This window comes from Streptomyces sp. B93, from assembly GCF_018070565.1.
Lineage (GTDB): Bacteria > Actinomycetota > Actinomycetes > Streptomycetales > Streptomycetaceae > Streptomyces.
In genome coordinates, this window is sequence record NZ_JAGPXL010000035.1 from 1 (window position 1) to 56,817 (window position 56,817).

The following is a 56,817-nucleotide window of genomic DNA, read 5'->3' on the forward strand; positions in this document are numbered from 1 at the left end:
ACCGCAGTTCTCAATCAGCAGTCGGAGCGTCCCGGAGGACCGGGCGGCCATTCCTTCCGAGCCACAAGCGGCAGACCACCATCAGCCACACCCGGTCCTCCCGGACCGCCTCACATTCTTAGGGAACCACCATGTCCGGTCACCCCCTGCTCACCGAGACCGCACCCCCGGCCGCGCACATCTCGGTCGCCGCCGACGGCGGCGGTGGCTCCGGACGCGCCGGGGCCACCGCCTTCGCCCTGCCCGGACTGGCCACCCTGGTCATCGGCGCCTTCACCCTGGCCCGGACCGCGGGCCGGCTGCGCGGCGGCAACGCCCGCACGGGCGCCTCGTGGCGCTGGCCGCCGGGCCGGTCAGCCTGGTCCTCAGCGCGCTGCACCTCGCCCGGACCACGGGCGGCTTCGGCAACGGGCAGGGCCGCGCGGGAGCCGTCATGGGGCTGCTCTTCGCCGGGACCGGGATCGCCCTCGGCGCGCTCGCGCTGGCCCGCACCCGCCGCACCGGGGCCGTCACCACGCCATAGGACACGTACGCCGTGGGCGCCCCCGCCCCCTCGGGCGCGGCCGATCCAGCCGGGCACGGTCAGGCCGGACTCGGAGGCCAGGATCACCAGTTGGGCGCGGTCCCGGACGCCGGTCCAGTCGCGCCGCGATCTCGCCGTCGTAGCCGTCCGCGAGGGGCGAAGGCGACCACGGAGGCGGCGCCGAACCCGATGGCGACGGCGAGGTGTCCCTCGTCGACGACGGTGTACAGGGCCACGACGAACACCAGCGTGATCGGGCCGGGTTGCTGGAGCAGCGCCCCGTACCCGGCCGTCGCGGCGAGCGCCACCGCGCCCAGCGCCACCGGGTGACGGCGGCGCAGGCAGAGCGCCCCGGCGGAGGCGAGCACGATCGGGAGGGCGGTCCGTTCGGCGGCGGTGTCGAGGCCGCGCGACTGCACGAGCAGGCCGAGCAGGGCGACCAGGCAGACGCCGAGAACCAGTGCCGTGTCCGCCACCGGCCGTGCCACCGCCGCCTCACCATGCGCCGAGCCCAACCCCGGTGAGCTGGCGGGAGAAGGCCCGCACCGCACACCTACGCGGAGGCGCGGCGGACGAGCGTGGTCGGCAGGACCACGCTGGTCGGGGGTGGTTCCACGGCGTCGCCGGTGGCGTGGCGGTCGAGGCGGTGCAGCAGGAGGCGGGCCATCAGACGGCCCATCTCCTCTATGTCCTGACGGATCGTGGTGAGCGGCGGATCCGTCTGTTCGGCGATGGGGGACATGTCGTCGAAGCCGATCACCGCGACGTCCTCGGGGACCCGGCGCCCGTGCTCGCGCAGCACCCGCAGGGCGCCGGAGGCGGTGAGGTCGTTGGCGGCGAAGACGGCGTCCAAGTCGGGGGCGTGGTCGAGAAGTTCCCGCATCGCCCGCTCCCCGCCCAGGGGGGTGAAGTCGCCCTCGGCGATCAGCCGTGGACCGGCGTCGACCATGATGTCCCGGTAGCCGTCGAGCCGGTCCACGGCGGAGGTCTGGTCGAGCGCCCCGGTGATGTGGGCGATCCGGGTGCGGCCGAGGTCGACGAGATGGCGTACGGCGTCCCGGGCGCCACCCCTGTTGTCGCTGTCGACGAAGACGGCCGCGGGGGGCCGCGCCCGCGCGCCCTCGCCCCAGCCGGGCCGTCCGCCGAACACGGTCGGCACCCCGGCGCCCTGGATCAGGCCGGGCAGCGGGTCGTCGAGGTGCAGGGAGAAGACCAGCGCCCCGTCGACATGCCCACCGGCGAGGTAGCGGCCGACCCGGGCGTGGTCGTCGCGGCCCTCGGTGAGGAGCAGGACGAGCTGGTTGTCGTGGGCGGTGAGTTCCTTGCTGATGCCGCGCAGTTGCCGGGCGAAGAAGGGGTCGGTGAAGACGCGGGTCTCGGGTTCGGCGATGACCACGGCGATCGCGTCGTTGCGTCGGGTCACCAGGGTGCGGGCCGCCTGGTTGGGGACGTAGCCGAGTTCCTCCACGGCCCTGCGGACCCGTTCGGCGAGGGCGTTGCGCACGCCGTTGCCGCCGTTGACGACCCGGGAGACGGTGGCCCGCGAGACGCCCGCACGCGCGGCCACGGCCTCCAGCGTGGGTCGCGACATTGCCTCGGTCACTTCCAGCACCCCTCCTGCGCGGCTGCGGATCAGGATAGCCGCGGGCAGGAGGGGGGACGGGAGACTTCCCAGGCGGGAGACCTCCCAGGCGGGGGACGGGAGACGCCCAGGCGGGGTGCGGGGCGGGCGGTTCAGTGGTGGGAGGCGTGGTCGTCGTCCGGGGCCGTCTCCGCCCGGGGTCCGTCCGCCGCCGTGTGGCCCTCGTGCGGGTCGTGGCCGGGGATGGTGCCGTCCGCCTTCTTCACCAGGAACAGACCCACCATCCCCATGTCGGAGTGGCTCTGCACATGGCAGTGGTACATCCAGGCCCCGGCGCCGACGCCCTCTCCGGCGATGACCTGGAAGCCGAAGGAGTCCGCGGGCCCCACGATCTTGTTGTCGATGACCGCGCTGGGGTCCTCGGGGCCGGTCAGCAGGCCGGTGCGGTTGTCGGCCCAGCGGTGACCGTGCAGGTGGAAGGTGTGGTAGAACTCGCCGTGCGTGATCATGACAAACTCGACGCGGTCGCCGACGGTCGCCTCGAAGTCGGGACCGGTGTGCGGCGCCCGGTTGTTGATCGACATGTCGTTGAAGACGATCGTGTGCGTCCGGTCCGGCAGGATGTCGCCCTTGCGGCGCACGATCACCGGCCCGTACAGCCCGTTGCGGATGCCGCCGGTGCCGTGGTCACCGCCGACCGCATGGTCGTGGTAGTGCCAGTACCCCGCGCTGCCGGGCCGCCAGGTGCCGTCCTTGCGGCGGCCGGGGGCGTGGGTGCGCCAGGTGTAGGTGCGGGTGCCGCCGGGTTCCACGGCGCTCTTGTTCTGCCGGGTGCCGTCGCTGGAGATCTCGTAGTCCAGGCCGTGCACATGGAGGCTGGCGGTCACGTCCATGGTGTTCTCCACCTCGACGTGCAGGGTGTCGCCCTCGTTGAGTTCGATCAGCGGGCCGGGGACGGTCGCCCCGCCCTTCTCCAGGCCGTATCCCATACGGCCGTCGGAGAGCCGTTCGATGTAGAGCCTGAGGTGCCTCACCTCGCCGCCCGCCGGTGCCGTGCGCACCGTCTGGGCGGCGGCGCTGCCCGCCTCCGAACCCAGGGACAACGATGTCGCGACGGTCGCGCCGCCCAGCAGCACCCCACGGTTGAACATGCGCCGGTCCAACCCACGTCTGGCCATGACGGACTCCCCACTCCCGAGCGAACGACCGAACAGCCGAACGCTCGAACTCCGCATTCCGGTACGGGCCTTGAGACCGTAACCGGGTCCGGGCCGTTTCTCCACACTCAGGACAAAGTTTGTTGTGTTCCGGTCGTTTCTCTTGGCGTACCGCGCAAAGGGGTCTAGCTTCCATGGCGCTGTTGCCGTGACCGAGGAGGGGTGGGTGACCACATGCGGTCCACTACGCACCAACGGCCCGGGAGAACAAGGCGGTTAACCGGCGGGCGACGAGCCCTGGCGGCCGTCCTGACCGCCGGATTCGTCACCGCGGGGCTGCTCAGCGGCACCGCGAACGCGGGCCCGGCCCCCGAGCCGACTCTGACAACGATGTCCGTCAAGTCGCCCCCGGGCGGCGCGAACGTACGGGTGCTGATCTTCCACGGCTCCGCCGCACCGGGCGGCGAGTCACCGGTCGTCAACGCCGGGATCGAGGCGATCGAACGGATCGGCCTGACCGGACCGGCGAACGAGCGCTTCAGGGTCGAGGCCACCGACGACGCCTCGGTCTTCACCAACGGGACCAGGCTCGGCCGCTTCAACGCCATCGTGTTCCTGACCGGTGGCGGGGACGTCCTCGACCCGGAGCAGGAGGCGGGCCTGGAGGCCTACATGGAGGCGGGCGGCGGCTTCGTCGGCCTCCATGACGCGGCCCGCGCCGAGCCGTACTCGGACTGGTTCACCGGACTGATCGGTGCCCGTCCGGCGGCGGCCTCCCCCACCGCCGTACAGCGCGCCACCGTCGAGGTCGGCGACCGTCGGCATCCGGCCACCAAGGACCTGCCGCTGGAGTGGAAGCGGCCGGACAAGTGGCTGAACTGGACCCGCAACCCGTCGGGCGAGGTGCACACGGTCGCCCGGGTGCGGGAGACGACGTACCAGCCGGGGTCGGCGGCCAACGGCTGGGACCATCCGGTCAGCTGGTGCCGGGACTACGACGGCGGACGCTCCTTCTACACCGGCATGGGCGGCACGGTGTCGTCGTACGACGAGACGGACTTCCGCACGCACCTGCGCGGCGCGCTGCTGTGGGCCACTCGCATCGCCCAGGCCGACTGCAAGGCCACGATCACCGGCAACTACAAGGCCGAGCGCCTGACGCAGCCCAACCAGCCGGGCCTGAGCGACCAGATCGGCGAACCGCACGGCCTGGTCACCGCCCCCGACGGCCGCGTGTTCTACATCGGACGGGGTGGCGGCGACTCCTCCCAGCCCGTGGTCACCGACTGGAACGACCCGGACATCGGCAAGGGCAAGGGCCAGATCCACGTCTACGACCCTCGGACCAGGCAGGTCACCCTCGCGGGCGAGCTGACGGTGTTCGGCAACAAGGGCGGCGGCGACGAGCTGGTCAAGGTCGAGGAGGGCCTGCTCGGCATCGAGCTTGACCCGGACTTCGAACGCAACGGCTGGGTGTACCTGCACTACACCCCGCACTCCGGGATCGACCGCGAGACGCGCATGGCGCAGCGGCGGGTCTCCCGCTTCACCCTCGACCCGGCCACCGACCGGCTCGACCTGGGCAGCGAGAAGGTGCTGCTGGAGTGGCCCGTGCAGATCCACAGCTGCTGCCACGCGGGCGGCGGGATGACCTGGGACTCCCAGGGCAACCTCTACATCGCGACCGGCGACAACAACTCCAGCGGCTTCAGCGGCGGTTACTCCGGCAACAACCCGCAGCCCAACTACCGGGGCGTCTCCTTCGCGGACGCGCGCCGCACCGCCGGCAACACCAACAACCTCAACGGCAAGATCCTGCGCATCCACCCGGAGCCGGACGGCACCTACACCCTCCCCGAGGGCAACCTCTTCACCGGCAGGGAGACCGCCGAGGGCGGCGGCAAGACGCGCGGCGAGATCTATGTGATGGGCGTGCGCAACCCGGCGCGCATCTTCGTCGACCAGCGCACGGACGTGCTGTACGCGGGCTGGGTCGGCCCGGACGCCTCGGCGCCGTCGACGACCTGGGGCCCGGCCAAGTACGACACCTTCGCCGTCATCACGGAGGCGGGCAACCGGGGCTGGCCGTACTGCATGGGCAACAAGCAGCCGTACCGGGACCGCAACCTGCCGGACCCGACGCAGCCGCTGGGCTGGTACGACTGCGACCACCCGAAGAACGAGTCGCCGAACAACGACGGGCTCGTCAACCTCCCGCCGGTCACCGGCAACAACATCTGGTACTCGCCCCAGGGCGGCGCCCCCGACTTCCCGCGGGACGCGTCCGGCGTGCCGTCGTACCAGCAGGACCAGGCGACGTACCGGCTGCCGTGGCTCAAGGGCGGTGGGCAGGCCGCGATGAACGGGCCGGTCTACCGGTACGACGACGTGGCGGCGGACAGCGCGGTCAAGTGGCCCGCGTACTGGGACGGCAAGTGGTTCGTCGGTGACTTCTACGACGCCGACCAGCCGCGCAACGCCGTGCTGATGGACCCGCGGAACCAGGGCGACGGCGGGCTGCCGGTGCACTCGGAGTCGCTGAAGAAGATCGTGCCGGTCGGCAACGACGGCATCAGGAACCTCATGGACTGGAAGTTCGGCCCGGACGGCGCGCTCTACGTCCTCGACTACGGGCGTGGCTTCTTCACCTCGGACGCCAAGTCGGCGCTGTGGCGGGTCACCTACACCGGCGGCGGGCCGACCCCGGCCGCCGACCAGCTGGCGAGAGGGGCGGTACGGTGACGCGCCGACGAAGAGTGTGGACGGCCCTCCTGGCGGCCGTACTGATGGTGCTCGGGCTCCAGGCCGCGCCCGCGGCCGGGCAGAGCGAGGCGCCGGGCGTGGCCGGGGCCGCGGCGGCCCAGGTGCTGACCTGGACGGCCGACGACGACATCACCAAGTACGCCTCGGCCCCGGCCACGGCGGTGGCGGGGGCGGCGACGATCGTCTTCGAGAACAGCGCGGCGACCGGCAACACCACGGGCATGCCGCACACGCTGACCTTCGTGACCAGCGACCCCGAGTTCAACAGCGATGTGCAGCTGAACATCCTGGCCAGTCCCAACGACAGCATGGGCGGGCGGCACACCGCCGAGGTCACGCTGACGCCGGGCCGGTACTTCTACCACTGCACGATCCCCGGCCACGGCCAGATGCAGGGGATCCTGGTGGTCACCGAGGGCGGCGGCGAGGACACCACCGCGCCCGAGGCCTCGGCGCGGGTGAGCGGCACCCAGAACACCGACGGCGCCTACGTCGGCGCGGCGACCGTCACGCTGGAGGCGACGGACGACGAGGGCGGCTCGGGGGTCGACCGCATCGAGTACGCGGTCGACGACGCGACGGCCTGGCAGCCGTACACCGCCCCGGTCGTCGTCGACCAGGTCGGCGAGCACACGGTCCGCTACCGCGCCCTCGACAGGGCGGGCAACGTCTCCGCGGAACAGAGCGTCGGCTTCACGGTCGTCGCCCCGCAGTCGGAGGACACGACCCCGCCGGAGACCTCGGCGACGGTCGCCGGTGAGCGCAACCCGGACGGCACGTACATCGACATGGCGACCGTCACCGTCACCGCCTCCGACACCGGCTCCGGCGTCAACGGCATCGAGTACGCGATCGGCGCGTCCGGCGCCTGGCAGCCGTACACCGCCCCGGTCATGGTCCACCAGGTCGGCACGCACACCGTGCGGTACCGGGCCACGGACCGGGCCGGCAACGTGGCGGCCGAGAAGAGCGTGCAGTTCACGGTGGTCGCCGCGGCGCCCGCGGACACCACACCGCCGGTGACCGGGGTGACCGTCGCCGGTGACCGCAACTCGGACGGCGCGTACATCGGCCGCGCCGAGGTGACCGTGACGGCGACCGACGAGGGCGGGTCGGGGGTGGACCGCATCGAGTACTCGCTCGACGGCGGACCCTACCTCGTCTACGGCGCGCCGGTCGTCATCGACCGCGCCGGGGCGCACACCCTCGCCTACCGCGCCACCGACAAGGCGGGCAACACCGCCGCGGCCCGCACGCTCAGCCTCACGGTCGTGTCGAGCCCCGTCCCGCCGCCCAACTGCCCGGAGTACGACGAGCGTCTGACGGTCGTCGTCGGCACGGTCGACTCGGGCGTGCCCAACCGGCTGACCGGCAACCGGTGCCGGATCGGCGAGCTGATCGAGGACGAGAAGGAGTGGACGTCCCACGCCCTGTTCCTCAAGCACGTGAAGTCCGTCCTGGACAGGCTGCTGAGGGACGGCGTGATCGACCAGCGCGAGTACAACGCGATCACCAAGGCGGCCCGTCAGTCCGGCATCGGCAAGCCCGGTCAGACCGAGGGCTACCGCAAGCTCTTCGACGGCAGCGCGGAGAGCTTCGCCCAGTGGCAGCACGTGGGCGGCGGTTCCTTCGCGCTGAACGACGACGGGTCGATGACCAGCGGCACCACCAGGTCGGGCCTCGGCATGCTGTGGTTCCCACAGCGCAAGTACGGCGACTTCTCGCTGCGCCTCCAGTGGCGCGACGACGCGCCGGGCACCGGGAACGCCAACTCCGGCGTCTTCGTCCGCTTCCCCTGGGTGCACGACCACCCCGAGGAGCCGCGCCCGGAGTGGGCCGCCATCAAGTTCGGCCATGAGGTGCAGGTCTTCGACCGGCCCGACGGCGACATGTACAAGACCGGCTCGGTCTACGGCTTCGACCGGGTGGGCCTCGCCGGGGCCCGGGTCACCCAGAAGGGAACGTGGAACGACTACGAGATCCGGGTGGTCGACCAGCACTACTCGGTCTACCGCAACGGCGTGCTGATCAACGAGTTCGACAACACCGGCGGCCAGCTCTTCGAGCCGCCCCGCGCGGACGACCCCGGCACCGACGGGCGGCGGTTCGCCTCCGGCTACATCGGGCTCCAGGTGCACGGCACGACGGACGTGGTCTCCTACCGGGACATCCGGATCAGGGAACTGTAGGGACCGCGGGCCCGCTCAGGGCTTGCGGGCCCGGCTCGGCTGTACCCGCTTGGGCTCCCCCGGCATCTTGGGGTACTCCGGCGGGTACGGCAGGTCGGCGAGCCCGTGCTCCCGCTCGTCCCTCGCCGCCAGCTCCAGCAGGGCGTCGAGGGAGAAGCGGTGGTCGTCCATGTCCGCGTGCACATCGCCGGCCTCGGCGTAGCGCGCGGGCATGGTCGTGATGTCGAAGTCCTCCGGCCGCGCGTCGCCGACCTCCTCCCAGCGCAGCGGGGCGGAGACGGGGGCGTGCGGCCGGGGCCGTACCGAGTAGGCGGATGCGATGGTGCGGTCGCGGGCGGTCTGGTTGTAGTCGACGAAGATCTTCCGCCCCCGCTCCTCCTTCCACCACTTGATGGTGACGTGCTCGGGCATCCGGCGTTCCAGTTCCCGCCCCACGGCGATGGCGGCCCGCCGCACCTGGGTGAAGGTCCAGCGCGGCTCGATCGGCACGAAGACGTGCAGCCCGCGTCCGCCGGAGGTCTTGGGCCAGCCGCGCAGCCCGCCGAACTCGTCCAGCACGGCCCGCAGTTCGTGGGCGGCCCGCACGGCGTCCCGGAAGTCGGTGCCGGGCTGTGGGTCGAGGTCGATGCGCAGCTCGTCGGGCCGGTCCACGTCCGCCCGCCGCACCGGCCAGGGGTGGAAGGTGAGCGTGCCGTACTGGGCGGCCCACACCACCGCGCCGACCTCGGTCGGGCACATCTCGTCGGCGCTGCGCCCGCTGGGGAAGGTGATGTGCGCGGTCGGAATCCAGTCGGGCATGCCCTTGGGCGCCCGCTTCTGGTAGAACCACTCCCCGCCCACGCCGTCCGGGTAGCGCTCCAGGGTGGTGGGCCGGTCGCGCAGGGCGCGCAGGATGCCGGGGCCGACGGCGAGGTAGTAGCGGGCCAGGTCCAGCTTGGTGTAGCCGCGCTCCGGGAAGAAGACCTTCCCCGGGTTGGACAGCCGTACCGTCCGCCCGCCCGCCTCCAGCTCCACCGCTTCAGCCATGGCAGCCACGGTAGGCGGACGGGGCGAACCTCGCACATGGAGCGTTTCGGCGCTCGGTGACCCAGGCAGGAGACGAGCCGCGGGCCCCGGGGCGGGGCCCGCGGCTCGTCTCCTGCCTGACACCTCACAGCAAGGCCGACCTCATGGCGAACGACCACACGTACCGCGACACCGCGGCCGACCTCCTGCCCCTCGTCGGAGGGGCCGGGAACGTGACGTCGGTGGCGCACTGCATGACCCGGCTCAGACTGGGCCTGCGCGACCGGTCCCTGGTCCAGCAAGAGCGGCTCGGGGCCCATCCCGCCGTGCTGGGCGTGGTCGAGGACGACACGTACCAGATCGTGCTCGGCCCCGGCACCGTCGCCCGCGTCACCCCGGAGTTCGAGGCGCTGGTGGAGCGGGAGCGCGGCCCGGCGGGCACGCCCGTGACCGCCGGGGAGCCGGCGGCCCGGGGCGCCGCGCTGCGGGCGGAGCACAAGGCGCGGAACGCCACCCCGTTCAAGCTGCTGCTGCGCCGGATCGCCGCCGTCTTCGTCCCGCTGATCCCCGCCCTCATCGGCTGCGGCATCATCGCGGGCCTCAACGGTGTGCTCGTCAACCTGGGGTGGCTGCCCGGGGTCACTCCGGCGCTGGCCGCCATCGCCTCCGGGTTCATGGCGCTGATCGCCGTCTTCGTCGGCCACAACACGGCGAAGGAGTTCGGGGGCACACCGGTCCTGGGCGGGGCGGTCGCCGCCATCATCGTCTTCGCGGGCGTGTCCCACGTGGAGGCGTTCGGCCAGCGGCTCTCCCCGGGGCAGGGCGGTGTCCTCGGCGCGCTGGGCGCGGCGTGGCTCGCCGTCCGGATCGAGAAGTGGTGCCGCCGCCGGGTCCCGGTCTCCCTCGACGTGCTGGTGACGCCGACGATCACCGTGCTCGGCGCCGGACTGGTCACCGTCTTCGGTCTGATGTACGTGGCCGGTGAGGTCTCGGCGCGGATCGGCGACGCCGCGGACTGGCTGCTGGACAACGGCGGCGCGGGCGCCGGACTCGTCCTCGGCGGCCTCTTCCTGCCGCTGGTCATGCTCGGTCTGCACCAGGCTCTCATCCCGATCCACACCACCCTGATCGAGCAGCAGGGCTACACCGTGCTGCTGCCGGTCCTCGCGATGGCCGGCGCGGGCCAGGTCGGTGCGGCGATCGCGGTCTACTTCCGGCTGCGGCACAACACCTCGGTCCGTACGACCATCAGATCCGCCCTGTGGCCGGGGTTCCTCGGCGTCGGCGAACCGCTGATCTACGGGGTGACGCTGCCGCTGGGCCGTCCGTTCGTCACGGCCGCCGCGGGCGGCGCCCTCGGCGGAGCGTTCGTCGGGCTCGTCAGCCAGCTGGGCACTCAGGTCGGTTCCACCGCGATCGGCCCGTCCGGCTGGGCGCTGTTCCCGCTGCTCGACGGTGACCGCGGCCTCGGCGAGGTGGTGGCGGTCTACGCCACCGGTCTGCTCGTCGGCTATGTGGGCGGCTTCCTCGCGACGTACTGCTTCGGCTTCACGAGGACCATGCTGGCGGAGCTGAACGCGGCGCCCGCACCGGCGGCACCGGCCGCGGGCGCGGCGCCCGCGGACCATGCGGCACCGGAGGGTGTCCCGTCCCGCCTCCGGTGATTTGCGCGGCCCCCGCGCGCCCCACAGAGTCGAACCATGGACCTGCCCGTCATGCCCCCCGTCAAGCCCATGCTCGCCAAGTCGGTGGCGAGGATCCCGCCGGGCATGCAGTACGAGGCCAAGTGGGACGGCTTCCGGGCGATCGTGTTCCGCGACGGGGACGAGGTAGAGCTGGGCAGCCGCACCGGCAAGACGCTCACCAGGTACTTCCCGGAGCTGGTGGCGGCATTGAAGGAGCGCGTGCCGCCGCGGTGTGTGCTGGACGGGGAGATCGTGATCGCCCGGGAGGGTCGGCTGGACTTCGACGCGCTGACCGAGCGGATCCACCCCGCCGACTCCCGGGTGCGGACGCTGGCCGAGCGGACGCCGGCGTCGTTCGTGGTGTTCGACCTGCTGGCGCTGGCCGACGAGTCCCTGATGGACACACCGCTGAGCGAGCGGCGGGCGCTGCTGGTCACGGCGCTGGACGGGGTGGCGCCGCCGGTGCACGTGGCGCCGGCCACCACCGACATCGAGGTGGCGCGGGAGTGGTTCGAGCAGTACGAGGGCGCCGGTCTGGACGGGGTCGTCGCCAAGGCGCCGACGCTGCGCTACCGGCCGGACGAGCGCGCCATGTTCAAGATCAAGCACGAGCGCACGGCGGACGTGGTCGTCGCGGGGTACCGGCTGCACAAGTCCGGTCCCGTCGTCGGCTCGCTGCTGCTGGGCCTGTACGACGGCACCGGCGCCCTCCAGCACGTGGGGGTGTCGGCGGCGTTCTCGATGCAGCGGCGCCGTGAGCTGGTCGAGGAGCTGGAGCCGCTGCGGATGGACGACGTGGCCGGGCACCCGTGGGCGGCCTGGGCGGACGAGGCGGCGCACGAGTCGGCCCGGCTGCCGGGGGCGCCGAGCCGCTGGTCGGGGAAGAAGGACCTGTCCTGGGTGCCGCTGCGGCCGGACCGGGTGGCCGAGGTCGCCTACGACCACATGGAGAACGGGCGGCGGTTCCGGCACACGGCCCGCTTCCGCCGCTGGCGCCCGGACCGTGCGCCGGAGAGCTGCACCTACGCCCAGCTGGAGGAGCCGGTCCGCTACGACCTGGCGGAGATCTTCGGCCGGGCCGGGTGACTCACGGCCGCATCAGGACCTTCACCGCGCCCTCCTGCTTGCGCTGGAACATCTCGTAGGCGTGCGGGGCGTCGGCGAGCGGCACGTGGTGGGTGGCGAAGTCGTCGACGCCGAGCGGGTCCTCGTCCGTCAGGTACGGCATGATGTCGTCGCTCCAGCGCCGCACGTTGGCCTGGCCCATGCGCAGCTGCACCTGCTTGTCGAAGAGGGTGAGCATGGGCAGCGGGTCCGCCGTGCCGCCGTAGACCCCGGACAGCGAGATGGTGCCGCCGCGCCGCACCAGGTCGATGGCGAGGTACAGGGCGGCCAGCCGGTCGATGCTGATGCGCTCGGCGAGCCGGCCGCTCACCGCGCGCGGCATCACGGACGTGGCCTGCTGCGCCAGCCGGGCGGCGGCGCTGCCGTGCGCCTCGGTGCCGACGGCGTCGATCACCGCGTCGGGGCCCCGGCCGTCGGTCTCGTCCTGGATGGCGGCGACGAGTTCCTTCTCCTTGTCGAAGGACCTGAGGTCGTACGTCTGCACACCGCGCGCCCTGGCCCGCTCCAGCCGTTCGGGGACCAGGTCGACGCCGAACACCCGTCCGGCGCCGCGCAGCTGGGCGATCCGGCAGGCCATGTCCCCGATGGGTCCGAGGCCGAGCACGGCGATGCTGCCGCCCTGCGGGACGTCCGCGTAGGCGACGGCCTGCCAGGCGGTGGGCAGCACGTCGGAGAGGTAGACGAAGCGGTCGTCGGGCGGGCCCTCGGGCACCTTGATCGGCCCGAACTGCGCCTGCGGCACCCGCAGGTACTCGGCCTGGGCGCCGGGCACCGCGCCGTAGAGCCGGGTGTAGCCGAACAGGGCGGCGCCCATGCCCTCGCTGGTGACCTGGGTGGTCTCGCACTGGGTGGGCAGCCCGGTCAGGCACATCCAGCAGTTTCCGCAGGCGATCTGGAACGGCACCACGACCCGGTCGCCCACCTGGAGGTCGGGCACCGCGGCGCCGACCTCCTCGACGATGCCCATCGGCTCGTGGCCGAGGATGTCGCCCGGTGTCATGAACGGGGTGAGCACCTCGTACAGGTGCAGGTCGGAGCCGCACAGCCCGGAGGAGGTGATGCGGATGACGGCGTCGGTCGGTTCCTCGATGCGCGGATCGGGCACGTCCTCCACCCGCACATCGCGCTTGCCCTGCCACGTCACTGCCTTCATCGTCTTCCGCTCCCTCCTGCACGCGTGGGCCGCCCGGGTACCCTCGCGGCCCGCGCGTGAAGCATCGGCACGGCCGGTGCGCCGATCGGCGTAGCGCCCACTGCCCCACGGTGGATTCGCCCTGGAGCGCCAGAAGCAGTCAGAAGCGTTCGGGTATGGCAATCGATACACCTATAAGCGCACAATCAATGACACAGGCAGGGCGGGTGGCAGCGGTGGGCACAAGTCGGGGCACCAGAGGGAGAGGGCGCGCGGGGCGCGCCACGTGGACGGCGGCCGTCCTGGCCGTAGCACTCACGGCGTCCCTGACGGCGGGCTGCTCGTCCGGCGGCGAGCGGGACGACGGGCGCTCACCGAGCGGCACCGCCTCCGGCGAGCGCACCCCGCCCGCGGCGGGCGGGGTACTGGCCGTGAAGATCGACAACGCCCGCAAGGCACGCCCCCACACCGGGCTCGACGCCGCCGACATCGTCTACGTCGAACAGGTCGAGGGGGGTCTGAGCCGTCTGCTGGCCGTGTACGCCACCCGACTGCCCGAGACCGTCGGGCCGGTGCGCAGCGCCCGCGAGTCGGACCTGGAGCTGCTGCGCCAGTTCCACCGGCCGACGCTCGCCTTCTCCGGCGTACAGAGCAAGCTGCTGCCGCTGATCGACGAGGCGCCGCTGCGGGCCGAGCCGCCCGGCCGGACCCGTGAGGCGTACTTCCGCGAGAACGACCGCCCCGCCCCGCACAACCTCTATCTGCGCCCCGACCGGCTGCTGCCCGCCGCCCCCGGCGCCCGCGCGCTGACCACCACCGGCTTCCGGCACGGGCCCGCGCCCGCGGGCGGCAGCCCCGAGACCTCCCGCACGGTCCGCTTCCCGGCGGCCTCCTTCACCTTCACCTGGTCCGCCCACCGGGACGGCTGGCTGGTCGCGATGGACGGCACCGACGCCAGGACCACCGACGGCCAGCGGGTGGCCCCGGCGACGGTCGTGGTGCAGCACGTGCACATCCGCACCTCGGACTTCCATGACTCGAACGGCAACGTCACCCCGTACATCGAGACCGTCGGCTCGGGTCGGGCGGAGGTGCTGCGCGACGGGAAGTCCTACGACGCCCACTGGAAGCGTGACGTCGCCACCGACGGCACCCGGTTCACCACCGGTGACGGTACGCCGCTGAACTTCGCCGACGGACAGGTGTGGGTGGTCTTCGTGAAGGCCTGAGCCGGTGCCGGGGTGCCCGGTCAGGGCGGGGTGAGGAGGGGTTCCGCCGGGTTGCGGAGCCCCTCCGCCGCGTCCGCGACCCGCCGGATCAGATCGAGGAAGACGCTCTGCTCCTCGGCGGAGAGGGGGGCCAGGAAGACCTGGTTCATCCGGGCCGTGCGCACGACCAGCTTGCGGTGGGCGCGCGCGCCGTCCTCGGTCAGGCGCAGCAGGAAGCGGCGGCCGTCCTGCGGGTCGCGGACCTTGTCGAGCAGTCCCCGGCGGGTGAGCCTGCTGATCACCTCGGCGATGGTGGACCGGTCCAGGCCCACCCGCTCCCCCACGCCGCGCTGGTCGAGGCCGGGCTCAGCGGCGAGCGCGTTGAGGACCGCGAACTGCGGTGACGTGGTCTCCTCCGAGACCATCGTGGTCCACAGCAGGTGGTGCGCCTGCTGGAGCCGCCGGGCGAGGTGCCCCGGGTGCTGGGAGATGTCCACCGCGGTCATGGGTGCCCCCTGGTCGGATTTCGTCGGTGCACTGAACAATATCGGGCCTTGACGCCGTGCCCCGCTGATGGCAGCGTGAAGAAAACTTCACGGAAATAGTCAGTGCCCTGATCAATGGCTGGCCAATCGGGGTCCGGACGCTCGGGAGAGATGGGGCTTGTCGGATGGACAAGGTGGTCGCCACGGCCGCGGAGGCCGTGGCCGATGTGCCGGACGGCGCGTCGCTCGCGGTGGGCGGGTTCGGGCTCAGCGGGGTGCCGAACGTGCTGATCCAGGCCCTGTACGAGCGGGGCGTGAGCGGTCTTCGGGTGGTGTCCAACAACTGCGGGGCGCTGGGGTCCGGGCTCGCGGTGCTGCTGTCGGCGGGGCGCATCGCCCGGGTCACCGGCTCCTACATCGGGGGCAACAAGGAGTTCGCCCGGCAGTACCTGGCCGGGGAGATCGAGGTGGAGATGATCCCGCAGGGCACGCTGGCCGAACGGTTGCGGGCCGGGGGCGCGGGCATCCCCGCCTTCTACACCCCCGCCGGGGTGGGCACCCAGGTCGCCGAGGGCGGGCTGCCCTGGCGGTACGACGGGTCCGGCGGGGTCGCGGTGGCCTCACCGGCGAAGGAGGTACGGGACTTCGACGGCACCGAGTACGTGCTGGAGCGCGGTATCCGCACCGACTTCGCGCTGGTGCGGGCGGCGCGCGGGGACCGGCACGGGAACCTGGTGTTCAACAAGTCCAGCCGGAACTTCAACCCGCTCGCCGCGATGGCCGGGCGGGTGACGGTCGCCGAGGTGGAGGAGCTGGTGGAGCCCGGCGAGATCGACCCGGACGCCGTGCACCTGCCGGGGATCTTCGTACGGCGCGTGGTCGCCCTCTCCCCGGAGCAGGCGGCGGACAAGGGGATCGAGAACCGGACGGTGAGCGTCTGATGGCCTGGACCCGTGAGCAGATGGCCGCCCGCGCCGCGCGCGAACTGCGCGACGGCCAGTACGTCAACCTCGGCATCGGACTGCCGACACTGATCCCCAACCACCTCCCGCCCGGCGTCGAGGTGGTGCTGGAGTCCGAGAACGGCATCCTCGGCACCGGCCCGTACCCGGCCGCGGACGCCGTCGACCCGGACCTGATCAACGCGGGCAAGGAGACGGTGACCGTCCTGCCCGGCGCCTCCTTCTTCGACTCCGCGCTGTCCTTCGGCATGATCCGCGGCGGGCACATCGATGTCGCGGTGCTGGGCGCGATGCAGGTGTCGGAGCGGGGTGACCTCGCGAACTGGGCCGTCCCCGGCAAGATGATCACCGGCATCGGCGGGGCGATGGACCTGGTGCACGGGGCCCGTACGGTCATCGCCGTCATGACGCACACGGCCAAGGACGGCTCCCCCAAGATCCTCGCGGAGTGCACCCTGCCGCTCACGGGCCGGGGGTGCGTGAACCGGGTCATCACCGACCTGGCCGTGATCGACGTGACCCCCGACGGGCTCGTCCTCGTCGAGACCGCGCCCGGGGTGACCGCGGACGAGGTCACCGCCCGCACCGACGCCAAACTGACCCTCGCGGAGAACCTGCTGTGAACCCGGTCTACATCGTCGACGCCGTACGCACCCCGTTCGGCAAGTACAACGGCTCCCTCGCCGCCGTCCGCCCCGACGACCTCGCCGCCCACACCCTGCGTGCCCTCCTGGAGCGCACCCCCGCCCTCGACCCGGCCCGCGTCGACGACATCTACCTCGGCAACGCCAACGGCGCGGGCGAGGAGAACCGCAACGTCGCCCGCATGGCCGCCTTGCTCGCCGGGCTCCCCACCAGCGTCCCCGGCGTCACCGTCAACCGCCTGTGCGCCTCCGGCCTGGAGGCCGTGATCCAGGCGGCCCGCGCCATCGCGGCCGGGGACGCCTCCGTCGCCGTGGCCGGCGGCGTCGAGTCCATGACCCGCGCCCCCTACGTCCTCCCCAAGAGCGACCGGCCCTTCCCCGCCGGGCACACCGAGCTGTACTCGACCACCCTCGGCTGGCGCATGGTCAACCCGAGGATGGACCCGCAGTGGACCATCCCGCTCGGGGAGTCCGCCGAACTCATCGCCGATAAGCACGACATCACCCGGGAGCGGCAGGACGAGTACGCCCTGCACAGCCACCACAAGGCAGCCCAGGCCCAGCGGGCGGGCCTCTTGGACGCCGAACTCACCCCCGTCCCCGTCCCCCGGCGCAAGGGCGACCCCGTCCCCTTCACCGCCGACGAGTGCGTCCGCCCCGACGCCTCCCTGGACGCGATGGCCCGGCTCAGGCCGTCCTTCCGCCCCGAGGACGGCACCGTCACCGCGGGCAACGCCTCCCCCCTCAACGATGGCGCCGCCGCCCTGCTCCTCACCGACGAGGCGGGCCTGAGGGCCACCGGCCGCGAACCCCTCGCCCGGATCTCCGCCACGGGCGTCTCCGCCTGCGACCCGCACCACTTCGGCCTCGCCCCCGTGGAAGCCGTCAACCGCGCCCTGGCCAAGGCGGGCCGCACCTTCGACGACCTCTCCGTCCTCGAACTCAACGAGGCCTTCGCCGCCCAGGTCCTCGGCTGCCTCGCCGAGTGGCCCGGCCTCGACCCGGCGGTCCTCAACCCGCAGGGCGGCGCCATCGCCCTCGGCCACCCCCTCGGCGCCTCCGGCGCCCGCCTGGCCGGAACCCTCGCCCACCAGCTCGCCCGCAAGGGCAGCGGCACCGGCATCGCCGCCCTCTGCATCGGCGTCGGCCAGGGCCTCGCCCTCACCCTAGAACGCTAGCCGTCCTCCCCCAGTCACCCTCGGGAAGTCCCATGACCCTCACCCAGCACGACATCGACGCCGAGATCGCGGCCGAGCACGCGGCGTACGAGAAGCGGGTCGCCGACGGCGGTCCCGTCGAGCACCACCCGCGCCGTGACTACGCCCCCTACCGTTCCTCGCTGCTGCGCCACCCCCGGCGGCCGCCGGTCACCATCGACGTCTCCGAGGACCCGGAGCTGGTGGAGCTGTCGTCCCCCGCCTTCGGCGAGCGGGACATCACCGAGACCGACAACGACCTGACCCGGCACCGCACCGGTGAGCCGATCGGGGAGCGCATCACCGTCTCCGGACGGCTGCTGGACCGCGACGGCCGGCCGGTGCGCGGCCAGCTCGTCGAGATCTGGCAGGCCAACTCGGCGGGCCGCTACGCCCACCAGCGCGAACAGCACGACGCGCCCCTGGACCCGAACTTCACCGGGGTGGGCCGCACCCTCACCGACGACGACGGCCACTACCGCTTCACCACCATCCAGCCCGGCCCCTACCCCTGGCGCAACCACGTGGGCGCCTGGCGCCCGGCGCACATCCACTTCTCCCTCTTCGGCACGGCGTTCACCCAGCGACTGGTGACGCAGATGTACTTCCCGGGCGACCCGCTCTTCGCGTACGACCCGATCCTGCAGTCGGTGACGGACGACGCCGCCCGGCAGCGGCTGGTGGCGACGTACGACCACGCCCTGTCCGTGCCGGAGTTCTCGCTGGGCTACCACTGGGACATCGTGCTCGACGGCCCGCACGCCACCTGGATCGAAGAAGGACGCTGACCCGAGATGACGAAGATCGACACCAGCAGGCCGGAGAGCGTGCTGCCCACCCCCTCGCACACCGTCGGGCCCTTCTACGGCTACGCCCTGCCCTTCCCCGGCGGCGGTGACATCGCGCCGGTGGGCCACCCGGACACCATCACCGTGCAGGGGCACGTGTACGACGGCGAGGGCAGGCCGCTGCCGGACGCCTTCGTGGAGCTGTGGGGCGCGGACCCGGACGGCGAGGTGCCCCGGGTGGACGGTTCCATCCGGCGTGATCCGGCCAGCGGCGGCTATCTGGGCCGCAACGGCGTGGAGTTCACCGGCTGGGGCCGCGTCCAGACCGACGCGGGCGGCCACTGGTACGCGCGGACGCTGCGGCCGGGGGCGCGCGGCGGCAGTGCGCCGTACCTGAGTGTGTGCGTGTTCGCGCGCGGGCTGCTGGTGCACCTCTTCACCCGGATCTACCTGCCGGGCGACGAGGCCGCGCACGCCACCGACCCGCTGCTCGCCCGGCTGGACCCGGAGCGACGCGCCACGCTGGTCGCCACCGACGACGGCAAGGGCACCTACCGTTTCGACATCCGCCTTCAGGGCGAAGGCGAAACGGTCTTCCTGGAGTACCAGTGACAGCTGCCGACGACGACACCGGCCTGCTCGCCCCCGGGTGGGCGGGCTCCGCCACCGCCGCCGCGACGGGCGACACCGCGTTCCTGCGGGCGCTGCTCGACGCGGAGGCCGCGCTGACGCGTGCCCAGGCCGCGCTCGGGCTCGCCCCGGCCGAGGCGGCGACGGCGGTGACCGAGGCGGCCCGGGGCGCCCGGTTCGACGCCCGGGAGCTGGCGGGGCGGGCCCGCGCGGGCGGCAATCCCGTCATCCCGCTCGTCGCCGGGCTGACGGAGGCGGTCGGCAAGGAGCACGGACCGTATGTGCACCGGGGCGCGACCAGCCAGGACATCATGGACACGGCGATGATGCTGGTCGCCGTGCGCGGTCTGGCCCCGGCCCTCGCGGACCTGGAGCGCGCCGCACGGGCGCTGGCCGGGCTCGCCGCCGCCCACCGGGACACCGCGATGCCCGGCCGGACACTCACCCAGCACGCCGTACCGACGACGTTCGGGCTGAAGGCCGCCGGGTGGCGGTCGCTGGTGCTGGACGCCCGGGACCGGCTGACGGCCGTACGGGACGCGCTGCCCGCCCAACTGGGCGGCGCGGCCGGGACGCTGGCCGCCTTCGGGGCGTACGGCGCCGGGGACCCGCTGGAGCTGCCGGGGGCCTACGCGCGGGAACTCGGGCTGGCCGAGCCGGTGCTGCCCTGGCACACACTGCGGACCCCGGTCGCCGACCTCGCCGGGGCGCTGGCGTTCACCGCCGGGGCGCTGGGGAAACTCGCCGCCGATGTGCTGGTGCTGGGCCGCACGGAGATCGCGGAGGTCGCGGAGGGCAGCGGCGGCGGTTCGTCGGCGATGCCGCACAAGGCGAACCCCGTGCGCGCCACCCTGATCGCGGCGGCGGCCCGGCGGGCACCCCAGCTCGCGGCCGTGCTGTACGGCTCGCTGGCGGCGGAGGACGAGCGTCCGGCGGGGGCCTGGCACGCCGAGTGGGAGCCGCTGCGGGAGCTGCTGCGGCTGGTCGGCGGGGCGGCCCGGGACGCCGCGGAACTCGCCGGGGGGCTACGGGTGTTCCCGGACCGGATGCGGGAGCACCTCGGCCTCACCCACGGGCTGGTCGTCTCCGAGCGGCTGTCCGCCGAGCTGGCCCCGGTGCTCGGGCGGGCCCGCGCCGGGGAACTGCTCACCGCGCTGGCCCGCCGCACCTGGGACGAGGGCCGGACCCTGGCGGAACTCCTCGCCGCCGAACCCGAGTTGAAGGGCCTCGACCTCGGGGACCTCACCGACCCCGCCCGCTACACCGGCTCCGCGGGAGCCCTCACCGACCGTGCGCTGGAGCGACGTTGACCGTGGAACTCCTCAACCACCGGACCGAAGGACCCCACTCCGCTCCCGCGCTGCTGCTCGGGCCGTCCCTGGGGACGTCGTACGCCCTGTGGGACAAGGTGGCGCCCGAGCTGTCGGCCGGGCACCGGGTGGTGCGCTGGGACCTGCCGGGGCACGGCGGCTCGGCGGCGGAGCTGATCGGCCCCGGGGCGACCGTCGGTGACCTCGCCGCTCTGGTTCTGGCGCTCGCCGACGCGCTCGGCGTCGAACGGTTCGCCTACGCGGGGGTGTCGCTGGGCGGCGCGGTCGGGCTGCACCTCGCCCTGCACCACCCCGAGCGGCTCACCTCCCTCGCCGTCGTCTGCTCCTCCGCCCACTTCAACGGGGCCGCACCCTGGCGGGAGCGGGCGGCGCTGGTGCGGCGCGAGGGCCTGGCCGGGCTGGCGGACGGCGCGGACGCCCGCTGGTTCACACCCGGGTTCACCGTGCCGCGGCTGGTGCGCGACCACCGGGAGGCCGACCCGGGGGCGTACGCCGCCTGCTGTGACGCGCTCGCCGCCTTCGACGTACGGGCCGACCTCGGCCGGATCGCGGTGCCGACGCTGCTGGTGGCCGGGCGCGAGGACCCGGCGACACCGCCCGCGCACCTCAGGGAGATCGCGGACGCGGTGCCGGGGGCGGCGCTGGTGGAGATCCCCGGCGCCTCGCACCTGGCGCCCGCCGAGCGGCCGGAGGCGGTACTGGCGGCGCTGCGGGCGCACTTCGGCGAGGGGCCCGCCCGGCTGGGGACGGCGGTGCGGCGCGAGGTGCTGGGCGACGCCCACGTGGACCGGGCGCACGCGCGGCAGACACCGTTCACGGCCCGGTTCCAGGACTTCATCTCCCGCTACGCGTGGGGGGAGATCTGGACCGACCCGACGCTCAGCCGCCGGGAGCGCAGCATGGTCACGCTGACCGCGCTGGTCGCGCACGGGCACTACGAGGAGCTGGCGATGCATGTGCGGGCGGCGCGCCGCAACGGGCTCTCGCCCGAGGAGATCGGCGCGGTGCTGCTCCAGACGGCCGTCTACTGCGGCGTACCGGCGGCGAACTCGGCGTTCGCGGCGGCGCAGCGGGTGCTGGCCGAGGAGGAGACCGGCGACGGCACCTGATGTCACGTCAGGACCGGGGGCCGGTCTCCAGGGTGCGGCGGGCCTCCAGGGCCCGCTCGGCGAGGCCGTCGGCGCCACAGGAGCGGGCCAGGGCCAGACCGCGGTTCAGTTCGGCGGCGGAGCGGGCGGCGATGCCGTACTCGACGCGGGCGGCGGCGTGTTCGTACAGGCAGGGTGAGGCTTCCAGGTAGGTGACGGCCTGGTGGGCGAGGCCGACCTTGCGCTGGCCGGTCTCCAGGTCGGCGGCGCAGCGCAGGGCCTCGCCGATGGCGGTGTCGGTGCCGAACCGCTCGGCCTGGCGGCGGGCGTCGGTGGCGAGGCGGGCGGCGCGGCCGGGGTCCTCGGAGGCGAGGGCGCGGGCGAGGTCGACGGTCCAGGGCGCGAGGACGGGGTTGTGGCCGCCGCGGGCCGCGGTGGCCTTCTCGGCCGCCTCCAGTTCGTTGACGCCCTCCTTGACCCGGCCCACGGCGAGCAGCAGCCGGCCGCGCACCGAGCGGGTGTCGGGCAGCACGATGGTGGTCGGGTAGGGCGGGGCGAAGCCGTAGCGTTCGGCGACGGACCAGGCCTCGTCGACATGGCCGCGGGCGAGCAGGGTGTCGACCAGTCCGCACGTCGCCGACCAGTACAGCGGCAGTCCGCGGCCGACGCGTTCGGCGAGGCGCAGGGATTCGCGCAGGACCTCCTCGGCGTCCGTCAGCCGGCCCTGCCGGCGGTAGGCGAGGCCGAGGAAGGCGTTGGCCAGGGCGAGGTGGCCGCCGCTCCAGCCCGCGGTGGTGTAGGCGCGCAGGGCCTCCGCGAAGAGGCTCTCGGCGCGGTCCAGCCGGTCGGCGCAGGCGTAGCAGCTGCCGAGCATCATCAGCAGTTCGACGCCCCACTCGGTGTCGGTCCAGCCGAGGCCGGGCGCGAGGCGGCCGTTGACGAGGGCGCGGTCGGCGATCTCCACGACCTCCTCGGCGTTCTCGCCGTGGGTCATGGCGTCGAAGGCGCGCAGGATGAGCAGGGCGCGTTCGGAGTTGTCGCGGCCGGTGCAGGTGCGGGCCAGCCGGGCGAGCCGTTCGGAGCGGCCGGGGGTGGCGGACTCGCCCGCGTGGATGCCCTCCCACATGTACTGCACGGCCTTCAGGCGCAGCTTGTCGGGGCCGTCGGGGTGCCGGGCGGCCTCGGCCTCGACGGTGCGGACGGCCTGCTCCAGCTGGTCGTTGTGGAGCAGGGCCTGGGAGAGGCGGAAGACGGCGTCCACGCGGGCGGTGCCGTCGAGGCCGGGCATGGCCAGCGCGGTCCGCAGGTGGCCGATGGTGGTGGCGGGCGCGGTGAGCAGGGTCGCGCAGCCCAGTTCGTAGAGCACGCGCGCGTGCACCTCGGGCCGGGGCGGTTCCTCCAGGGCGCGTTCCAGGCAGCGGCGGGCGGCGTCGACCGCGCCGACGGCGAGGTGTTCGCGGGCGGCCTCGCGGAGCTGGTCGACGAGTTCGGCGTCGTCGTCGGGGTGGACCTGGAGCAGATGGCGGGAGGCGGCCGCCGCGCCGAGGCCGGAGTCGGTGACGACCTGGGCGGCGATGCCGTGCATGGCGGTGCGCAGGCCCTCGGGGATGGAGTTGTAGACGGCGCTCGCGATGAGCGGGTGGACGAACTCCAGGTCGGTCTCCAGGTCGGTCTCCAGGCCCGTTTCCGGGTCGGTTTCCGCGTCGGGTGCCGTGAGGATGCGGGCGGAGCGCAGCAGGGCGGCGCAGTGGGCGGCGTCCGCGCGGTCCATGGTGGTGAGGCGGGCGACGAGACCGACGGAGATGTCGGTGCCGAGGATGGCGGCGGCCCAGGCGAACCGGGTGGCGTCGACGCCGAGTCCCTCCAGCCGGGAGACGAGTCCGCGCCCGCGGGCCGAGCGGTTCAGGGCGCGCAGTTCACCGGCGGACGCCTCGGTGGGGATCAGCTCGCTGTCCTGGACCTTGGCGAGGAGTTCGACGGTCTCGTAGGGGTTGCCGCCGGTGACGGCCCACACCTCGCGGCAGAACGGCGCGTCGGCGTGGTCGCCGAGGGTGGCCCGGGTGATCCCGGCGCTGGCGTCCGGGGTGAGCGCGCTGAGGGTGTTGACGGGGCGGCCCGCGGCCTCGGCGACGGCGTCGAGGTGGCGGGCGCTGTCGCCGCTGACCTCGCCCGGCCTGCGGGCCACGACGACCAGGACGGACAGTTCGCGCAGCCGCTCGGCGAGCGCGGCCAGCCAGCTCAGGGTCTCCTGGTCGGCCCAGTGGGCGTCGTCGATGAGCAGCACCAGCGGCCAGTCCCGGTCGGCGAGCCGCCGTACCGCGGCCACCAGGCCGTCGCGGACGCCCCGCGGGTCGGCCTGCCGCTCTCCGGGGTCCGCTATGCCGAGGGCGGGGCCCGCGATGTCGTACCAGTCGCCGAGGTACTCGCGGGCCTCCTCGGGGAGCATCGTGACGAGCGCGGGCTGGAGCAACTGCCGTACCACGTTGAAGGGGACGGACCTGAGGGTCTCGCCGCCGCGGGCGGACCAGACGGTGCAGCCGCGCCGCTCGGCGATCCGGCGGGCCTCGGCCAGCAGCGCGGTCTTGCCGAGTCCGGCCTCGCCGCAGAACATCAGCAGACCGCCCGTGGACGTGCGGTCCACGCACAAGGCGTCGACCGCCTGTTCGAGGGCGGCGACCTCCCGGTCGCGCTCCCACAGGGAGGCCGAGGCCGCCGCCGACGACCGTCCCTCCGTCATCCCGCTACCTCCCGGAGTCGCCCGAACGACGTACGAAGGGAGCCTAGTCCTCATCAAGTCGGCGTGGCGCGTGGTCCGGTGAGTGTTCCCGGGAGGGATGACAGCGGTTGCCGCGCGGGTGTAGGGGGAAGGTCCCCGAAATGGCCGCCGACCCTCTCATCCCGCTTTCACCGACGCCTCATACGGTGGGGTCATGACGCAGGTGACTCCTCCCGGGTGGTATCCCGACCCCGGGCAGACGAATGAGGGGCCGCCCACCGAGCGCTGGTGGGACGGCAAGGCATGGACGGACCAGGTCCGTCCCGCGGGGTCGGGCGCCGCGTGGGGTCCCCCGGCGCAGTCCCCGGCGGACTCCGGCCCGCCCGCACCGGGCGCCTTCGGCCCGGCGCAGCCCGGCTTCGGGGCGCCGGACGCCCATCCCGGGCCGCCCGGCTATCCGGCCTTCCCCGGCCATCCGGGCTATCCGGGGCAGCCGCCCACCCGGGCGCGGCGCGGGCTGCGCACCGGGATCGCGGTGGGTGTGGCGGTCGTGGTGCTGGCGAGCATAGGCGTCGGCGTGTGGGCGCTGACCAAGGACGACGGCGGCGACGGCGGCCGGGCCGACTCGCAGCAGGGGCAGGACGGCGGCCCCTTCGGCGGTCCGGACGGCGACGGCGGTTCCGGCGGGGACGGCGGCCCGGGCGGGAACGGCGGCGGGGACTCGGGCGGCTCCGGCGGCGCGCCGGGTCCCGACGAGTCGCAGGCGCCGGAGGTCGAGGGCGGCGGCACGCTGTCCGACCCGGTCAACGGCATCAGCCTGAAGGTGCCGGACGGCTGGACCGGGCAGCAGATGACGGTGGGCGCGCAGATGGCGTCGGACACCACCTACAAGTGCCCCGGCGACACCTCCAAGAGCTGCACGAAGGGCGGCGCGTACTCGGCGCCCGCGCTGGCCCTGGGCACCGAGGGCGACACCGCCGAGGAGGTCGCCAAGGCGGACATCGCCGAGAACGCGGAGGAGTCCTACGGCGGCGACTCCTACGGGAAGATCACCTCCCACGAGGTGCTGTCCTCGGGTGCGGTGACGGTGGCCGGGCAGAAGGGCTACCAGGTCCGCTGGAAGGCGGTGACCAGCAAGGGCTCGGACGGCTATGTCGAGTCGCTGGTGTTCCCCTCGCCGGGGAACCCGGACCGGCTGGTGGTGGTGCGGATGGGTCTCGACACCGACCAGAAGGTGTCGCTGCTCGACGACATCGCCGAGAGCATCAAGGAGTCGTCCGGCGGCGGGGGCAACGGTCAGGACGTCTGACCGGCCGCCGCGGCCGTTCGGCCGGACGGGGCGCCCCTCCGCTCTCGGGGAGCCCCGTCCGGCCGGTGGTGCGCGCCGCCCCCGTCCCCACGGTGCGGCGCGGTCAGGTCACCGTCCAGTCATCCCGTGGACGGCGGCCTGGGTCCCTCATGTGAGGCCGAGTGCCGGGAGTACGGCGGCCTCCACGAAGCGGAGCAGATAGTCGGGGTCGGCCTCCTCGCCCTCCAGCAGCGGGCGCATCCGCTGGACGCCGAACATCTGCGCCGGCACATAGCCGAGCGCGGGATGGTCCGCGGGGATCTCGCCCCGTTCGACCCCGCGCCGGAGCATCTCCGCGAGCGCCTGCAACTCGGGCTCCATCACGGCCTCACGCAGCGCCCGCGCCAGTTCCTCGTCCTGGACGACTGCGTGCCCGAGCGCCTGCACCAGGGCGCTGTCCCGGTCCGAGCAGTCCCCGGCGACCCGCGCCACCTGGCGGAGGTCCTCGGCGAGCGAGCCGGTGTCGATCCCGGCGAAGCGGGCCCGTCGACGGGACCGCAGGGCCGCCGCCACGAACTGGGGCTTGGTCTTCCACTGCCGGTAGAGCGTGGACTTGCTGCACCGGGTGGTCTGGGCGATGCCCTCCATGCTGACGGCGTCGTAGCCGCACTCGCGGATCTGGCGCAGGACGGCGTCGAAGAACTCCTGCTCGCGCTCGGGCGTGAGCTTGGAGCGGCGCGAGGCGACGACCGGTTCCGGTCGCTCCGCGGCCTGCGACGACGTCATCGGCTCTGCTCCTCACTGCGGGGGACGGCGCGGGGGGTCGCGCGCTTCCAGTGTGTCGTACGTCTATCGATACGCCAGTGTACCGGTACAGGACCGTATCGGTACACTCTCGTATCGGTACGGAGACGTATCGATGCCGTACGCATGGACCCTGCGCCAGCCGGGCCCGGCGGCACCACCGTCAGGGAAGGGCCGGGGATGTGACTGCGAGGACTGCGCGACCACCGCTGCTGAGAGAGCTGCTGCTGGTCGCGGGGCTTTTCCTGGCCTACAAGGCGGGCCGGCTGCTGGGGCCGGACCACACGGACGGGGCGTTCCCCAACGCCCACCGCGTCTGGGACCTGGAGAGGGCACTGCGGCTGCCCGACGAGGGCGCTGTGCAGTCGCTGCTGCTGCACGGGGAGGCACTGGCCCAGCTGGCGAACACCTACTACGCCACCGTCCACTTCCCGGCCACCGCCGCGTTCCTGGTCTGGCTGTACCTGCGCCGCCCCGCGCACTACGTGTGGGCCCGGCGGGTGCTGGCCACCGTCACCGCGGCCGCCCTGGTCGTCCACCTGGTGTTCCCGCTCGCGCCGCCCCGGATGCTGACGGCGACGGGCCTGATGGACACCGCCCGGGTCTTCGGGCCGTCGGTGTACGGGCCGCCGGAGAGCGACCAGCTGTCCAACCAGTTCGCGGCGATGCCCTCGTTGCACTTCGGCTGGGCGCTGATGCTGGCGGTCGGCCTGATCGTCGCCACGGGGTCGCGGCTGCGCTGGCTGTGGCTGCTGCACCCGGCGCTCACCCTGCTGGTGATAGTCGGCACGGCCAACCACTACTGGCTGGACGCCCTGGTGGCGGCGGTGCTGCTCACCCTCGCCCTGGCCGTGATCCACGCACCGCGCCGGACGGCCGCCACCGTGGGCCGCGGCGGCCGGGAGCCGGTGCCGGCCGAGGGGCGCGGACTCGTCGGGGCGGGGCGATGAGCGCCGCGCTGATCGCCGTACTGCTGTCCCTGCTGTCGGCGGGCGCCTACGCGGTGGCGGCCGTGGCCCAGGAACGGCTCGCCTCCCGGACCGCGCGCCCCGGCGTGCTGCGGCTGTTCGGCCGTCGCGCCTGGTGGTGGTCGGTGCTGCTGAACGGCACCGGGGCGCTGCTGCACGTCGTGGCGCTGCGGTACGGCCCGCTCACCGTGGTGCAGCCGCTCGGCGCGCTCACCCTGGTGGCGGCGGTGCCGCTGGGCGCCCGGATCGCCCGCCGCCGGGTCAGTGCCGTCGAGTGGCGGGGCACCGGGCTCACCCTGCTGGGCCTGGGCGCCCTGCTGCTGACGGCGTCCGGGCCCGCCCCCGACGACGTGCTGAGCGTCCCGGAGGCGCTGGCCGTCAGCGCCACGACCGCGGCCCTGATCGGCGCCCTCGCCTGGCCGGGCGCCCGGCCCGGCCTGCGGCACGCCACCGCGTCCGGGATCGCCTCGGGTGTCGCCTCCGCGCTCACCCAGACGGTGACGGTGGCGGCGACCGACCGCACGGGGCCGCTGCTGAGCGCGCAGACCGTCGGGGTCGCCCTGCTGGTGGCGGCCTTCGCCACGGCCGGGCTGCTGCTGGCCCAGACCGCCTACCGGGGTGGCCTGGGCGCCCCGCTGGCGGTGGTGACACTGGCGAACCCGCTCGCCGCCGCGCTGATCGGCGTCGTCCTGCTCGGTGAACGCCTCCGCGGTGGCGTGGCGGGCGTCCTGCTCGCCCTCACCGGCGCCGCGCTGGCGTCCTGGGGCGTGGTCCTGCTCTCCCGGGCCGGACCGCGTCCGGCGCGGACGGAACCGGGGACGGCCTTCGTCCCCCGGCAGCAGACCGCCCCGGAACCGCTGCCGCGGCCCTGACCGCCGCACGCCGGGACCGTCACGGCGCCGCCGATCGGTCCTGCCTTATGCCGGGACTGTCACGGCGCCCGCCGATCGGTCACCCCGTACGCCGGGAAAGTCACGGCACCCACCGCTCCGTCACCCCGTACGCCCGGAAAGTCACGGCGCCCGCCGGTCGGTCACCCGCAGGTCCGCCTCGATACGGCTCGCGGCGGCCAGCAGGGGCGGGAGCAGGTCGCGGCGGAGTGCGGTGAGGGACGTGCGGCCCGCGTGGACGGCGATGTTGACCGCGGCCACCACCGTGCCGTCCCGGTCGCGGACCGGCGCGGCGATCGAGCGCAGGCCCTCCTCCAGCTCCTGGTCGACGAGGGCGTGGCCCTGGCGGCGGACCCGGTCGAGTTCGGCGCGCAGGGCGTCGCGGGAGGTGAGGGTGCGGCCGGTGAGGGGGCGCAGCTCGGCGCGGTCGAGACGGGCCTCGCGTTCGGCGTCGGGGAGGTGGGCGAGGATGACCCGGCCCACGGAGGTGGCGTGCGCCGGGAAGCGGGTGCCGACGGTGATGGCGGCGGACATGATGCGCCGGGTGGGGACCCGGGCGACGTAGACGATGTCGTCGCCGTCGAGGACGCACAGCGAGGACGACTCGCGCACCTGGGCCACCAACTGGTCGAGGTGCGGCTCGGCGAGCTGCGGCAGGGTCAGGCCCGCGAGGTAGGCGTAGCCGAGTTCGAGGACGCGCGGGGTGAGGCGGAACAGCCGCCCGTCGGTGTGGACGTAGCCGAGGTCGGCGAGGGTGAGCAGCAGGCGCCGGGCCGCGGCGCGGGTGAGGTCGCAGGCGCGGGCCACCTCGCTGAGGGTGCGGGCGGGGTGCTCGGCGTCGAAGGACCGGATGACCGCGAGGCCGCGCTCGAAGGACCTCACGAAGTGCGGTGCGCGGTCTGCGGGGTTCATCTCGCCTCCAGCGGTGCGGCTGTCCGGATGCCGGGATACGGCCGGGCCCCGGCGGATTGTCAACAACATTGTCCGGCCGAGGCATTGACCCGCCCCCCGGCCGGTTCTACGGTCCCGCTGAGCACCAAACGCGTACCACTGTGCGGTCTGCGCACAGCCTGTCGGAACACCGTTGCACGTTGTCTGTACAGGAGGAGCCATGCGTCGTCTGCTCGCCGGGGTCACGTCCGGCGTCCTACTGCTCGCCGCGGCGGCCTGCGGCTCGTCCGACGACTCCGGCTCCACGGACGGGGGCTCCGGGTCCGCGGGGGTGACGACCGTCGAGGTCGGCGTGATCCCGATCGTCGATGTGGCGCCCCTTTACCTGGGGCAGGAGAAGGGCTTCTTCAGCGCGCGCGGTCTGAAGCTGTCGCTGACCACCGCGCAGGGCGGCGCGGCGATCGTGCCCGGTGTGGTCAGCGGGCAGTTCCAGTTCGGCTTCTCCAACGTGACCTCGCTGATGATCGCCCAGGCGGCCGACGTGCCCGTGAAGGCGGTCGCCAACGGCATCGCCTCGACCGGGGAGCAGGGCGCGGACTTCGGCGCCATCACCGTCAAGGGCGACAGCCCCGTGAAGACGGCCAAGGACCTGGAGGGCCGGAAGGTCGCCGTCAACACGCTGAAGAACATCAACGAGACCGCGGTGCGCGCCGCCGTCGCCAAGGCGGGCGGCGACCCCGACGAGGTCGACTTCGTCGAACTCGCCTTCGACCAGATGCCCGCCGCCCTCGACAGCGGGCAGATCGACGCCGCCATGGTCGTCGAACCCGCGCTCGCCACCGTCAAGAGCCAGGGCGCACGCGAGGTCACCTCGGCACTCGTCGACGTCGCCGACGACCTCACCGTCGCCCTGTACTTCACCTCCACCCAGTACGCCGAGAAGAACCCGGACGTGGTGAAGAGGTTCCAGGAGGCCACCGCCGAGTCCCTCGCCTACGCCGACGCCCACCCGGAGGAGGCCCGCGAGGCCGTCACCTCGTACACCAAGATCCCCGCCGAGGTGCTGGCCGAGGTGACCCTGCCGAAGTGGCCCGCCGAACCGAACCGGGCCTCCATCGAGGAACTCGCCCGGCTCGGCTCGGCGGACGGTCTGTTCAAGGCCGCACCCGACCTGGACGCGCTGCTGCCGTGAGGGGCACGAACGCGGCGCTCGGCGCGGCCGGGCTCGCGGGCTTCCTCGCGCTGGGCGAGGCGGTGCCGCGGCTCGGCCTGGTCAAGGCGGAGTTCTTCCCGCCGACCAGCCGGATCGCGGGCGCGCTCGGCCGGGAACTGACCGACCGCGCCTTCTGGGCGGCGCTCGGCGACACCCTCACCGGCTGGGCGCTGGGCCTCGCCCTCGCGGTCGGCGCGGGCGTCGTCGCCGGGGTCGCCATCTCGGTGGTGCCGTACCTGCGCGAGGCCACCGCCTCCACCATCGAGTTCCTGCGCCCCATCCCGTCCGTCGCCCTGATCCCCCTCGCCGTGCTGCTCTTCGGCACCGAACTGCGCTCCGTGCTCCTGCTGGTGGTGTACGCCGCCTTCTGGCAGGTGCTGATCCAGACCGTGTACGGCGTCCAGGACGTCGACCCGGTCGCCGAGGAGACGGCGCGGTCCTACGGCCTCGGCACCTGGGCGCGCGTGCGGCACGTGCTGTGGCCGACCGCGCTGCCGTACGTCATGACCGGGGTGCGGCTGGCCGCGGCCGTCGCGCTGATCCTGGCCGTGACCGCCGAACTCGTCATCGGCGCGCCGGGTCTTGGCGCCCGGATCGCGGTCGCGCAGACCTCGCAGGCGGTGCCCGACATGTACGCCCTCATCGTGGTCACCGGAGTGCTGGGGCTGCTGATCAACGTGGGCGCGCGGACGGTGGAGCGGCGGGCGCTGGCCTGGCACCAGTCGGTGCGCGGGGAGGTGGCGGTGTGAGCCGGCTCCTGCTGCGGGTCGCGCTGGCGGCGGGCCTGCCGGTGGCGCTGGTCGCCGTCTGGTGGGCCGCGTCGGCGGGCAGTACGCAGACGTACTGGCCGCCGCTGGAGACCATCCTGCGCGCCTTCCCCGAGGTGTGGACCGCCGAGCGGCTGCGCGGTGACGTGCTGCCCAGCGTGCTGCGGCTGGCGGGCGGCTACGCGCTCGCCGCGGTGGCGGGGGTGGCGCTCGGCACGGTCATCGGCTCCGGCCGGCGGGTGCGGGCGGTGTGCGAGCCGGTGCTGGAGTTCCTGCGGGCGGTGCCGCCGCCGGTACTGGTGCCGGTCATCATGCTCTTCGCGGGTATCGGCAACACCATGAAGGTGACCGTGATCGCCGCCGGGTGCGTGTGGCCGGTGCTCCTCAACACCGTCGAGGGGGTACGGGCGGTGGACCCCGTCCTCACGGAGACGGCCCGCTGCTACGGCGTCGGCGGCACAGCCCGGCTGCGGCACGTGGTGCTGCGCTCGGCGAGCCCGCAGATCTTCGCGGGGCTGCGGCAGGCGCTGTCCATCGGCATCATCCTGATGGTCATCAGCGAGATGTTCGCCGCGAGCAACGGCCTCGGCTTCGCCATCGTCCAGTTCCAGCGCGGTTTCGCCATCGCCGACATGTGGACCGGCATCCTGCTGCTCGGCCTGCTCGGCTTCGTGCTGTCCGTCGTCTTCCGGCTGGTCGAGCGGCGGGCGCTGGCCTGGTACCACGGGCTGCGGGCCTCGGCCAGGCGGTCGCCTTGAACACCGGGAACCCCGTGAACCTCCGGAAGGGACGGTCCATGCTCGACGTACGCGGCCTGCGCAAGGTGTACGAGGGGTCGGGGCGCCGCGTGGAGGCGGTGCGCGACCTCACCTTCACCGTGGCGGCGGGGGAACTGGCCTGCCTGGTCGGCCCGTCGGGCTGCGGCAAGACGACCCTGCTGAAGTGCGTCGGCGGGCTGCTGGACCCGACCGGCGGGGAGGTGCTGCTCGCGGGCCGGACGGTCGCGGGGCCACCGCCCGGGATGGCGATCGTGTTCCAGGAGTACGGGCGCAGCCTCTTCCCCTGGATGCGGGTCGGCGAGAACGTCGAACTGCCGCTCAAGCAGAAGAGGCTGAGCAGGGCACGGCGCCGGGAACTGGTCGGCGACGCGCTGGAGTCCGTGGGGCTGGCGGAGGCCGCCGGGGCCTATCCCTGGCAGCTCTCCGGCGGTATGCAGCAGCGGGTCGCCATCGCCCGGGCGCTGGCCTACGAACCCGACGTGCTGCTGATGGACGAGCCGTTCGCCGCGGTCGACGCGCAGACCCGGGCCGAACTGGAGGACCTGGTACGGGGACTGTGGCGGGAGCGCGGCATGACGATCCTGTTCGTCACCCATGACATCGACGAGGCCGTGTACCTGGGCGAGCGGGTGATCGTGCTGTCCGCCTCCCCGACCGTCGTGCGGGAGCAGCTGAAGGTCGATCTGCCTCTCGAGCGGGACCAGTTGCACACCCGGGTGGCGCCGCGCTTCGCCGAGCTGCGCACCCAGGTGTACGAGCAGATCCAGGCGGCCAAGCGCGGGACGCCGGGGGAGCCCCCCGGCCCGACCGAGGCGCCGTCGGCGACCTGAACGCCGACGGTGCCCGGTCAGGCCTCGGGGACGGGCACCACGCTCAGGTGGCTCACCGCGCGCCGGGCGCGGGCCCGTCGGTGCGGCGCGGACGAGGGGCGGCGCGGTTCGCGCAGCACCATCGTCAGCCGCATGTAGCCCATGTCCTCCAGGGCTCTGGGGGTTTCGCAGACGATCCGGCAGTCGGTGGCGCCCCACCGCGGGTCGGGGTGCAGCAGCGGGCGGACCGCGCCGTCGTGCTCGGCCGCCGCCGCGCCGACCGCGCGGATCCAGTGCGGCAGGCCCTGACGGTAGGCGGCCTCCATGATCGGGTCCTGGGCGATGTCCCGGCGGATCGCCTGGAGTTGGGCGTCATGGCCGTGACGCTCCACGGTGGCGGCGAAGTGCGCCAGCATGGGCAGGCACCAGCGCGCCTCGTGCTCGCCGAGGACCTCGCCCGCGTCCGGGTGGAACAGGACGAAACGGAGGAAGTTGTCGCCCGGCATGGCCGTCGGATGCGGTCCCACACCACCGAAGAGTGACCGGAACGCGCTGTTGGAGAGGGCCACGTCCCAGCGGCGGTCGACGACGAACGAAGGGAAACCAACGGCCTCCACGAAGGTCGCGTAGTCCCGCAGATAGGCCTGGGCCACCGGATTCTCGGGGTCGGGCCGCGGTTCGGACCGCTGCCCACCTGCCTGATATGCCATCGGGAGGTCACCCCTTATGCCTCTGTGGCCCTTCACGCGGCGCCTTGATCCTGGTGCCCCGGAGCAAGCCGTGTCAACTATCGTGGCATTTCATGCCGGTTGACGGCTGAAATTGGCCACAGTTGTGGCGAGACCTGGATGTGAGTTCGAGGCACGGGCTACTCTCCGGGAAGTTCACGGCAACCATCTGCGAGAAGCCTGTGAGAGACGTAGGAGACCTGTCGGTGACGGATGGCTACGAGGTAACGGGCGCCACGGTGACCGCCGCGCTGCCGGCCGTCGCCTCCCGTGTCACCGCGCTCGCCGACCGGCTCGGCGTACCGCACGCGGAGGTCTTCGACATCGCCCGGCTCTCCGTGGCCTGCGGTGTCCCGGAGCCCGTGATCGGCAAGCTGCTCAGCGGCCACCCGGCGGGCGAGCCCGATGTGCAGGCCCGCTTCCTGCAACGCCTGGACCTGCTGCGCCGCACCCGGCTCAAGCCCAACGGCCGCAAGTACACCCAGCAGGAGATCGCCGACGGCGCGGGCATGTCCCGGCAGCAGGCGGGCGCGCTGATCAACGGCGACCGGCGGCCCACCATGGAGCACTGCGACGCCATCCAGCGCTTCTTCCGGGTGCACGCCGGTTTCCTCACCGCCGAGGACCCCGAGGCGCTGGCGGGCGCGTTGCAGCGCACCGAGCAGGAGCTGCTCCAGAAGCTCGCCGACCGTGAACGCCAGGCCGCCGCTGCCGCCGACGACCCGCTGGAGCGACTCCTCCAGGACCACGGCGTGCGCGGGATCGCCTGGCGCGCCGCGCAGCTGCCCACCGACCAGCACCGTGACAAGGTCGCGGAATGGCTGGACATGCTCCTGGAGAGCGTCCAGCGGCCCGAGTCGTGATCCGGGGGAGAACCTGTGGGCATCGGTAAGGAAATGCGCCGTCTGTGCGGCGAACTCGTCGCCGAGCTGGCGCTGCCCGCGCCCGCCCGGCCCGCCGATCTCCATGCCGCGCTCTGCGACGCCATGAGCAGACGCCGCGGGCGCCCCGTCCTCTTCCGTACGGCGGCCTTCCCGCCCGGCACCGCCAGCGGGCTCTGGCTCGACATGGCCGAACAGGACCTCGTCGTCGTCGAGGAGCGCACCGCGCCCGACCACCAGCTGGTCATCCTCGGCCACGAGCTGTGGCACATGAAGGCCGGGCACTGTGGCCACCACGTCGAGGGCGCCGCCGTCGCGGCCCGGCTGCTCCACGACGACGCCGACCTCCGGGCCACCGTGCTGAAGGTGGCCGCCCGCACCCGCTTCGACCTCGCCGACGAGCGGGAGGCCGAGAGCTTCGGCCTGCTGCTGGCCAGCAAGTGCCGTAGCTGGCTCGCGCGTTCGGCGGCGCGCGGTCCGGTGCAGCGCGACCGGCTGGCCGGGCGCATCGAGACCTCGCTGGGCTATCTGGGCCCGCAAGGGTAGGGCGTCCCTGATCCGTCCCTGATCCGCTGGCAGTACGTCCCTGATCCGCTAAGCGGGCGAACCGGGAGTGATCGAGACCGGATTGTCAGTGGTGGACGGCAAGCTGGAGTCGTCCCGCCCTCGTGCGGGGCGTGACCGACGACGCCGACGCGGGGAGAGCCGACCGATGCCGACCGCCGTACTGACCGACCGTGAGCGCACCGCCGTCCAGGCCTACCTACGGCTGCTGCACACCGTGAGAGCCGCCTTCGACACCGCCTCCGGCCCACCGGACGCGGGCCGCCCCGTGGTCGTCCCCCCGTCGGCTCTCGCCGAGGCCGAACAGGCACTCGAGGCCGCGGGCCTCACGGGCAACGAGGAGGAGTTCTTCCGCCTGCTGAGCAGTTGGTGCCCGGGGCAGCCCTGACGGCCGGCCGGTCCGTGGCGGTCAGTCGTGGGGGACGGTGACCGCCGTGGCCGCGAGTCCCTGCCGGATCGTCCAGCGCCCGTCGAAGTGGGTACGGCGACGCCCGGTCACCACCGGGCCGGGGACGAGGAGTTCGGCGCGCAGGGTCCCCGACAGCCGCTCACCGGGGGCGGCACGGAGGTCGATGTCGGCCTCGGTGAAGTCCAGCCACTGGCCGGTCAGCGGGAACCACGCCTTGTACACCGACTCCTTGGCGCTGAACAGCAGCCGGTCCCAGTGGACCGCCGGGTGGGACCGCGACAGCGCGCGCAGCCGCTCCCGCTCCGCGGGCAGGGCGACCGCGTCCAGCACCCCGTCGGGCAGCGGGCCATGGGGTTCGGCGTCGATGCCGACGGAGGCCAGGTCAGTGGCGCGGACCAGGGCGGCGGCGCCGTAGCCGTCGCAGTGGGTCATGCTGCCGACCAGCCCGGCCGGCCAGCGCGGGGCGCCCCGCTCGCCGGGCAGCACCGGGTGCGGGGGCACGCCGAGCTTCTCCATGGCGCGGCGCGCGCAGCCGCGTACGAGGGCGAACTCGCGGCGCCGCTTGGGCACCGCCCGCGCCACCAGCGCCGCCTCCTCCGGGTACAGCGTCGCCGGTTCGGTGCCGTCGCCGCCGAACGCCTCGACGGCGACGACCGGGCCGGGCAGCAGGTCCTCGATCACCGGGCCGCGACCTCCCTCGGCAGGATGCGGCGCAACCGCCCCGGCGGCTGCGGGCGCCCGCGCCACTCCCGGGGATAGCCGACCGAGACCTCCTCGAAGCGGACGCCCTCGTGGTGGGTGGTCCGCGGGATGTGCAGATGGCCGTAGACCATGGTCCGCACCCGGAAGCGCCGGTGCCAGTCGGCGGTCAGCCGGGTGCCGCACCACATCGCGAACTCCGGGTGCCACAGCACGTCGGTCGGGTGCCGGTCCAGGGGATAGTGGTTGACCAGAACCGTGGGCAGGTCCTCCGGGAGCGCGGCGAGCCGTCGTCCGGTCAGGGCGACCCGGGCCCGGCACCACGCCTCACGGGTCGGATAGGGGTCGGGGTGCAGCAGGTACTCGTCGTTGCACACGATCCCCGTCGAGTGCGCGTACGCCAGCCCCTCCTCCTTGGTGGCGCAGCCGGACGGCAGGAAGGAGTAGTCGTACAGCAGGAAGAGCGGTGCCACGGCCACCGGGCCGTCGGGGCCCTCCCACAGCGGGTAGGGGTCCTCGGGCGTGACCACGCCCAGCTCGCGGCAGACGTCCACGAGGTGCTCGTAGCGTGCGGTGCCGCGCAGGGTGACGGGGTCTTTGGGGTGGGTCCACAGTTCGTGGTTGCCGGGGGCCCAGACCACCTTGCGGAAGCGGCCCGCGAGGGTCCCCAGCGCCCAGCGCACGTCGGACACGGTCTCCGCGACGTCCCCGGCGACGAGCAGCCAGTCGTCGTCCGACTCGGGGCGCATCCCCTCCACCAGCGCGCGGTTCTCCGGGTAGCCGATGTGCAGATCGCTGATGGCCAGCAGCTGCCCGGCACCACCGGCCGTCGACGTCACCTGTCGCCCCCTCGTGATCGCGCGGACCCGACTACGACAACACACGCGCGCGACGCCCGGCAAGAGCGCCTGCCGTCGGCGCCGGGCCGTCCCCCGCGGCAATCCGTAACACGCGCGTTGCACGCGGGGGCGGCGCGAAGCCGTATGATCGCCCCAACACCGACGTCCCGAACTTCCCTTCATCGAGGGCGGCTTGGTGTCCCTCCCACTATCCTGGCCGGGCACGGCCCGCTCCGCCCTGCCCGCGAACCGTGAAAGGCGGCCTGCATGGTCTCTCGCGTACGCGTCTGGCTCAACCGCACGTACGCGGAGAACGTGTTCTTCATGGATCAGCTGCGCCGAAATCCCAGCGACCGGGCGGTGGAGATCCATGCGACGCACGGCGATCCCGACTCGCCCGTGCTGGCCGCCGCGGACACCGCCGAGCTGGAGCCGGAGGGCCTGTCCCCCGCGGCGTACGTCGAGTACGCGCTCGACCAGTGCGCGCGGCGCGGCATCGATGTCTTCGTGCCGCGGCTGCACCAGGCCGCCGTGGTGGCACACCGCGCCGAGTTCGAGGCGGTCGGTACGGCGCTGCTGGCGCCGCCGCCGGAGGCGGTGGCCGTCTTCCAGGACAAGGTCATCGCCTACGAGGCGGTCCAGGCGATCGGCGCGCCGGTGCCGCCGTGGTGGCGGGTGCGGGGCGTGGACGAACTCGTCGCCGCGGTGGAGGAGCTGGAGGGCGGCGGGCACAAGGCGTGCTTCAAGCCGGCGTCCGGGGCGGGCGGAGTGGGCTTCCGCGTCATCACGCGCGCCCCCTTCTCACTCACGCACCTCAACGGCTTCCCCAGTCCCTATGTGCCGCTCGACCTGGTCGTGCAGGCGCTGCGGGAGGCGGAGGAGGCGGTGGACTGGCTGGTGATGCCGCGTCTTGAGCAGCCCGAGGTGTCCGTGGACTGTCTGACCGGCCGGGACAACCGGGTGCGGCTGGCGGTGGGGCGCACCAAGAACGGGCGGCGGCGTGGGTTCACGCTCAGCGAGCAGTGGCTGGAGCCCGCGCGGCGGATCGCGGAGGGGTTCGGGCTGCATCACCTGTCCAACATCCAGTTCCGGATGTTCGGGGGTCGTCCGGTGCTGATGGATGTGAACACGCGGCCCGCGGGCGGGCTGCACCAGCTGGCGCTGTGCGGGGTGAACGCGCCCTGGGCTGCTGTGCAGTTGGCGCTCGGCGAGGATCCGGGGGAGATCGTGCCGCCGTTCCTGGGGCAGGACTACGCGGTGGTGGCGGGGCCGCGGCCGGTTCGGGGGGTGTCGCTGCCGCAGCAGCGGGCGGAGGAGGTGCCCGTGCGGGCGGCCTCCGTTCCGACGGTGGGGTCCGTGGAGGTGGGTGCGCAGGCGCTGCCGTTGTAGCGGGGCGGCACGGGTGGGCGCGGCCGCGGCGGCTGCGGCCCGGCTGCCGCAGCCGCGCGGGACAGCCACGGCGGCTCGGCGGTTGTGCGGCTACGTCACCAGGAGGTCCGTCCAGGCCCTTGCCACTCCGTTCAGGGAGAAGCGGGCTCGGGCCTGGGTGCGGGCCGTCTCGCCCGTGGACTGCCAGGTCGTACGGTCCAGGGTCGCGATGGACGCCGCCATCGCGGTCGGGTCGGGGTGGATCCAGCGGGTGTCGTAGATCTCGTCGGCGCCTGGCCAGGGCAGGAGGGCGGGGACGGCGGCGGAGGCCATGCCCTCGGCGGGGGCCAGGTGGAAGCTCTCGTCGTCGCTCGTGGAGAGGACGTGGCCGATGCGGCGCAGCCAGGAGGCGACGTCGCTTCCGTAGTCGTCGAAGACCACCGCGCCCTCCAGGAGCGGTGAGGTCTGGATGCGGCGTAGTACGGCGTCGTAGTGGGCGCGTTCCTCGGGCTTGTTCCAGATCCACCAGTACTCCCACGGCGGCTTGGACTTGACCGAGAGCTGCCAGCGGCGGTCCTCGGCCCGGAGCGTCTCCAGGACGTCGAGGCCGAGGTCGAGGCGTTTGCGGCTGGGGGCGATGCCGATCATGCCGAGTCGGAAGCGGGCGCCGGGTGCCTTGGGGCGGTCGAGCTGGTCGGTGTCGACCCAGTTGGGGATGACGGTGACCTTGGACTCGGGCCAGCCGGTGTGTTCCAGGGTGCGGCGGGCGTAGTACGTGCTGACGCAGATGACCTGGTCGACGGCGTCGATGGCGACCTGGCGGGGCCAGTCGGCGTCCAGTTCGAAGCGGTGCAGTCGGATGACCAGGCGGCTGTCGGGCCGTTTGTGGCGGCTGTACCAGACGGCGGCGGGGCCGCACCACTCGACGACCACGACGTCCGCCCAGTCGGCGAGTTCCCGGCTGGCCGCCGGTTCGTGGCGGGCCAGCGCCTCCCACGCGTCGACGCGTACGTCGAGTCCGGGCAGCGCGCGGAAGTGGTCCAGGAGCCGGGTGAGGAACTTCAGGTCGTGGCCCGCGACCCCGACCCGCAGCGGCCGGGGCCGGGCGATCACGGCGGCCGGTGCGGCGGGGAACGCGGCGCCGAGGTGGCCGCGCCAGCGGTCGGCCGCCACGCGGAGGGTGTGGCGCGCGGCGGCGGACCGGCAGCGTTCGGCGGCCAGGCGGCGCGCCTCGGGTTCCCGCACCGCCCGGGCGACGGCCGCCGCCGCGTCCTCGAGTGCGGCGCGGCCGGGCACGTAGAGGGGGTAGTCGTCGCCGAGGAGCGCCTCGTGGGCGGGGGTGCGGTTGAGGACGACGGGGAGTCCGAGGGCGCCGAACTCCAGGACCTTGGTGGAGAGTTCGAGGCTGGCGTCGAGCGCGGGCCCGCGCCAGCCGAGGCCGAGGTCGCAGTCGGCGGCGAGGCGCATGGCCTCCTCGCGGGGCTGCCCGCCGTGGTGTTCGACGCCCGGGGTGGCGGCCAGGGCACGGGCCATGGCGGTCTGGAAGCCGGGGTGCGCCGGGTCGTCGTGGATCTTGTCGCCGACGGTGTGCAGTTCGGCCCGGATGCCGTCCTCGGCGAGCAGCGCGGGCAGCCGGGTCATGGGCAGGGTGTTCCACAGGGGCGCGAACTTGCCGGTGTAGACGAGCCGGAACGGGTCGTGCGGGCGTTCGTGCTCGGGGACGTCGAAGTCCGGTTCGGGCACGGACGGCGGGCTGAGCAGGCACTTGCCGACCGCCTCCGGCACCCAGGTCTCCAGCAGGCAGCGCAGTTCCTCGGTCTGGCACAGCAGCCGCGCGCCGGCCTCGGCGATCCGGCCGAGTTCGGCGCGGGCCTCCTCGGTCATCTCGGCGGCGGACTGCGGGATGTCGGTGAGGTAGGCCCAGATCCGCCCGTCGAAGCAGCCGTCGGCGACGACCCGGGCGACCAGGCGCCGTCCGCGCAGGACGAGCAGGTCGCAGGGGTCGTCCTCGTCGAGTCCGGCGAGCACCTGGGAGGCCTGCACCGGCGACAGCGGACGGTCGGCGAGGCCGGGCAGCAGCCGTTCCTCGTGGGGGCGGACCACGCTGACTCGGGGGAGCCCGGTGAGCGGGTCGACCAGGCGCCCGGTGTGCACGGGCGCCTTGAGGACGAGGCGGGTGCGGCAGCCCGCCCGGGACAGTGCCTGCACCGTCGACTGCGCCCAGACGGCGGAGCCGTCGATGAGGTTGAGGTCGACGTCGCCGTAGACGAGGGCGTTCACTGTGCGGCTCATGTCGGCTCCTTCCCGCACCAGGCGAACAGTCGGTGTCCCTGCCCTGCCCAGCTCTCGGGCGGCGTGCCGGACGTCAGCAGCGACCGGCGCACCAGGAGGGGGGTGAGTTCGGGGACGAAGGTGTAGTCGTCGGCGGCGGGTGTGCTGCCCACCGCGTCGGCGCCGGAGTACTCCTGGGCGCACATCAGGTCGAGGAGGAGGGTGTCCGGGCGGTCCTCGGTGAGGTCGGTCCAGTCGGCCACCCAGGGGGCGAGGGGTTCACCGGTGCGTACCTCGACACCGGCGGCGGTGAGTTCGTCGAGGCCGGTGGGGTCGGGCACGACGACCTCGGCGGGGCGGTGCCGCTGGCTGAGCACCTGGTCGGCGAGGCGGGCGCGGTCGGCCGGGTCCCGGGGGGCGGCCAGCACACTGACGCGGCGTTCGTCGAGCGGGTCGGGGGCGCCGGTCCGGCGGGCCAGCTGGGACAGCCGTACCCGGGTGCTGTCCGCCCGGAACGCCTCGCGCAGCCGGCGGCGGCCGTCCGTCGCCGGGTCGAGGTCCGCCAGCCGGACCCCGGCGTCGGCGTCGAGGACGGCGTCCCAGGCGAACCGGGTGAGTCCGGGCGCCGCCGAGGCGGGGCCGTCCCGCCACAGCACGCAGGAGCGGCCCGCGGCCCGGGTCTCGGTGAGGAGTCCGGCGAGCCGTCGGTCGAGGTCGGGGGCGAGTCCGGTGCCGGTGAGCGCCCAGGGGCCGTGGCCGGTGCAGGCGCTGAGCTGGACGACGAGGGCGTCCGGGTCGGTGCGCTGGACGAGCGGTCGCCCGTCGTGCGGGAGGGCCCGGTTGACCACGGCGTCCGCCGCGAGGTCGGCGGCGGTGGTGTCGGTGAGGACACCGACGAGGACCATGCGGTCGCGGGGCGCGGAGCGGAAGGCGCGGTGGGCGAAGTGCGGTCGCGCGTCCGCCACCCCGGCCGTCTCCGGCGCGGTGCGCGGCGTCGCGGACGCCGGCCGTCGGGTCTCGCCCGGTGTGGGCCCGGTCCGGGCGCGCCGCCACCGCCCGTACAGCTGCCGTACGCCGGGGGCCTCGGTCCCGGTCCGTGCCCGCCACAGCCCGTACAGCTCGCGGGGCAGCCGTGCGGCCTGGCTGCCGGGTGAGCGGGCCGCGGAGACCAGGGCCCGTCCCACGCGCAGCGAGGTGGACCCCTCCAGCATGGCGACGCGGGCCTCCAGGAGGGCGACCCGCTCGCGGGCGCCGTGCAGGGCCGCCGCCAGCTGGTCCTTCTCCCGTACGGTGGCGGCGAGCCGTTCGGGGAGGCCGTCGGCCTGGGCGGGTCCCCGCGCCCGTTCGGTGTCCTCGGCGTCGCGTTCCAAGTCCAGCAGGCGGGCCCGCAGGGAGCGGGAGACCAGGTCGGCGAGGACGTACTCGTCGGCGATCCGCAGCGCTGTGGCGAAGCCCTCGGCGGGGACGGGGCGGCCGGAGAAGTCGTGCGGCGGCAGGAGTTCGTCGGTGCGGACGAAGACCGCGCCCGCGTGCAGGTGAACGTAGTCGAGCGGGGCGGCGCGCAGCACCTGGCAGTGGTGGGCGACGAGGGCGTCGAGCAGCCGGTGGTAGGGCAGTTCGGGCCCGTGGTGGCCGAAGAGGAGCAGGCCTCGGCCGCCGGGGCGCATCCGGCCGAGGACGGCGAGGCAGTCGGCCTCGGTGCCGTGCAGCGCGGCGCGGGGGCCGTACGACATCAGCACCAGTTCGCTTTCGCCGACGTCCTGGTCGCCGCGGGTGAGCAGGACGCCGTCGGGGAGGTGCAGATAGGGCTCCAGGTCGAGCCCGCCCGTGGTGGCGTCGACGACGGTGGTGACGCCGTCGAGGTGGGGTCGTAGCAGATCGGTCAGGCGCATCAGCGGATCCTCGTGAAGACGTGGAAGCCGACCTCGTTCTCGCGGAAGCCGTAGGGGGTGAACCCGGTGTGCCGCAGGCCGAGGGGTTCGAGCAGGGCGCGGTAGTCGCTGGTGGGGCGGTGCACGATGTAGTCGCCGCGCGGGCGCCGGGCGGTGGTGTCCTCGTCGGTGAGGATCAGCCGTCCGGTGAGCCGTGTCAGGGAGGCGAGGTTGCGCAGTCCGGCCTGCCACTCCTCGTCGTCGAGGACGTGGAAGAGGACGTCGACGCAGAGGACGACGTCGTACGGCCAGGGGCTGCGCCACTCGTCCAGGGCGGCGGTGCCGTAGCGGGGGCCGCCGCCCTGGGCGCGGGCGTGGGCGAGGGCCTCCTCGCTGGCGTCGAAGGCGTCGACGCGGTGGCCGCAGCGGGCCAGGGCGCGGGCGAAGTGTCCCTTGCCGCAGCCCGCGTCGAGCACGAACAGCGGGGCGGACTCGTCGGCGAGGTCGCCGATCAGCGGGAGCAGCGCGCCGAGGCGGAGGGCGTAGAAGATTTCGTTGCCCGCCCGGTCGAGGCCGATGTGGCCGCCGGACGCGAGGTCGTCGTGGTCGCGGTGACGGGTGTCCCAGTAGCCGAGGGTGGCCTCGGACGGCCCCGTCCCGGCCATGGCGGTCCCAGACCCGGAGGTCCCCGAACCCGCCGCCCTGGACCCGGAGGCTCCCGACCCGGCGGCCCCGGACCCGGCCGTCCCCGACCCGGCGGCCCCCGACCCGGCGCCCCCAGACCCGGCCATCCCAGACACGGCGGCCCCCGACCCGGCGCCCCCAGACCCGGCCGTCCCAGACACGGCGGCCCCCGACCCGGCGCCCCCAGACCCGGCCATCCCGGACACGGCGGCCCCCGACCCGGCGCCCCCAGACCCGGAGGTCCCCGAACCCGCCGCCCTGGACCCGGAGGCTCCCGACCCGGCACCCCCAGACCCGGCCATCCCGGACACGGCGGCCCCGGCCCCGAAGGTCCCCGAGGAGCCAACCACCCCAGCCCAGTTCCTCTCGCCCATCGTGTTCTCAGGCATCGTGCTCCAGTCGCCGGACGATCTCGGCGGCGATCCGGGCGCCGGCCCGCCCGTCCCACAGCGGCGGTCCCTCGTCCGGCGCGGTGAAGTCGCCGTCCAGCAGCTTGCGCAGGGTGGGGACGAGTTCGTCGGGCCCGATGAGCCGGTTGGTGCCGTGGGTGACGGTGACCGGGCGCTCGGTGCTGGTGCGCAGCGTCAGACAGGGCACCCCGAGCACGGTGGTCTCCTCCTGGACGCCTCCGGAGTCCGTGATGACGGCGGCGGCGCCGCGCACCAGGCTCATGAACTCGACGTACCCGAGCGGGTCCAGGACATGGACACCGGGCGCGTGGTCGAGGCCCGCCGAGCCGAGGGCGGCCCGGCCGCGCGGATGCAGGGGCACGGCGAGGTCGAGGAGGCGGGCCGCCTCGACGAGGGCGTGGGCGGCGGCGCGGGCGGCCTCGGGGTCGTCGACGTTGGCGGGGCGGTGCAGGGTGACCACGCCGTAGCGCGCGGGCAGTCCGTGCGCGGCGCGGGCGGCCTCGGGGTCGAAGTGGTCCAGGTGGGTGAGCAGGGTGTCGATCATGGGGTTGCCGACGAGGTGGACGCGGCCGGGGTCGACGCCCTCGCGGGCGAGGTGGCCGACGGCCTCGGGGCTGGTGGCGAAGAGCAGCTCGGCGAGCTGGTCGACCAGGCGCCGGTTGACCTCCTCGGGCATCGTCATGTCGAAGCTCCGCAGGCCCGCCTCGACATGGGCGACGGGCATCCCCAGCTTGGCGGCGGCGAGGGCGGCGGCCAGCGTGGAGTTGACGTCGCCGTACACGACGACGAGGGCGGGGTCGCGCGCGGTCAGTTCGCCCTCCAGGGCGGTGAGCAGGTCGGCCGTCTGCCGGGCGTGGCTGCCGGAGCCGACGCCGAGGTCGGTGTCGGGCCGGGGCAGCCCCAGTTGCCGGAAGAAGACGTCCGACATCCGTTCGTCGTAGTGCTGGCCGGTGTGGACCAGGACCTGCTCGCAGCCCGCCGAGCGCAGCGCGGCGACGACCGGGGCGGCCTTGACGAAGTTCGGTCGGGTGCCGACTACGTGCAGCATGGGGCGTACGCGGCCGTTCATGTCGTACTTTCTCCGCTCTGTCCGCCTAATGTGACGCCATGTCGCGCCATATCACTCGTGTGTTCAGTCTGGCCGCATCCGTGGCGTGGGGCGAGCTGCGCCAGGACCCCTTCCGGGCGGCGTTGCTGGGGGTGCGGCTGCTGCCGCCGCCCGTGCGGCGCAGGGTGGGGGCGGTGGAACGGCGGCTCGCGGGGCGGGCCCGGGCGGCGGGGCCCGCCGCTGCTCCGTCCGGGGGACGGATGCCCGTACTGGCCGCCCGACGGGTGCGTCCGGTGCCGGGGCGCGTGCTGCACCTGGTGACCAACGGGCTGCCGTTCAAGCACGCCGGGTACACCGTGCGCACCCAGAAGATCGCCGAGGCGCAGCGGGCCGCCGGGCTCGATCCGCACGTGGTGACGCGGATCGGGTTCCCGGTGACGCAGGGCGTGCCGGACGGGCGTCCGCTGCACACGGTCGGCGGGGTGCCGCAGCACCGGCTGCTGCCCCGCTGGCTGCCGTACGGGCAGGCGGCGGTGCTGGCGCGGAACGCGGAACTGGCCGGGCGGCTGGTGGAGCGGCTGCGGCCCGCCGTGCTGCACCCGGCGACCGACCACGGCAACGGGCGGGTCGCGCTGGCCCTGCGCGCCGCCTACGGGCTGCCGGTCGTCTACGAGGTGCGGGGCTTCCTGGAGGACACCTGGCTGACCCAGGCGCCGGGGCGCGGCGGCGCCGATCCGACGTACCTGGCCCGGCGCGAGCTGGAGACGCGCTGCATGCGCGAGGCGGACCTGGTGCTGACGCTGGGCGCGGCGATGAAGGCGGAGATCGTGGCGCGCGGGGTGCCCGCGGAGCGGGTGCTGATCGTGCCGAACGCGGTGGACGAGGAGTTCCTGGCGCCCCTGCCGGACGGGGCGCCGGTGCGGGCCCGGCTCGGCATCGCGCCGGACGACTTCGTGGTCGGCACGGTGAGCAGCCTTACTCCACACGAGGGAATCGGCACATTGCTCCATGCGGGTGCCGAGCTGAGGCGCCGCGGGGTGCCGGTGCGGCTGCTGATCGTGGGGGACGGCCCGGAGCGGGCGGCGCTCGGTGAGCTGGCCGGGCGGCTGGGTCTCGGGGACGGGGCGGCGGTGTTCACCGGGCGGGTGCCGTACGCACAAGTGCGCGAATTCCACGCGGTGTTGGACGTGTTCGCGGTGCCGCGGACCGATGCGCGGGTGTGCCGTCTGGTGACGCCGCTGAAGCCGGTGGAGGCGATGGCGAGCGGGCTTCCGGTCGCCGCCAGCGATCTTCCGGCACTGGCGGAACTCGTCAAGCCGGGAGAGACCGGCCTGCTCATTCCCCCCTCCTCTCCTCAGACTTGGGCGGATGAGCTGGAAAGTCTTCTTTACAGTCGAAAGCGGTACGAATGGGGTGAAGTCGCCCGCGAGATCGTGGCGCGCGACCGCACCTGGGCCCGGGTCGCCTCGACGACCCGGGAGGCGTACCGCGCCCTCGGCTGTCTGTGAGGGACCGCGCAACCTCATCCGGTGACGGGAGCAGACCATGCACGCCGACCAGTCAGAACCGCTCGGGGACAACACGACGACGCGGACCGGCTCCGTGGACCTCGCCGTGATCGGGCTCGGCTACGTCGGGCTGCCACTGGCCCGGGAGGCCACGACGGTCGGCCTGCGCGTGGTGGGCCTCGACCGGGACCCCCATGTCGTCGCGGGCCTGAACGCCGGGCGCTCCCACGTCGACGACGTGTCCGGCGACGACGTCCGCCGGATGCTGGCCGCCGGTTTCACCGCCAACACCGACGACGGATGTCTGGCCCGCGCCCAGACCGTGGTGATCTGCGTGCCCACCCCGCTCGACGGCGACGGCGGCCCCGATCTGAGCGCGGTCACCTCCGCCGCCCGCGCGGTGGCGGCCCGGCTGCGCCCGGGCCAGCTCGTCGTCCTGGAGTCCACCACCTACCCCGGCACCACCGAGGAGGTCGTACGGCCACTGCTGGAGCGCGAGTCCGGGCTGCGGGCCGGGGAGGACTTCGCCCTCGCCTTCTCACCGGAGCGCATCGACCCCGGCAACACCGGGCACGGGCTGCGCGACACCCCCAAGGTCGTCGGCGGCTGCACCCCCTCCTGCGCCGAGCGGGCGGTCGCCTTCTACGGAAAGCTCGTCGACACCGTCGTCCAGGCGAAGGGCACCCGCGAGGCCGAGATGGCCAAGCTGCTGGAGAACACCTACCGGCACGTGAACATCGCCCTGGTCAACGAACTCGCGATCATCAGCCATGAGCTGGGCGTCGACCTGTGGGACGCGATCCGCTGCGCCGACAGCAAGCCGTTCGGCTTCCAGGCGTTCCGTCCGGGCGCCGGGGTCGGCGGCCACTGCATCCCCATCGACCCCAACTACCTGTCGTACAAGGTGCGTTCCTCGCTCGGCTACGACTTCCGGTTCGTCGGGCTGGCGCAGGAGATCAACCGGCGGATGCCCGAGTACGTCGTACGGCGCGCCCAGGACCTGCTGAACACCGCCGACCGGCCGCTGCACGGCTCCCGGGTGCTGCTGCTCGGCGTCACCTACAAGCCCGACGTGGCCGACCGGCGGGAGTCCCCGGCGGTGCCGGTGGCACGGCTGCTGCGGCGCCTGGAGGCCGAGGTCTCCTTCCACGACCCGTACGTCCCCGAGTGGTCCGTCGACGACGTGCCGGTCCCCCGGGTCGACGACGCGCTGGCCGCCGCCCGCGACCACGACCTGACGGTCCTGCTCCAGGACCACTCCTCCTACGACCTGCCCGCCCTCGCCGACGCGGCCCGGCTGCTGTTCGACACCCGGGGGCGGATCTTCCGGCCCGGTGTCGAGGTGCTGTGAGGGACCACCAGCCCGGGGGACGGAACCGAAAGGCGCTGCTCTGATGCGGATACTCGTCGTCACCGTCGTCCACCATCCCGAGGACGCGCGGATACTGCACCGGCAGATCGCGGCCCTGACCGAGCGCGGCCACCGGGTGGTGTACGCCGCCCCGTTCAGCGCGCGTGCGGTGGTGCCGCGCCCCGGGGTGGAGGGCGTCGACCTGCCCCGGGCCGTCGGCCGGGACCGCCGGGCGGCGCTGCGGGCGGCGCGGGCCCTGCTCGCCGAGCGGGGCCCGGAGGCGGACGTGGTGCTGCTGCACGACCCGGAGCTGCTGCTCGCCCTGCCAGGCACGCTGCGCCGGTGGCGGCGCGACGGCCACGCCCCGGTGGCCGTGTGGGACGTGCACGAGGACACGGCGGCGGCGCTGACGATGAAGCGCTGGCTGCCCGGGGCGCTGCGCCCGCCGCTGCGGGTCGCGGTGCGGGCGGCGGAGCGCCTGGCCGAGCGGCACCTGCGGCTGCTGCTCGCGGAGGACGCCTACCGGGCGCGGTTCGCGCGCCCCCACCCGGTGGTGCCGAACCTGCCGCGGGTGCCGACCGCCCAGCCGCCGCGGCCCGGCGCCGACCGGGTCGTGTACGTGGGCCAGTTGTCCCGGGCGCGCGGCGCGCTCGACCTGATCGAGACGGCCCGGCTGCTGGCGCCGGAGGTGCGCACCGAGGTGATCGGCGCGGCCGACCCGGAGGTGCGGGGCGCGCTCACCGAGGCCGACCGGGACGGGGTGCTGCGCTGGCACGGCTATCTGCCCAACGACCGTGCCCTGGCGCGGCTGTGGGGTGCCCTGGCCGGTCTTTCCCTGCTGCACGACCAGCCCAACTACCGGCACTCGCAGCCCACCAAGGTCGTCGAGTACATGGCGCACGGCGTTCCCGTGGTGACCACGCCGAACCCGCTGGCGTCCGCGCTGGTGACCCGGCACCGCTGCGGTCTCGTCGTCCCGTACGGCGATCCGGCGGCGGCGGCCGAGGCCGTCAGGCGGCTGCGCGCGGACGCGGAGCTGCGGGCCGCCACCGCCGGGCGGGGCCGGGCGGCGGCGGTCGCCGGGCTCGACTGGTCGGTGCGGGCGGCCGAGTTCACGGACGTACTGGAGCGCTGGGCGAAGGAGGCGGGCACCGAGCGTGACCCGGGCCGCCGCCCCGGGCGTCCGGTCGTCGCGGTGGACGGCTGAACCGGGTGGACGGCTGAACCGGAGGCCGTCCGCAGCTCAGTCGGCGTATCCCCAGGCCTTGGCCAACTCGGCGAGCCGTGGCGGGAGTTCGATCTCCGGGTCGGCGGTGCGGGCGGCCTGGATACGGCCCGACTTGATGGTGCTGCTCCAGTCGCCCAGCTTGGGGCGGAACCTGCCGTGTTCATGGCTGCCGTAGTCGAGCATCCCGCTCTCCCACGGGACCCCCAGGTACGCGCACAGGCCGCGGGTGATCCGCTCCGGGTCGGCGGTGAGGTCCTCGTAGGTGATGACGTGGGCGCCTTCGAGTCGCTGGCGGGCCTCCTCCAGCTTCTCGGCGTACTGGAGGACCTCCCCGTGGATCGCCTCCAGGTTGGGGTTGTCCCGGCGGTTGACGAGCGAGGAGACCACCGCGCCGGGGTGCCGCAGCAGCACGATGTAGCGGGCGTTCGGCCAGCAGCGCCTCAGCCTCTTGAAGATGAGGGTGTTCGCCGGGGTCTTGTCGACGATCACGTCCTTGCCGCTGTGGGTCAGCTCCAGGTCCAGGATGCGGTCCCACAGCACGTGCTCCAGCTCCTGCCGGTCCAGCCGCAGCTCCTTCATCGCGTCGGCGGTGAAGTCCCGCGAGAACTGGACGTGCACGGTGCGCAGATGCATCTCGTGCGGGGCGCGGATGCGGCTGTGGCTGTTGAGCAGCACCCGCAGCAGGGTCGAGCCGGACCGCACCGAGGACAGCACGAACACCGGGGACTCCACCAGCCGGGGCGCGAGCGGCACGGTGCCCGCGGTGTCGGTGTCGACGGCCTCCCGCGGGGAGGGCACCGCGTTCAGGGTGCGCCGCTCGGGGCTCACCCGGCGCGGCGGGCTCACGGCCTGGACCATCAGCCTGCCGCGGCGCCTGAGGCCTTTACCGAGGGCGGACATACGCGGGTCTCGCACGGTGACACCTTTCTCTCTCCTTAACCCGGCATCTCAGAGGCGTCAGGCGAACCGAAGGTGTACGGCAGGCGAATGGGCGTGGTCACGGAACCGCAAATACCGCTTACCACCAGGCGCTTTACCGCTTCCTTAATTCTTGCTGAGGTAGGCGAGAGACGGGTGGACGGCGGTGTAGCCGTCGAGGAGGCGGCGGGCGACACCCACGGAGTCGACGAGCGGGTGCAGGGCGAACGCCTTCACCGCCGTCGCCCGGGAACCGGAGCCGGCCGCGGACAGCACCTCCCGCTCGACCGCCTTCACCGCGCAGACCAGCCCGGTGGCGTGGTCCGGCAGTGGGTCCACGGCCACCGGGTGCGCGCCGCCCGCGTCGACCAGGCAGGGCACCTCGATCACGGCGTCCCGGTCGAGGACGGAGAGGGTGGAGCGGTTGCGGACGTTGAGGATCAGCGTGGCGCGCTCGTCGCGGGCGATGGCCCGCATCAGGGCGAGGGCGACGTTCTCGTAGCCGCCGGAGAGGTCCGCCGCCTCGCGTTCGCCCGCCCCGGCCGACCGCCGGTTCTCGGACATGTAGGTGGCCTCGCGTTCGGCTCGGGTGCGCTGCCAGGCGTCCAGGGCGGAGACCCCGGGGTCGGTGGCCGCCGCGTAGAAACCGGCCTGCTGGTCCCGGAGGAAGGCGCCGCGGGTGCGGTCGGCCTCGCGGTAGGCGCGTACCGTCTCCCGGTTGAAGTAGTAGTAGTGCAGGTACTCGTTGGGTACGGCGCCCAGTGACCGCAGCCAGTCCGCGCCGAACAGCCTGCCCTCCTCGAAGGAGCCGAGCAGGTCCGGGTCGGCGAGCAGCCGGGGCAGCTCGTCACGGCCCCCGACGCGCAGGGCGCGGACCCAGCCGAGGTGGTTGAGGCCGACGTAGTCGATCCAGGCGGACAAGGGGTCGCCGACCCCGAGCACCCGGGCGATACGGCGGCCGAGGCCCACCGGCGAGTCGCAGATGCCGATGACGCGGTCGCCGAGGTGCCGGGACATCGCCTCGGTGACCAGTCCGGCGGGGTTGGTGAAGTTGATGACCCAGGCGTCGGGCGCCAGCCGCGCCACACGGCGCGCGATGTCCAGGGCGACCGGGACCGTCCGCAGCCCGTAGGCGATGCCGCCCGCGCCGACCGTCTCCTGCCCGAGGACGCCCTCCGCCAGCGCCACCCGCTCGTCGTCGGCGCGCCCCTGGAGACCGCCGACGCGGATCGCGGAGAAGACGAAGTCGGCCCCGCGCAGGGCCTCGTCGAGGTCGGTGGTGACGGTCACGCGCGGAGCGTCGGCGACGGCCGCCGCCTGCTCGGCCAGCACCCGGGAGACCGCGCGCAGCCGTCCAGCGTCCAGGTCGTGCAGGACGACGTCGGTCACCCGCCCCTCCCCCCGGTCCCGGAGGAGCGCCCCGTACACCAGCGGCACCCGGAACCCGCCGCCGCCCAGAATGGTCAGCCTCATGCCGTACCCACCTCTCCCGATCACCTCGTCGCGCGCTTGCCAATATCCCTCGCACCGGTGAGGCCCGCGACCAGGGCCCTGGCAATACTGGAACGGCCCGTGCCCCGAGGAGCCGCCCATGTCCGCCCGGTCCTGGTTCTCCCCCGCCGTCGCCCGGCTGCGCGACTCCAACCCGTACGCCGTCGACGGCGCGCTCGCCGCCGCGGTGCTGTTCGCCGTCTCCCTCCAGTGGATCTTTCCAGGGGGCCGGGACGCCCCGCTGACCTGGCAGGGCCATCTGCTCGGGGCCGCGACCGCGCTGCCGCTCGTCTGGCGGCGCCGGGCGCCGTTCGCCACCGCGTGCGCGGTGTCGGTGGCGACGCCCGCGATGGCGGTGTACCACGCGCCCGCGCCGGACGTGGTCTACGGCGGTCTGGTCGTCCTCTACACCGTGGCCGCGCTCTGCCCGCCCCCGCAGCGGCGCTTCATGCTGGTCGGCTGGCTGCTCGGCGTCACCCTGACCATCGTGCACAAGGGGGACGCGCGGCCCTTCGAGTACGCCTTCCACCTGATGAGCGTGGTCTCCGCGTACGCGCTCGGCGTGCTCGCGCGGGTGCAGCGCGCCTACACCGCCGCGCTGGAGGACCGGGCGCGCAGGCTGGAGCGGGAGCGCGCCGCCGACACCGAACGGGCCCGGGCGCAGGAACGGGCCCGGATCGCCCGGGACATGCACGACATCCTCGCCCACGCGGTCAGCCTGATGGTGGTGCAGGCCGAGGCCGGACCCGTCGTGGTGCACAGCGACCCGGCCCGTGCCGAGGCGGCGTTCGACGCCATCGCGGGCACCGGCCGGGACGCCATGGCCCAGCTGCGCCGCATCCTCGGCGTCCTCACCGAGGACCGGGACGCCGGGCCCCCCGAGCGGCTGCCGCAGCCGGGGGTGGCCGCGCTGCCCGGCCTGGTGCGCCAGGTCGGCGACTCCACCGGCCTGCGGGTGACCCTGCGCGTCACGGGCGAGCCGCGTCCGCTGCCGCCGGACACCGAGGTCGCCGTCTACCGGGTGGCGCAGGAGGCGCTGACCAACACCGTCAAGCACGCGTACGCTTCCTCCGCGATCGTCGATCTCGACTGGACGGAGGACGAGTTGAGGCTCGCGGTGACCGATGACGGCAGGGGGCCGGACGCATCCGGCGCGGACGGCGGGCGGTCCGGGCCGGTCGCGGACGAGTCGTGGCCGGTCGGCGGGCACGGGCTGATCGGCATCCGGGAGCGGGCGGCGGCCTGCGGCGGCAGCGCCGAGGCCGGGCGCGGACCGGAGGGCGGCTTCCGGGTCGCCGTCCGGCTGCCCGCGGCGGTGCAGCGACGGCAGGCGGCCCTCGGGTGACCCTCCGGGTGGTCGTCGCCGACGACCAGGAACTGGTCCGCAGCGGCTTCTCCATGATCCTGGAGGCGCAGCCGGACATCGAGGTGGTCGCCGAGGCGGGGGACGGCGCGGAGGCGGTCGCGGCGGTCGAACGGCACGTCCCCGACGTGCTGCTGCTCGACATCCGGATGCCGGTGATGGACGGCCTGGAGGCGGCCCGGCGGGTGTGCGCGCGGTCCGCGTGCAAGGTGGTCATGCTGACCACGTTCGACCTCGACGAGTACGTGTACGAGGCGCTCTACGCGGGGGCCAGCGGGTTCCTGCTGAAGGACGTGCGCCGCGACGACCTGGTGCACGCGGTGCGGGTCGTCGCGGCCGGTGACTCGCTCCTCGCCCCGGCGGTGACCCGGCGGCTGGTCGCCGACATCGTCCGCCGCCGCGGGGCGCCGCCCGCCGACGCCGCCCCGGCCCGCCTGGACGTCCTGACCGCCCGTGAGGTGGAGACGCTGCGGATGCTGGCCCGCGGCCTGACCAACGCCGAGATCGCCACGACGCTGTTCGTCAGCGAACACACCGTCAAGACGCATGTCAGCAACGTGCTGAGCAAGCTGGGTCTGCGGGACCGGGTGCAGGCGGTGATCTGCGCCTACGAGACGGGACTGGTGACGCCGGGGACGGCCTAGGGCACGCTCCCCCGCACGAGGGAGACGGCACCCCTTCTCCCCCGTGCGACGGAGGCCCGGAAACCGCTCCCTCCGGCGATCCGGCGGGGTGCCGCTCGGCAGGAGTCTGTGGGACGACACACCAGCCGACGACCTGCCGGGAGGGACCCGTGCTGTCCACCCTCGCCCGGGCGGCGACCCGCCGCCCCCTGACCGTCATCCTCTTGTGGGTGCTCTTCCTGCTGCTCGGCTTCGGGCTGGGGACGGGCGTCTTCGCACGGCTCTCCGACAACGTGCCGGAGGTACCGGGCACCGAGTCGGAGCGGGCCGCCCAGTACCTCGACCGGGCCGATCCGACCGGCCGCTCCCTCACCGGTGTCGTCGAGGCCGAGGCGGTCTCCGACCCGGGCCTGCGCGGCGAGGTCGAGCGGGCCGTCGCCGACGTGCGGGCGATCGACGGGGTCGCCGCCGTGCCCGACCCGTACGCCACCCGGGGACTGACCGCCGAGGACGGGCGGGCCCTGCTGATCCCCGTCACCCTCCGGGGCGGCCTCGACGACGACGCCGAGGAGCGGGCGGTGGACGCCGCGGCCGACCGGCTCAAGGAGATCGACGCCCCCGAAGTGCACTTCAGCGGCGGCCCGTTGCTCGGCAAGCAGCTCGGTGAACGCGCCCAGCAGGACGTGGCCAACGCCGAACTGATCTCGCTGCCCGTGGTCCTGGCCCTGCTGCTGGTCATCTTCGGTGGGCTGCGGGCCGCCGGACTGCCGCTGCTGGTCGCGGTCAGCGGCATCGCGGGCGCCTTCCTCGCCCTGTTCGCCTTCAGCCAGTTCACCGACATCTCGGTCTACGCCATCCAGGTCACCACCATGCTGGGCCTCGGTCTGGCCGTCGACTACGCGCTGCTGATGCTGGTCCGCTTCCGGGAGGAGCGGCGGCGCACCGAGGACGTCACGGAGGCGGTGCACCGCACGGTCGCGGCGGCCGGGCGGACCGTGCTGTTCTCCGGTCTGACGGTGGCGGTCAGCCTCACCGGGCTGCTGGTCTTCCCCAGTGTGTTCCTGCGGAGCATGGGCCTGGCCGTGGCCGCGGTGGTGGTCATCGACATGCTGGCCGCGCTCACCCTGCTGCCCGCCCTGCTGGCCCGGTTCGGCGGACGGATCGCCCCGGCGAAGGAGCGTCCGGACGGCGCGGAGGGCCGCCTCTTCGCCCGGCTGGCCCGCTTCTCGGTACGCCGCCGGGTCGCCGTGCTGGCCACCGTGGTCCCGGCGCTGCTGGTGCTGGCGCTGCCCGTCGCCTCCCTGACCATCAACATCGGCGACGCCCGCCAGCTGCCCACGGACACCGAGGCCCGGCAGCTGTACGACACCGTCGAGGCGCACTTCCCGGCGGGCGCCGGCGTCGACCCGGTGACCGTCGTCGCCGGGGCGGACACCGGACCGGCGACCATCGACCGCGTCCTGGCCCTCTCCCCCGCCGCGCACTCCCGCGAACTGCCTGACGGCACCACCGTCATCTCGCTGCCGCCCACGGGGAGCGTCGACGGCGCCGCGGCCACCGAACTGGTCAAAACGGTACGGGAGTTGCGCGGGGACGAACCGGTGGAGGTCACCGGCACCGCGGCCCGCCTGGTCGACTTCCGCGAGATGCTGGCGGAGCGGGCGCCCTGGGCCGCGGTGACCGTGCTGGCCGGGATCTTCGCCCTGCTGTTCGCGTTCACCGGGTCGGTGCTGATCCCGCTGCGCACCATCGTGACGACGCTGCTGAGCCTGGGTGCCGCGCTGGGCGTCGTGGTGTGGGTGTTCCAGGACGGCCATCTGGCGGGGCTGCTGGGCGCCGAGGGTCTGGGCGCGCTCAGCCTCACCGCGCCGCCGCTGATCGTCGCGATCGCGTTCGGACTGGCCATGGACTACGAGCTGTTCATCCTGGCCCGGATGCGGGAGGCCCGGCAGCTGACCGGGGACGACAAGGAGGCCGTCGTGACCGGGCTGCGCCGCTCCGGTCGGGTGGTCACCTGCGCCGCGCTGCTGCTGGCGGTGGTGTTCGGCGCCTTCATGACGGGCGGCTTCTCGCCCATCCTCCAGATCGGCCTGGGCCTGACGCTGGCGGTCCTCATCGACGCGACGATCGTGCGGATGCTGCTCGTCCCGGCGACGATGTCGCTGCTGGGGCACCGCGCCTGGTGGGCGCCGAAGGCACTGCGGCGGGCGCATGACCGCTACGGCCTGCGCGAGGAGGCCCCGGCGGAACGGGAACTGGCCGCCCAGAGCTGAACGTCACCTCGCGGTCCGCCGCCCCGGTGCGGGTGGCGGACCGCGCCGTCGCGTCTTCACGACCTGAACTCGCGTGCTCCGCAAGGACTTTCTTCGCTGCACCTCTTGACGGCCGCGGTGACACAGAGCACATTGGCGGCGCACGCCGTTCTGAGAGCGCTCTCAGAACGTCCCCGCGCGGCACACCCGCACCCACTCCCCACCCGTACCGGTATCCACGGGTCCGTACCGAGAGGCACCCCCCATGAGTGCACCCTCCGGCACATCCCACAGACGGCGGCGCCCCCTGCGGCGGGCGCTCCTCGCCGTCCTCGGCACCGTCGGCCTGGCGGGGCTCGTCGCCACGGCCGCCGTGCCGTCCGCGACGGCCGCCGCTCCCCCGCCGCCGTCCGGCTGGACACAGGTCTTCGTCGACGACTTCAACGGCGCCGCGGGCACCGGCGTCAACACCTCCAACTGGCGCTACTCGACCGGCACCGGCTACCCGGGCGGCCCCGCCAACTGGGGCACCGGCGAGATCGAGACCATGACGTCCAGCACCAACAACGTCGCCCTGGACGGCAACGGCAACCTGCGCATCACCCCCCGCCGGGACGCCGCGGGCAACTGGACGTCGGGCCGCATCGAGACCAACCGCACCGACTTCCAGCCCCCGGCGGGCGGCAAGCTGCGGGTCGAGTCCCGCATCCAGATGCCGAACGTCACCGGTGCCGCCGCCCGCGGCTACTGGCCCGCCTTCTGGATGCTCGGCTCCCCCTACCGCGGCAACTACTGGAACTGGCCGTCGGTGGGCGAACTGGACATCCTGGAGAACGTCCAGGGCCTGAACACCGTGTGGTCCACGATGCACTGCGGCACCTCACCGGGCGGCCCCTGCAACGAGACCACCGGCATCGGCGGCTCCCGCGCCTGCCCCGGCACCACCTGCCAGGCGGGCTTCCACACCTACGGCATGGAGTGGGACCGCTCGACCAGCCCCGAGGAGATCCGCTTCTACGTCGACGGCATCAACTACCACACCGTACGGGCCAACCAGGTCGACGCCACCACCTGGGCCAACGCCACCAACCACGGCTACTTCATCATCCTGAACGTGGCGATGGGCGGCGGCTTCGTGGACGCCTTCGGCGGCGGCCCGGACGCGGCCACCGTCCCCGGCCACTCCATGGTCGTCGACTACGTCCAGGTCCTGTCCTCCTCCGGCGGCGGCACCACACCGCCCCCGACCGGCAACCGCGACGCCTACAGCGCCATCCAGGCCGAGTCCTACGACGGCCAGTCCGGCGTCTTCACCGAGGCGACGACCGACACCGGCGGCGGCCAGAACCTCGGCGCCCTCGCCAACGGCGACTGGGCGCTCTACCGCGGCGTCAACTTCGGCTCCACCGCGGCCACCCAGTTCGTCGCCCGGGTCGCCAGCGGCGCCGCGTCCGGCGTCAGCGGCCTGGTCGAGGTACGACTGGACAGCCGTACCAACGCACCCATCGGCAGCTTCGCGGTCGGCAACACCGGCGGCTGGCAGTCCTGGCGGACGGTCCCGGCCAACATCAGCTCGGTCACCGGCACCCATGACGTCTACCTGACCTTCACCAGCGGCCAGCCCGCGGACTTCGTCAACGTCAACTGGTTCCACTTCGGCCGCTGAGTCCTCCCTCCAGCGGTGGAGAAGAGG

The 56,817-nt window shown here is 73.7% G+C and carries 49 protein-coding genes; 31 read left to right on the forward strand and 18 right to left on the reverse strand.

Annotation, left to right across the window (positions count from 1 at the left end; genetic code table 11):
- Positions 1 to 331 precede the first annotated feature (331 nt).
- Positions 332 to 523 (forward strand): DUF6223 family protein, encoded by a 192-nt coding sequence (locus KBY47_RS26860; RefSeq protein ID WP_210925268.1) that lies wholly within the window; start codon positions 332 to 334, stop codon positions 521 to 523.
- Between the two features lie 83 nt (positions 524 to 606).
- Here KBY47_RS26860 and KBY47_RS26865 read toward each other — a convergent pair whose 3' ends face one another.
- The 3 genes from KBY47_RS26865 to KBY47_RS26875 form a co-directional block, all read right to left on the reverse strand.
- Entirely contained in the window at positions 607 to 1,011 is a 405-nt protein-coding gene (locus KBY47_RS26865; RefSeq protein WP_210925271.1) for a hypothetical protein, read from the reverse strand.
- Between the two features lie 65 nt (positions 1,012 to 1,076).
- Complete coding sequence (locus tag KBY47_RS26870; protein WP_210925273.1) at positions 1,077 to 2,126, reverse strand: LacI family DNA-binding transcriptional regulator; 1,050 nt, start codon at positions 2,124 to 2,126, stop codon at positions 1,077 to 1,079.
- Positions 2,127 to 2,257: 131 nt separating this feature from the next.
- Positions 2,258 to 3,268: a multicopper oxidase domain-containing protein gene (locus KBY47_RS26875; RefSeq protein WP_210925402.1), complete on the reverse strand. Its 1,011-nt coding sequence runs from the start codon at positions 3,266 to 3,268 to the stop codon at positions 2,258 to 2,260.
- Between the two features lie 228 nt (positions 3,269 to 3,496).
- On the opposite strand from KBY47_RS26875, the gene KBY47_RS26880 reads away from it, so the two are divergent.
- The gene (locus KBY47_RS26880; protein WP_210925275.1) at positions 3,497 to 6,004 is read left to right on the forward strand and encodes a ThuA domain-containing protein; all 2,508 of its coding nucleotides are present in this window, start codon (positions 3,497 to 3,499) and stop codon (positions 6,002 to 6,004) included.
- Between the two features lie 44 nt (positions 6,005 to 6,048).
- Positions 6,049 to 8,214, forward strand: coding sequence for an OmpL47-type beta-barrel domain-containing protein (locus KBY47_RS26885; RefSeq protein ID WP_210925404.1), 2,166 nt, complete (start codon positions 6,049 to 6,051; stop codon positions 8,212 to 8,214).
- 15 nt (positions 8,215 to 8,229) lie between these two features.
- Here the strand turns inward: KBY47_RS26885 and ligD are convergent, their stop codons facing one another.
- Positions 8,230 to 9,240, reverse strand: a complete 1,011-nt coding sequence (gene ligD, locus KBY47_RS26890) for a non-homologous end-joining DNA ligase (RefSeq protein ID WP_210925276.1) — start codon at positions 9,238 to 9,240, stop codon at positions 8,230 to 8,232.
- 143 nt (positions 9,241 to 9,383) lie between these two features.
- On the opposite strand from ligD, the gene KBY47_RS26895 reads away from it, so the two are divergent.
- Both KBY47_RS26895 and KBY47_RS26900 read left to right on the forward strand, forming a co-directional pair.
- Positions 9,384 to 10,883, forward strand: coding sequence for a PTS transporter subunit EIIC (locus KBY47_RS26895; protein WP_210925277.1), 1,500 nt, complete (start codon positions 9,384 to 9,386; stop codon positions 10,881 to 10,883).
- A gap of 36 nt (positions 10,884 to 10,919) precedes the next feature.
- Entirely contained in the window at positions 10,920 to 11,990 is a 1,071-nt protein-coding gene (locus KBY47_RS26900) for an ATP-dependent DNA ligase (protein ID WP_210925279.1), read from the forward strand.
- 1 nt (position 11,991) lies between these two features.
- On the opposite strand, the gene KBY47_RS26905 is transcribed toward KBY47_RS26900, so the two are convergent.
- Positions 11,992 to 13,182 carry a zinc-dependent alcohol dehydrogenase gene (locus tag KBY47_RS26905; protein ID WP_210925281.1) on the reverse strand — a complete coding sequence of 397 codons (1,191 nt, stop codon included), beginning with the start codon at positions 13,180 to 13,182 and terminating at the stop codon, positions 11,992 to 11,994.
- Between the two features lie 188 nt (positions 13,183 to 13,370).
- On the opposite strand from KBY47_RS26905, the gene KBY47_RS26910 reads away from it, so the two are divergent.
- Positions 13,371 to 14,390 (forward strand): DUF3048 domain-containing protein, encoded by a 1,020-nt coding sequence (locus KBY47_RS26910; RefSeq protein ID WP_210925284.1) that lies wholly within the window; start codon positions 13,371 to 13,373, stop codon positions 14,388 to 14,390.
- 20 nt (positions 14,391 to 14,410) lie between these two features.
- On the opposite strand, the gene KBY47_RS26915 is transcribed toward KBY47_RS26910, so the two are convergent.
- Positions 14,411 to 14,875 carry a MarR family winged helix-turn-helix transcriptional regulator gene (locus KBY47_RS26915; protein ID WP_210925285.1) on the reverse strand — a complete coding sequence of 155 codons (465 nt, stop codon included), beginning with the start codon at positions 14,873 to 14,875 and terminating at the stop codon, positions 14,411 to 14,413.
- 164 nt (positions 14,876 to 15,039) lie between these two features.
- Between KBY47_RS26915 and KBY47_RS26920 the strand changes: the two genes are divergently transcribed.
- The 7 genes from KBY47_RS26920 to pcaD are packed head-to-tail and all read left to right on the forward strand — an operon-like array spanning position 15,040 to position 21,514.
- The gene (locus KBY47_RS26920) at positions 15,040 to 15,795 is read left to right on the forward strand and encodes a CoA transferase subunit A (RefSeq protein WP_210925288.1); all 756 of its coding nucleotides are present in this window, start codon (positions 15,040 to 15,042) and stop codon (positions 15,793 to 15,795) included.
- Entirely contained in the window at positions 15,795 to 16,439 is a 645-nt protein-coding gene (locus KBY47_RS26925; protein WP_210925289.1) for a CoA transferase subunit B, read from the forward strand. Before KBY47_RS26920 ends, KBY47_RS26925 begins: the two co-directional genes overlap by 1 nt.
- Entirely contained in the window at positions 16,436 to 17,638 is a 1,203-nt protein-coding gene (locus tag KBY47_RS26930) for a thiolase family protein (protein WP_210925291.1), read from the forward strand. The genes KBY47_RS26925 and KBY47_RS26930 overlap by 4 nt, the downstream gene beginning before the upstream one ends.
- 32 nt (positions 17,639 to 17,670) lie before the next feature.
- Positions 17,671 to 18,444, forward strand: a complete 774-nt coding sequence (pcaH, locus tag KBY47_RS26935; RefSeq protein WP_210925293.1) for a protocatechuate 3,4-dioxygenase subunit beta — start codon at positions 17,671 to 17,673, stop codon at positions 18,442 to 18,444.
- Positions 18,445 to 18,450: 6 nt separating this feature from the next.
- On the forward strand, positions 18,451 to 19,056 hold the full coding sequence (gene pcaG, locus KBY47_RS26940) for a protocatechuate 3,4-dioxygenase subunit alpha (RefSeq protein ID WP_210925295.1): 606 nt from the start codon (positions 18,451 to 18,453) through the stop codon (positions 19,054 to 19,056).
- On the forward strand, positions 19,053 to 20,384 hold the full coding sequence (gene pcaB, locus KBY47_RS26945; RefSeq protein WP_210925297.1) for a 3-carboxy-cis,cis-muconate cycloisomerase: 1,332 nt from the start codon (positions 19,053 to 19,055) through the stop codon (positions 20,382 to 20,384). Before pcaG ends, pcaB begins: the two co-directional genes overlap by 4 nt.
- On the forward strand, positions 20,381 to 21,514 hold the full coding sequence (pcaD, locus tag KBY47_RS26950) for a 3-oxoadipate enol-lactonase (RefSeq protein ID WP_210925299.1): 1,134 nt from the start codon (positions 20,381 to 20,383) through the stop codon (positions 21,512 to 21,514). Before pcaB ends, pcaD begins: the two co-directional genes overlap by 4 nt.
- Before the next feature lie 7 nt (positions 21,515 to 21,521).
- Here pcaD and KBY47_RS26955 read toward each other — a convergent pair whose 3' ends face one another.
- Positions 21,522 to 24,230, reverse strand: a complete 2,709-nt coding sequence (locus tag KBY47_RS26955; protein WP_210925301.1) for an AAA family ATPase — start codon at positions 24,228 to 24,230, stop codon at positions 21,522 to 21,524.
- Between the two features lie 193 nt (positions 24,231 to 24,423).
- On the opposite strand from KBY47_RS26955, the gene KBY47_RS26960 reads away from it, so the two are divergent.
- Positions 24,424 to 25,518, forward strand: a complete 1,095-nt coding sequence (locus KBY47_RS26960; protein WP_210925303.1) for a DUF2510 domain-containing protein — start codon at positions 24,424 to 24,426, stop codon at positions 25,516 to 25,518.
- 147 nt (positions 25,519 to 25,665) lie between these two features.
- Here the strand turns inward: KBY47_RS26960 and KBY47_RS26965 are convergent, their stop codons facing one another.
- The gene (locus KBY47_RS26965; RefSeq protein ID WP_210925305.1) at positions 25,666 to 26,283 is read right to left on the reverse strand and encodes a TetR/AcrR family transcriptional regulator; all 618 of its coding nucleotides are present in this window, start codon (positions 26,281 to 26,283) and stop codon (positions 25,666 to 25,668) included.
- Positions 26,284 to 26,483: 200 nt separating this feature from the next.
- Here KBY47_RS26965 and KBY47_RS26970 point away from each other — a divergent pair, with 200 nt between their 5' ends.
- Together KBY47_RS26970 and KBY47_RS26975 are read left to right on the forward strand one after the other, a co-directional pair.
- Complete coding sequence (locus tag KBY47_RS26970) at positions 26,484 to 27,251, forward strand: phosphatase PAP2 family protein (protein WP_308405301.1); 768 nt, start codon at positions 26,484 to 26,486, stop codon at positions 27,249 to 27,251.
- A complete protein-coding gene (locus tag KBY47_RS26975; protein WP_210925307.1) occupies positions 27,248 to 28,141 on the forward strand; it encodes a DMT family transporter in 894 nt (297 codons plus the stop codon). The genes KBY47_RS26970 and KBY47_RS26975 overlap by 4 nt, the downstream gene beginning before the upstream one ends.
- A 141-nt stretch (positions 28,142 to 28,282) precedes the next feature.
- On the opposite strand, the gene KBY47_RS26980 is transcribed toward KBY47_RS26975, so the two are convergent.
- The gene (locus KBY47_RS26980; protein WP_210925309.1) at positions 28,283 to 29,071 is read right to left on the reverse strand and encodes an IclR family transcriptional regulator C-terminal domain-containing protein; all 789 of its coding nucleotides are present in this window, start codon (positions 29,069 to 29,071) and stop codon (positions 28,283 to 28,285) included.
- Positions 29,072 to 29,270: 199 nt separating this feature from the next.
- Here KBY47_RS26980 and KBY47_RS26985 point away from each other — a divergent pair, with 199 nt between their 5' ends.
- The 4 genes from KBY47_RS26985 to KBY47_RS27000 are packed head-to-tail and all read left to right on the forward strand — an operon-like array spanning position 29,271 to position 32,639.
- Positions 29,271 to 30,242 (forward strand): ABC transporter substrate-binding protein, encoded by a 972-nt coding sequence (locus KBY47_RS26985; RefSeq protein WP_210925311.1) that lies wholly within the window; start codon positions 29,271 to 29,273, stop codon positions 30,240 to 30,242.
- Complete coding sequence (locus KBY47_RS26990) at positions 30,239 to 31,012, forward strand: ABC transporter permease (protein ID WP_210925313.1); 774 nt, start codon at positions 30,239 to 30,241, stop codon at positions 31,010 to 31,012. Before KBY47_RS26985 ends, KBY47_RS26990 begins: the two co-directional genes overlap by 4 nt.
- Positions 31,009 to 31,788, forward strand: a complete 780-nt coding sequence (locus KBY47_RS26995) for an ABC transporter permease (protein ID WP_210925315.1) — start codon at positions 31,009 to 31,011, stop codon at positions 31,786 to 31,788. Before KBY47_RS26990 ends, KBY47_RS26995 begins: the two co-directional genes overlap by 4 nt.
- Before the next feature lie 38 nt (positions 31,789 to 31,826).
- Entirely contained in the window at positions 31,827 to 32,639 is an 813-nt protein-coding gene (locus KBY47_RS27000) for an ABC transporter ATP-binding protein (RefSeq protein WP_210925316.1), read from the forward strand.
- 17 nt (positions 32,640 to 32,656) lie between these two features.
- Here KBY47_RS27000 and KBY47_RS27005 read toward each other — a convergent pair whose 3' ends face one another.
- Positions 32,657 to 33,328 carry a hypothetical protein gene (locus KBY47_RS27005; RefSeq protein WP_210925318.1) on the reverse strand — a complete coding sequence of 224 codons (672 nt, stop codon included), beginning with the start codon at positions 33,326 to 33,328 and terminating at the stop codon, positions 32,657 to 32,659.
- Positions 33,329 to 33,552: 224 nt separating this feature from the next.
- Here KBY47_RS27005 and KBY47_RS27010 point away from each other — a divergent pair, with 224 nt between their 5' ends.
- The 3 genes from KBY47_RS27010 (at position 33,553) to KBY47_RS27020 (ending at position 35,179) form a co-directional block, all read left to right on the forward strand.
- A complete protein-coding gene (locus KBY47_RS27010; protein ID WP_210925320.1) occupies positions 33,553 to 34,209 on the forward strand; it encodes a helix-turn-helix transcriptional regulator in 657 nt (218 codons plus the stop codon).
- Between the two features lie 33 nt (positions 34,210 to 34,242).
- On the forward strand, positions 34,243 to 34,773 hold the full coding sequence (locus KBY47_RS27015; protein ID WP_210925408.1) for a toxin-antitoxin system, toxin component: 531 nt from the start codon (positions 34,243 to 34,245) through the stop codon (positions 34,771 to 34,773).
- A gap of 166 nt (positions 34,774 to 34,939) precedes the next feature.
- Complete coding sequence (locus KBY47_RS27020; RefSeq protein WP_210925322.1) at positions 34,940 to 35,179, forward strand: hypothetical protein; 240 nt, start codon at positions 34,940 to 34,942, stop codon at positions 35,177 to 35,179.
- 21 nt (positions 35,180 to 35,200) lie between these two features.
- Here the strand turns inward: KBY47_RS27020 and KBY47_RS27025 are convergent, their stop codons facing one another.
- Both KBY47_RS27025 and KBY47_RS27030 read right to left on the reverse strand, forming a co-directional pair.
- Positions 35,201 to 35,881, reverse strand: a complete 681-nt coding sequence (locus KBY47_RS27025; protein ID WP_210925331.1) for a 4'-phosphopantetheinyl transferase superfamily protein — start codon at positions 35,879 to 35,881, stop codon at positions 35,201 to 35,203.
- Positions 35,878 to 36,738: a metallophosphoesterase gene (locus tag KBY47_RS27030; RefSeq protein WP_210925333.1), complete on the reverse strand. Its 861-nt coding sequence runs from the start codon at positions 36,736 to 36,738 to the stop codon at positions 35,878 to 35,880. The genes KBY47_RS27025 and KBY47_RS27030 overlap by 4 nt, the downstream gene beginning before the upstream one ends.
- A 267-nt stretch (positions 36,739 to 37,005) precedes the next feature.
- On the opposite strand from KBY47_RS27030, the gene KBY47_RS27035 reads away from it, so the two are divergent.
- Entirely contained in the window at positions 37,006 to 38,127 is a 1,122-nt protein-coding gene (locus KBY47_RS27035) for an ATP-grasp domain-containing protein (RefSeq protein ID WP_210925335.1), read from the forward strand.
- A gap of 90 nt (positions 38,128 to 38,217) precedes the next feature.
- On the opposite strand, the gene KBY47_RS27040 is transcribed toward KBY47_RS27035, so the two are convergent.
- From KBY47_RS27040 to wecB, 4 genes are all read right to left on the reverse strand, one after another.
- Complete coding sequence (locus KBY47_RS27040) at positions 38,218 to 40,398, reverse strand: glycosyltransferase (RefSeq protein ID WP_210925337.1); 2,181 nt, start codon at positions 40,396 to 40,398, stop codon at positions 38,218 to 38,220.
- A complete protein-coding gene (locus tag KBY47_RS27045; RefSeq protein ID WP_210925339.1) occupies positions 40,395 to 42,269 on the reverse strand; it encodes a hypothetical protein in 1,875 nt (624 codons plus the stop codon). Before KBY47_RS27045 ends, KBY47_RS27040 begins: the two co-directional genes overlap by 4 nt.
- Positions 42,269 to 42,913: a bifunctional 2-polyprenyl-6-hydroxyphenol methylase/3-demethylubiquinol 3-O-methyltransferase UbiG gene (locus KBY47_RS27050; protein WP_210925341.1), complete on the reverse strand. Its 645-nt coding sequence runs from the start codon at positions 42,911 to 42,913 to the stop codon at positions 42,269 to 42,271. The genes KBY47_RS27045 and KBY47_RS27050 overlap by 1 nt, the downstream gene beginning before the upstream one ends.
- 400 nt (positions 42,914 to 43,313) lie before the next feature.
- Positions 43,314 to 44,411: a non-hydrolyzing UDP-N-acetylglucosamine 2-epimerase gene (gene wecB / locus KBY47_RS27055; RefSeq protein WP_247695295.1), complete on the reverse strand. Its 1,098-nt coding sequence runs from the start codon at positions 44,409 to 44,411 to the stop codon at positions 43,314 to 43,316.
- A 38-nt stretch (positions 44,412 to 44,449) separates the two neighbouring features.
- Here wecB and KBY47_RS27060 point away from each other — a divergent pair, with 38 nt between their 5' ends.
- From KBY47_RS27060 to KBY47_RS27070, 3 genes are read left to right on the forward strand one after another with little or no spacing between them, the layout of a single operon-like run.
- On the forward strand, positions 44,450 to 45,898 hold the full coding sequence (locus KBY47_RS27060; RefSeq protein ID WP_247695296.1) for a glycosyltransferase family 4 protein: 1,449 nt from the start codon (positions 44,450 to 44,452) through the stop codon (positions 45,896 to 45,898).
- Positions 45,899 to 45,935: 37 nt separating this feature from the next.
- A complete protein-coding gene (locus tag KBY47_RS27065) occupies positions 45,936 to 47,249 on the forward strand; it encodes a nucleotide sugar dehydrogenase (protein ID WP_210925349.1) in 1,314 nt (437 codons plus the stop codon).
- Between the two features lie 43 nt (positions 47,250 to 47,292).
- Positions 47,293 to 48,456, forward strand: coding sequence for a glycosyltransferase (locus KBY47_RS27070; protein WP_210925351.1), 1,164 nt, complete (start codon positions 47,293 to 47,295; stop codon positions 48,454 to 48,456).
- Between the two features lie 36 nt (positions 48,457 to 48,492).
- Here the strand turns inward: KBY47_RS27070 and KBY47_RS27075 are convergent, their stop codons facing one another.
- Both KBY47_RS27075 and KBY47_RS27080 read right to left on the reverse strand, forming a co-directional pair.
- Positions 48,493 to 49,392, reverse strand: a complete 900-nt coding sequence (locus KBY47_RS27075) for a sulfotransferase (RefSeq protein WP_308405302.1) — start codon at positions 49,390 to 49,392, stop codon at positions 48,493 to 48,495.
- A gap of 129 nt (positions 49,393 to 49,521) precedes the next feature.
- Positions 49,522 to 50,868 carry a 6-phospho-beta-glucosidase gene (locus KBY47_RS27080; protein WP_210925353.1) on the reverse strand — a complete coding sequence of 449 codons (1,347 nt, stop codon included), beginning with the start codon at positions 50,866 to 50,868 and terminating at the stop codon, positions 49,522 to 49,524.
- Positions 50,869 to 50,986: 118 nt separating this feature from the next.
- Between KBY47_RS27080 and KBY47_RS27085 the strand changes: the two genes are divergently transcribed.
- The 4 genes from KBY47_RS27085 (at position 50,987) to KBY47_RS27100 (ending at position 56,790) form a co-directional block, all read left to right on the forward strand.
- Positions 50,987 to 52,231: a sensor histidine kinase gene (locus KBY47_RS27085; RefSeq protein ID WP_210925355.1), complete on the forward strand. Its 1,245-nt coding sequence runs from the start codon at positions 50,987 to 50,989 to the stop codon at positions 52,229 to 52,231.
- Positions 52,228 to 52,893, forward strand: a complete 666-nt coding sequence (locus KBY47_RS27090; RefSeq protein WP_210925357.1) for a response regulator transcription factor — start codon at positions 52,228 to 52,230, stop codon at positions 52,891 to 52,893. The genes KBY47_RS27085 and KBY47_RS27090 overlap by 4 nt, the downstream gene beginning before the upstream one ends.
- 149 nt (positions 52,894 to 53,042) lie before the next feature.
- Positions 53,043 to 55,145, forward strand: coding sequence for an MMPL family transporter (locus KBY47_RS27095; RefSeq protein WP_210925359.1), 2,103 nt, complete (start codon positions 53,043 to 53,045; stop codon positions 55,143 to 55,145).
- A gap of 244 nt (positions 55,146 to 55,389) precedes the next feature.
- A complete protein-coding gene (locus KBY47_RS27100; RefSeq protein WP_210925361.1) occupies positions 55,390 to 56,790 on the forward strand; it encodes a glycoside hydrolase family 16 protein in 1,401 nt (466 codons plus the stop codon).
- The last annotated feature ends 27 nt before the right edge of the window (positions 56,791 to 56,817 follow it).

Bases quoted from the DNA above. Each gene is read 5' to 3' on its own strand.
- KBY47_RS27060 (WP_247695296.1), top strand. From the start codon at position 44,450: ATGTCGCGCCATATCACTCGTGTGTTCAGTCTGGCCGCATCCGTGGCG.
- KBY47_RS27020 (WP_210925322.1), top strand. From the start codon at position 34,940: ATGCCGACCGCCGTACTGACCGACCGTGAGCGCACCGCCGTCCAGGCC.
- KBY47_RS27005 (WP_210925318.1), bottom strand. From the start codon at position 33,328: ATGGCATATCAGGCAGGTGGGCAGCGGTCCGAACCGCGGCCCGACCCC.
- KBY47_RS26920 (WP_210925288.1), top strand. From the start codon at position 15,040: ATGGACAAGGTGGTCGCCACGGCCGCGGAGGCCGTGGCCGATGTGCCG.
- KBY47_RS27015 (WP_210925408.1), top strand. From the start codon at position 34,243: ATGCGCCGTCTGTGCGGCGAACTCGTCGCCGAGCTGGCGCTGCCCGCG.
- KBY47_RS27035 (WP_210925335.1), top strand. From the start codon at position 37,006: ATGGTCTCTCGCGTACGCGTCTGGCTCAACCGCACGTACGCGGAGAAC.
- KBY47_RS26980 (WP_210925309.1), bottom strand. From the start codon at position 29,071: ATGAACCCCGCAGACCGCGCACCGCACTTCGTGAGGTCCTTCGAGCGC.
- KBY47_RS27000 (WP_210925316.1), top strand. From the start codon at position 31,827: ATGCTCGACGTACGCGGCCTGCGCAAGGTGTACGAGGGGTCGGGGCGC.
- KBY47_RS26915 (WP_210925285.1), bottom strand. From the start codon at position 14,875: ATGACCGCGGTGGACATCTCCCAGCACCCGGGGCACCTCGCCCGGCGG.
- KBY47_RS26985 (WP_210925311.1), top strand. From the start codon at position 29,271: ATGCGTCGTCTGCTCGCCGGGGTCACGTCCGGCGTCCTACTGCTCGCC.
- KBY47_RS27040 (WP_210925337.1), bottom strand. From the start codon at position 40,398: ATGAGCCGCACAGTGAACGCCCTCGTCTACGGCGACGTCGACCTCAAC.
- KBY47_RS26895 (WP_210925277.1), top strand. From the start codon at position 9,384: ATGGCGAACGACCACACGTACCGCGACACCGCGGCCGACCTCCTGCCC.
- KBY47_RS26955 (WP_210925301.1), bottom strand. From the start codon at position 24,230: ATGACGGAGGGACGGTCGTCGGCGGCGGCCTCGGCCTCCCTGTGGGAG.
- KBY47_RS26905 (WP_210925281.1), bottom strand. From the start codon at position 13,182: ATGAAGGCAGTGACGTGGCAGGGCAAGCGCGATGTGCGGGTGGAGGAC.
- ligD (WP_210925276.1), bottom strand. From the start codon at position 9,240: ATGGCTGAAGCGGTGGAGCTGGAGGCGGGCGGGCGGACGGTACGGCTG.
- KBY47_RS27080 (WP_210925353.1), bottom strand. From the start codon at position 50,868: ATGAGGCTGACCATTCTGGGCGGCGGCGGGTTCCGGGTGCCGCTGGTG.
- KBY47_RS27100 (WP_210925361.1), top strand. From the start codon at position 55,390: ATGAGTGCACCCTCCGGCACATCCCACAGACGGCGGCGCCCCCTGCGG.
- KBY47_RS26965 (WP_210925305.1), bottom strand. From the start codon at position 26,283: ATGACGTCGTCGCAGGCCGCGGAGCGACCGGAACCGGTCGTCGCCTCG.
- KBY47_RS26885 (WP_210925404.1), top strand. From the start codon at position 6,049: ATGGTGCTCGGGCTCCAGGCCGCGCCCGCGGCCGGGCAGAGCGAGGCG.
- KBY47_RS26900 (WP_210925279.1), top strand. From the start codon at position 10,920: ATGGACCTGCCCGTCATGCCCCCCGTCAAGCCCATGCTCGCCAAGTCG.
- pcaH (WP_210925293.1), top strand. From the start codon at position 17,671: ATGACCCTCACCCAGCACGACATCGACGCCGAGATCGCGGCCGAGCAC.
- KBY47_RS27045 (WP_210925339.1), bottom strand. From the start codon at position 42,269: ATGCGCCTGACCGATCTGCTACGACCCCACCTCGACGGCGTCACCACC.
- KBY47_RS26880 (WP_210925275.1), top strand. From the start codon at position 3,497: ATGCGGTCCACTACGCACCAACGGCCCGGGAGAACAAGGCGGTTAACC.
- KBY47_RS26925 (WP_210925289.1), top strand. From the start codon at position 15,795: ATGGCCTGGACCCGTGAGCAGATGGCCGCCCGCGCCGCGCGCGAACTG.
- KBY47_RS26975 (WP_210925307.1), top strand. From the start codon at position 27,248: ATGAGCGCCGCGCTGATCGCCGTACTGCTGTCCCTGCTGTCGGCGGGC.
- KBY47_RS27070 (WP_210925351.1), top strand. From the start codon at position 47,293: ATGCGGATACTCGTCGTCACCGTCGTCCACCATCCCGAGGACGCGCGG.
- KBY47_RS26910 (WP_210925284.1), top strand. From the start codon at position 13,371: ATGACACAGGCAGGGCGGGTGGCAGCGGTGGGCACAAGTCGGGGCACC.
- KBY47_RS27085 (WP_210925355.1), top strand. From the start codon at position 50,987: ATGTCCGCCCGGTCCTGGTTCTCCCCCGCCGTCGCCCGGCTGCGCGAC.
- KBY47_RS26960 (WP_210925303.1), top strand. From the start codon at position 24,424: ATGACGCAGGTGACTCCTCCCGGGTGGTATCCCGACCCCGGGCAGACG.
- pcaG (WP_210925295.1), top strand. From the start codon at position 18,451: ATGACGAAGATCGACACCAGCAGGCCGGAGAGCGTGCTGCCCACCCCC.
- wecB (WP_247695295.1), bottom strand. From the start codon at position 44,411: ATGAACGGCCGCGTACGCCCCATGCTGCACGTAGTCGGCACCCGACCG.
- KBY47_RS27065 (WP_210925349.1), top strand. From the start codon at position 45,936: ATGCACGCCGACCAGTCAGAACCGCTCGGGGACAACACGACGACGCGG.
- KBY47_RS27050 (WP_210925341.1), bottom strand. From the start codon at position 42,913: ATGGCCGGGACGGGGCCGTCCGAGGCCACCCTCGGCTACTGGGACACC.